Source organism: Aurantiacibacter zhengii (genome assembly GCF_003584125.1).
Classification (GTDB): Bacteria; Pseudomonadota; Alphaproteobacteria; order Sphingomonadales; family Sphingomonadaceae; genus Alteraurantiacibacter; species Alteraurantiacibacter zhengii.
The window spans coordinates 1-57,671 of record NZ_QXFL01000011.1; the positions used below are offsets into that span (position 1 = coordinate 1).

At 61.8% G+C, this 57,671-nt stretch carries 46 protein-coding genes (2 of these 46 only partly in view); 31 read left to right on the forward strand and 15 right to left on the reverse strand.

Translation table 11 applies throughout. The features are described from left to right. Positions 1-58: 58 nt before the first annotated feature. The 9 genes from D2V07_RS16780 to tsaD all read right to left on the reverse strand — a co-directional run bounded on the left by D2V07_RS16780 (position 59) and on the right by tsaD (position 10,134). Positions 59-1,273: an OmpA family protein gene (locus tag D2V07_RS16780; protein ID WP_119588066.1), complete on the reverse strand. Its 1,215-nt coding sequence runs from the start codon at positions 1,271-1,273 to the stop codon at positions 59-61. A 165-nt stretch (positions 1,274-1,438) separates the two neighbouring features. Then, complete coding sequence (locus tag D2V07_RS16785) at positions 1,439-2,623, reverse strand: acyl-CoA dehydrogenase (RefSeq protein ID WP_199698824.1); 1,185 nt, start codon at positions 2,621-2,623, stop codon at positions 1,439-1,441. A gap of 64 nt (positions 2,624-2,687) precedes the next feature. Continuing rightward, positions 2,688-3,068, reverse strand: a complete 381-nt coding sequence (locus tag D2V07_RS16790; protein WP_233548491.1) for a response regulator — start codon at positions 3,066-3,068, stop codon at positions 2,688-2,690. Positions 3,069-3,140: 72 nt separating this feature from the next. Next, positions 3,141-3,830, reverse strand: coding sequence for a hypothetical protein (locus D2V07_RS16795; RefSeq protein WP_119588067.1), 690 nt, complete (start codon positions 3,828-3,830; stop codon positions 3,141-3,143). A 178-nt stretch (positions 3,831-4,008) separates the two neighbouring features. Next, the gene (locus tag D2V07_RS16800; RefSeq protein WP_119588068.1) at positions 4,009-4,749 is read right to left on the reverse strand and encodes an OmpA family protein; all 741 of its coding nucleotides are present in this window, start codon (positions 4,747-4,749) and stop codon (positions 4,009-4,011) included. Between the two features lie 19 nt (positions 4,750-4,768). Next, on the reverse strand, positions 4,769-6,391 hold the full coding sequence (locus D2V07_RS16805) for a vWA domain-containing protein (protein ID WP_119588069.1): 1,623 nt from the start codon (positions 6,389-6,391) through the stop codon (positions 4,769-4,771). Positions 6,392-6,542: 151 nt separating this feature from the next. Continuing rightward, positions 6,543-8,120 carry an oligosaccharide flippase family protein gene (locus tag D2V07_RS16810; protein ID WP_233548492.1) on the reverse strand — a complete coding sequence of 526 codons (1,578 nt, stop codon included), beginning with the start codon at positions 8,118-8,120 and terminating at the stop codon, positions 6,543-6,545. Continuing rightward, entirely contained in the window at positions 8,117-9,100 is a 984-nt protein-coding gene (locus tag D2V07_RS16815) for an NAD(P)H-dependent glycerol-3-phosphate dehydrogenase (protein WP_119588070.1), read from the reverse strand. Before D2V07_RS16815 ends, D2V07_RS16810 begins: the two co-directional genes overlap by 4 nt. After that, entirely contained in the window at positions 9,097-10,134 is a 1,038-nt protein-coding gene (gene tsaD / locus D2V07_RS16820) for a tRNA (adenosine(37)-N6)-threonylcarbamoyltransferase complex transferase subunit TsaD (protein WP_119588071.1), read from the reverse strand. Before tsaD ends, D2V07_RS16815 begins: the two co-directional genes overlap by 4 nt. Positions 10,135-10,178: 44 nt before the next feature. Between tsaD and hemC the strand changes: the two genes are divergently transcribed. Genes hemC through D2V07_RS16835 form a run of 3 tightly spaced genes read left to right on the forward strand, consistent with a single transcriptional unit; the run spans position 10,179 to position 12,822 of the window. Then, the gene (gene hemC, locus D2V07_RS16825; protein ID WP_119588072.1) at positions 10,179-11,123 is read left to right on the forward strand and encodes a hydroxymethylbilane synthase; all 945 of its coding nucleotides are present in this window, start codon (positions 10,179-10,181) and stop codon (positions 11,121-11,123) included. Beyond that, positions 11,120-11,788, forward strand: coding sequence for a uroporphyrinogen-III synthase (locus D2V07_RS16830; protein ID WP_119588073.1), 669 nt, complete (start codon positions 11,120-11,122; stop codon positions 11,786-11,788). The genes hemC and D2V07_RS16830 overlap by 4 nt, the downstream gene beginning before the upstream one ends. Positions 11,789-11,847: 59 nt before the next feature. Further along, positions 11,848-12,822, forward strand: a complete 975-nt coding sequence (locus D2V07_RS16835; protein WP_233548493.1) for an MICOS complex subunit MIC60 — start codon at positions 11,848-11,850, stop codon at positions 12,820-12,822. On the opposite strand, the gene D2V07_RS16840 is transcribed toward D2V07_RS16835, so the two are convergent. Next, positions 12,819-14,045: an FAD-dependent monooxygenase gene (locus D2V07_RS16840; RefSeq protein WP_119588074.1), complete on the reverse strand. Its 1,227-nt coding sequence runs from the start codon at positions 14,043-14,045 to the stop codon at positions 12,819-12,821. The genes D2V07_RS16835 and D2V07_RS16840 overlap by 4 nt on opposite strands. A 54-nt stretch (positions 14,046-14,099) precedes the next feature. Here D2V07_RS16840 and D2V07_RS16845 point away from each other — a divergent pair, with 54 nt between their 5' ends. Further along, a complete protein-coding gene (locus tag D2V07_RS16845; protein WP_119588075.1) occupies positions 14,100-16,124 on the forward strand; it encodes a protein-disulfide reductase DsbD family protein in 2,025 nt (674 codons plus the stop codon). Here the strand turns inward: D2V07_RS16845 and D2V07_RS16850 are convergent. Together D2V07_RS16850 and uvrB are read right to left on the reverse strand one after the other, a co-directional pair. Next, entirely contained in the window at positions 16,121-16,705 is a 585-nt protein-coding gene (locus tag D2V07_RS16850) for a hypothetical protein (protein WP_119588076.1), read from the reverse strand. The two genes, D2V07_RS16845 and D2V07_RS16850, sit on opposite strands and share 4 nt — an antisense overlap. 81 nt (positions 16,706-16,786) lie before the next feature. Further along, complete coding sequence (gene uvrB, locus D2V07_RS16855; RefSeq protein ID WP_119588077.1) at positions 16,787-18,976, reverse strand: excinuclease ABC subunit UvrB; 2,190 nt, start codon at positions 18,974-18,976, stop codon at positions 16,787-16,789. Between the two features lie 154 nt (positions 18,977-19,130). On the opposite strand from uvrB, the gene D2V07_RS16860 reads away from it, so the two are divergent. The 9 genes from D2V07_RS16860 (at position 19,131) to D2V07_RS16895 (ending at position 26,307) form a co-directional block, all read left to right on the forward strand. Then, complete coding sequence (locus D2V07_RS16860; protein WP_158586873.1) at positions 19,131-19,685, forward strand: DUF3617 domain-containing protein; 555 nt, start codon at positions 19,131-19,133, stop codon at positions 19,683-19,685. A 138-nt stretch (positions 19,686-19,823) separates the two neighbouring features. Further along, complete coding sequence (locus D2V07_RS16865) at positions 19,824-20,360, forward strand: DUF3617 domain-containing protein (RefSeq protein WP_119588079.1); 537 nt, start codon at positions 19,824-19,826, stop codon at positions 20,358-20,360. Between the two features lie 23 nt (positions 20,361-20,383). Then, positions 20,384-20,557 carry a hypothetical protein gene (locus tag D2V07_RS18625; RefSeq protein ID WP_158586874.1) on the forward strand — a complete coding sequence of 58 codons (174 nt, stop codon included), beginning with the start codon at positions 20,384-20,386 and terminating at the stop codon, positions 20,555-20,557. Beyond that, the gene (locus D2V07_RS16870; RefSeq protein WP_119588080.1) at positions 20,530-21,360 is read left to right on the forward strand and encodes an esterase/lipase family protein; all 831 of its coding nucleotides are present in this window, start codon (positions 20,530-20,532) and stop codon (positions 21,358-21,360) included. The genes D2V07_RS18625 and D2V07_RS16870 overlap by 28 nt, the downstream gene beginning before the upstream one ends. A 96-nt stretch (positions 21,361-21,456) precedes the next feature. Further along, complete coding sequence (locus D2V07_RS16875) at positions 21,457-22,854, forward strand: circularly permuted type 2 ATP-grasp protein (RefSeq protein WP_407641607.1); 1,398 nt, start codon at positions 21,457-21,459, stop codon at positions 22,852-22,854. Positions 22,855-22,876: 22 nt separating this feature from the next. Next, positions 22,877-23,821 (forward strand): alpha-E domain-containing protein, encoded by a 945-nt coding sequence (locus tag D2V07_RS16880; protein WP_119588082.1) that lies wholly within the window; start codon positions 22,877-22,879, stop codon positions 23,819-23,821. Between the two features lie 12 nt (positions 23,822-23,833). Further along, on the forward strand, positions 23,834-24,658 hold the full coding sequence (locus D2V07_RS16885; RefSeq protein WP_119588083.1) for a transglutaminase family protein: 825 nt from the start codon (positions 23,834-23,836) through the stop codon (positions 24,656-24,658). After that, positions 24,655-25,410, forward strand: a complete 756-nt coding sequence (locus tag D2V07_RS16890) for a proteasome-type protease (protein WP_119588084.1) — start codon at positions 24,655-24,657, stop codon at positions 25,408-25,410. Before D2V07_RS16885 ends, D2V07_RS16890 begins: the two co-directional genes overlap by 4 nt. A 210-nt stretch (positions 25,411-25,620) precedes the next feature. Then, positions 25,621-26,307 (forward strand): response regulator transcription factor, encoded by a 687-nt coding sequence (locus D2V07_RS16895; protein ID WP_119588110.1) that lies wholly within the window; start codon positions 25,621-25,623, stop codon positions 26,305-26,307. 41 nt (positions 26,308-26,348) lie between these two features. Here the strand turns inward: D2V07_RS16895 and D2V07_RS16900 are convergent, their stop codons facing one another. Then, complete coding sequence (locus D2V07_RS16900; RefSeq protein ID WP_119588111.1) at positions 26,349-27,062, reverse strand: extensin family protein; 714 nt, start codon at positions 27,060-27,062, stop codon at positions 26,349-26,351. A gap of 211 nt (positions 27,063-27,273) precedes the next feature. Here D2V07_RS16900 and D2V07_RS16905 point away from each other — a divergent pair, with 211 nt between their 5' ends. The 3 genes from D2V07_RS16905 (at position 27,274) to D2V07_RS16915 (ending at position 31,274) form a co-directional block, all read left to right on the forward strand. Then, positions 27,274-28,434, forward strand: a complete 1,161-nt coding sequence (locus D2V07_RS16905) for a phosphoserine transaminase (protein ID WP_119588085.1) — start codon at positions 27,274-27,276, stop codon at positions 28,432-28,434. 101 nt (positions 28,435-28,535) lie between these two features. Next, entirely contained in the window at positions 28,536-30,119 is a 1,584-nt protein-coding gene (gene serA / locus D2V07_RS16910) for a phosphoglycerate dehydrogenase (RefSeq protein ID WP_119588086.1), read from the forward strand. Positions 30,120-30,161: 42 nt separating this feature from the next. Then, positions 30,162-31,274: an ATP phosphoribosyltransferase regulatory subunit gene (locus tag D2V07_RS16915; RefSeq protein WP_119588087.1), complete on the forward strand. Its 1,113-nt coding sequence runs from the start codon at positions 30,162-30,164 to the stop codon at positions 31,272-31,274. A gap of 18 nt (positions 31,275-31,292) precedes the next feature. Here the strand turns inward: D2V07_RS16915 and D2V07_RS16920 are convergent, their stop codons facing one another. After that, entirely contained in the window at positions 31,293-32,108 is an 816-nt protein-coding gene (locus D2V07_RS16920; RefSeq protein ID WP_119588088.1) for an aldo/keto reductase, read from the reverse strand. 172 nt (positions 32,109-32,280) lie between these two features. Between D2V07_RS16920 and D2V07_RS16925 the strand changes: the two genes are divergently transcribed. Both D2V07_RS16925 and D2V07_RS16930 read left to right on the forward strand, forming a co-directional pair. Next, positions 32,281-33,570, forward strand: a complete 1,290-nt coding sequence (locus D2V07_RS16925; RefSeq protein WP_119588089.1) for an adenylosuccinate synthase — start codon at positions 32,281-32,283, stop codon at positions 33,568-33,570. 75 nt (positions 33,571-33,645) lie between these two features. After that, on the forward strand, positions 33,646-34,656 hold the full coding sequence (locus tag D2V07_RS16930) for a winged helix DNA-binding protein (protein ID WP_233548494.1): 1,011 nt from the start codon (positions 33,646-33,648) through the stop codon (positions 34,654-34,656). A gap of 22 nt (positions 34,657-34,678) precedes the next feature. On the opposite strand, the gene D2V07_RS16935 is transcribed toward D2V07_RS16930, so the two are convergent. Then, positions 34,679-35,659, reverse strand: a complete 981-nt coding sequence (locus D2V07_RS16935) for an asparaginase (protein WP_119588090.1) — start codon at positions 35,657-35,659, stop codon at positions 34,679-34,681. Between the two features lie 781 nt (positions 35,660-36,440). Between D2V07_RS16935 and D2V07_RS16940 the strand changes: the two genes are divergently transcribed. Then, positions 36,441-38,015: a recombinase family protein gene (locus tag D2V07_RS16940; protein ID WP_119588091.1), complete on the forward strand. Its 1,575-nt coding sequence runs from the start codon at positions 36,441-36,443 to the stop codon at positions 38,013-38,015. Further along, the gene (locus D2V07_RS16945; RefSeq protein WP_119588092.1) at positions 38,015-38,908 is read left to right on the forward strand and encodes a plasmid partitioning protein RepB C-terminal domain-containing protein; all 894 of its coding nucleotides are present in this window, start codon (positions 38,015-38,017) and stop codon (positions 38,906-38,908) included. The genes D2V07_RS16940 and D2V07_RS16945 overlap by 1 nt, the downstream gene beginning before the upstream one ends. After that, complete coding sequence (locus tag D2V07_RS16950) at positions 38,905-39,795, forward strand: plasmid partitioning protein RepB C-terminal domain-containing protein (protein WP_119588093.1); 891 nt, start codon at positions 38,905-38,907, stop codon at positions 39,793-39,795. Before D2V07_RS16945 ends, D2V07_RS16950 begins: the two co-directional genes overlap by 4 nt. Positions 39,796-40,217: 422 nt before the next feature. Continuing rightward, positions 40,218-41,633 (forward strand): site-specific DNA-methyltransferase, encoded by a 1,416-nt coding sequence (locus tag D2V07_RS16955; RefSeq protein ID WP_119588094.1) that lies wholly within the window; start codon positions 40,218-40,220, stop codon positions 41,631-41,633. A gap of 198 nt (positions 41,634-41,831) precedes the next feature. Then, positions 41,832-42,233 carry a DUF5681 domain-containing protein gene (locus D2V07_RS16960; RefSeq protein WP_119588095.1) on the forward strand — a complete coding sequence of 134 codons (402 nt, stop codon included), beginning with the start codon at positions 41,832-41,834 and terminating at the stop codon, positions 42,231-42,233. Beyond that, the gene (gene terL / locus D2V07_RS16965; protein WP_119588096.1) at positions 42,230-43,687 is read left to right on the forward strand and encodes a phage terminase large subunit; all 1,458 of its coding nucleotides are present in this window, start codon (positions 42,230-42,232) and stop codon (positions 43,685-43,687) included. Before D2V07_RS16960 ends, terL begins: the two co-directional genes overlap by 4 nt. A gap of 180 nt (positions 43,688-43,867) precedes the next feature. Next, positions 43,868-49,066, forward strand: a complete 5,199-nt coding sequence (locus tag D2V07_RS16970; RefSeq protein ID WP_119588113.1) for a DEAD/DEAH box helicase — start codon at positions 43,868-43,870, stop codon at positions 49,064-49,066. Between the two features lie 2 nt (positions 49,067-49,068). Beyond that, on the forward strand, positions 49,069-51,858 hold the full coding sequence (locus D2V07_RS16975) for a DEAD/DEAH box helicase (protein ID WP_119588097.1): 2,790 nt from the start codon (positions 49,069-49,071) through the stop codon (positions 51,856-51,858). Next, complete coding sequence (locus D2V07_RS16980; RefSeq protein ID WP_119588098.1) at positions 51,858-55,919, forward strand: Eco57I restriction-modification methylase domain-containing protein; 4,062 nt, start codon at positions 51,858-51,860, stop codon at positions 55,917-55,919. Before D2V07_RS16975 ends, D2V07_RS16980 begins: the two co-directional genes overlap by 1 nt. A gap of 84 nt (positions 55,920-56,003) precedes the next feature. Beyond that, the gene (locus D2V07_RS16985) at positions 56,004-56,789 is read left to right on the forward strand and encodes an HNH endonuclease (RefSeq protein WP_119588099.1); all 786 of its coding nucleotides are present in this window, start codon (positions 56,004-56,006) and stop codon (positions 56,787-56,789) included. Between the two features lie 193 nt (positions 56,790-56,982). Next, positions 56,983-57,225, forward strand: a complete 243-nt coding sequence (locus D2V07_RS16990; RefSeq protein ID WP_119588100.1) for a DUF3489 domain-containing protein — start codon at positions 56,983-56,985, stop codon at positions 57,223-57,225. 2 nt (positions 57,226-57,227) lie between these two features. Next, positions 57,228-57,671, forward strand: the 5' portion of a protein-coding gene (locus tag D2V07_RS16995; protein ID WP_158586875.1) for a DUF2924 domain-containing protein. Its footprint extends 3 nt past the window's final position; only the first 444 of its 447 coding nucleotides appear in the window; the start codon lies at positions 57,228-57,230; the stop codon falls past the right edge of the window. Then, position 57,671 carries a 1-nt sliver of a recombinase family protein gene (locus tag D2V07_RS17000; RefSeq protein WP_119588102.1) on the forward strand. 1,544 nt of this gene lie beyond the right edge of the window, so just 1 of its 1,545 coding nucleotides falls inside the window; the start codon is cut by the window's right edge — 1 of its three bases falls inside, at position 57,671; the stop codon falls past the right edge of the window. The genes D2V07_RS16995 and D2V07_RS17000 overlap by 4 nt, the downstream gene beginning before the upstream one ends.

Below are 57,671 nucleotides of genomic sequence, written 5' to 3' on the forward strand. Positions count from 1 at the left end.
CAAACAAAAAGGGCCGGGATTGCTCCCGGCCCTTTTCGTTATTGTGTCCGTCGTGGACTTACATGCCCGAACCCGGACCGTAAGTGATTTCCACGCGGCGGTTCTGCAGCTCGCGCACACCGTCGGCGGTGGGAACGCGCAGGTCGTTCTCGCCGAAGGCTTCGCTGGAGATGCGGCCGCCGGGGATGCCGCGACCCGTCAGGTACTGACGGACCGAAGCGTTGCGACGCTCTGCCAGGCCCATGTTGTAGGTCGCGGTACCCGAGGTATCGGTGTGACCTGCCAGCATGATGGCTGCGGTGCCACAATCGCCGTAAGCGGTGATGGCGGAGTTGAGCACGGTGGCCGCTTCCGGAGTGATGGTCGACTCATCCCAATCGAAGAACACGATGTAGGGGCCCTGCTCACACACTGCAGCTGCCGGAGGAGGCGGCGGCGGGGGCGGCGGGGGCGGAGGAGGCGGCGGCGGAGGCGGCGGCGGGGGCGGAGGAGGCGGCGGAGCCATCTCATCGCCACCGAACATGAACCGCAGGCCCATGGTGCCGCTGTGCTGCGCGAAATCCGTCATCAGCGACGCCGGCAGAACCGACGTGGTGTTGAAGGTCGGCTCGTCGAACATGCGACGATACTTGTATTCGGCGAACAGCTGGGTGTTGCGCGACAGGTTGCCGGAGATACCGACGATGCCCTGGTATGCGAAGGTCGTGTCCGCATCGTGCACAATGTCCACGCCGCTGGGCGCGTAGTCGAGGTCGACCACGTACACACCGGCACCAACGCCGAGGTAGGGCTCAACCGGGCCGAGCTGGAAGTCGTACAGCGCGTTCAGGAACACACCATAGGTTTCCACGTCGCCGCGGCCGTCTGCGAGGAAGGAACCAACCGACTGGCCGGTGGGCTCGTCACGCAGGACAAACCGGCCGACGTCGCGGCCATCGATGTTCGAGCCACCGATGGTCAGGCCGCGGTGATAATCGATGTCCATGCTCTGGTAGTTGCCGTCGAGTTCGAGGCGGAAACCATTGTCGAACGCGTAGCCGAGCTGCGCACCGGCAGTCCAACCCACATCAACGTTGGTTTCGAATTCGTAGTTGGTGCCGGCCGGAATACCCGGAACGGTGCCAATAGGGTCCAGGTCCGTGTCAAACGTGCCCGAATTCTCAGCGTTTTCGTTGGTGACTACACCACCGCTGACACCGATATAAGCCTGTGCCTGGGCAGTTGCCGGAACGGCAAGTGCTACCATCGAGGCGCTGATCAATAGCTTCTTCATAGTTGTCCTCATTACGACCAACGGGAATGCTCCCGCATCCCTTGCTCAATCACGCGATTACACCATTGTTCCGGCCTTGGGAACAAATCCCTAAAACACACTAAAAGTGTTGCGCAAAATCCACATTCGCGATGCGGAAGTTTCAAGGTGTGCGACGGCGCGTCCCTAGAAAGCGGAAAGACCCGTGATGGCGCGCCCCAAAATGAGCGCATGAACGTCATGCGTGCCTTCGTAAGTGTTCACCGTTTCCAGGTTCAGCATGTGGCGCATGACCTGGTATTCTTCCGAAATCCCGTTGCCGCCGTGCATGTCGCGGGCCGCGCGGGCGATATTCAGCGCCTTGCCGACGTTGTTGCGCTTCACGATGGAAATCATCTCCGGCGCGAACTTGCCCTCGTCCATCAGGCGACCGACGCGCAACGAACCCTGCAACCCCAGCGAAATCTCCGTCGCCATGTCGGCAAGTTTGAGCTGGTAAAGCTGCTTGGAAGCGAGCGGCACGCCGAACTGGTGCCGGTCGAGGCCATACTGGCGCGCTGCGTGATAGCAGAACTCCGCCGCTCCCATGGCGCCCCAGGAAATGCCGTACCGCGCACGGTTCAGGCAGCCGAACGGACCCTTGATACCTTCTACATTGGGCAGCAGCGCCTCGGCAGGAAGCTTGACTTCGTCCATCTGGATCATGCCGGTTGTGCTGGCGCGCAGGCTGAGCTTGCCCTGGATCTTGGGCGCTTCCAGACCCTTCATTCCCTTTTCCAGCACGAAACCGCGCACCTTGTCGCCATGCGCCTCGCTCTTGGCCCAGACCACGAAGACATCGGCAAACGGCGAATTCGAAATCCACGTCTTCGCGCCGGAAAGCGAATAGCCGTCACCATCCTTCTTGGCGTAGGTCCGCATTCCGGCAGGATCGGACCCGGCATCGGGCTCGGTCAGGCCGAAACACCCGATCAATTCGCCCGACGCAAGGCCGGGCAGGTATTTCGCATGCTGTTCGGGCGAGCCGTAAGCGTGGATGGGATACATGACGAGCGAGGACTGGACGCTGGCCATCGAGCGATAGCCGCTGTCCACCCGCTCGATTTCGCGCGCGACCAGTCCGTAAGCCACGTAGCTGGCACCGGCCCCGCCGAATTCCTCGGGAATGGTAACGCCCAGCACACCGGCCTGTCCCATCATCGGGAAAAGCTCGCTGGCATCGGCCTCGCTGGCAAAATCCTCTATCACGCGCGTCTGCAACGTGTTCTGCGCGAAACCATGCGCGGCATCGCGCACCATGCGCTCGTCCTCGCTCAGCTGATCGTCAATGTTGAAGGGGTCAGCCCAGTCGAAAGGCACCATGTCGGCCATGAAAAACAGTCTCCTTTGTAACCGCCCTAGTTATTCCAGCGGGGCGGAGCAAGGAGCGGCGCGACTAATGTGCTCTCTTGTTGGCTTCCGCGATCATCTGCATCAGCTTGCTCGGCGGGCAGGGCTTCGCTGCTGTCTGAGCGTTGGGATAGCGCTCTGCAATCTCATGGTCGGTGATGTGGCCGGAATGAAAGATGATCGGTACGCCGGCCTCTGTCAGTGCATCGGCCAGGGGAAATACCTCGCCATCGGCGGTCCGGACATCGAGGATGGCGAAGTCCGGCATTTCCTGGTCGATGGCGATGAAGGCGTGGCCGTTGTTGGCGTAAGGCCCTTCAACGCGAAAACCCATGTCGCGCACAGTTTCCGACAGATCGAGCGCGATAATCACCTCGTCCTCTACAACCAGCACGGTGGGCTGTTCGTTCGCTAACTGGCTCGCCATGAACACACCTTTCCCTGCGCAGGAATGCAGCGCAGCTTTCAAATTACGCGGCAGCGCGCGGAGGGTTCCCGATCAGTTCGTGTTGCCGAACTTCGCTTCGTAGGCGCCGATGTCTCCTGCTTGCAGAAGCCGAGCCTGCTCTACCCAGTTGTCACGGCGGATACGGCCCTGAAAACGACCGAGTTTCGCATCAATGCGATCGATATCGGAATCGCTCCACCCGGCGATTTGAGCGAAGCTGGTTACACCCTGCTCGTTCAGGATCGTGACGAGCTTGGGACCAACGCCCTTGATCCGCCGCAAATCGTCACCGGCCGACGTTTCGGACGCGGCAGTTGGAGCGGGTGCAGGCGATGACGCAGCGTCGGGGGACAGTGCAGGGGATGCCTTCATCGCTTCGCGGGCTGGCACGCCGTCACCCGTCTCGGCATCGGTGCCAAGCGCTGCAGCGGCCGTGGTATCGGAATTGGCAGCGGCGGACGTCGGCCCGGGGGACGCTGCGCTGCGAGCAGCTTCTACGTCTTCCAGGTCACTTGCAGCGGGCGTAGCCGTTGGGGGTGGCGGGCCCTCATCCCTGCGCGCGGCGGGCGGCGCATCGATCAAGGCCTGGTTGCGCTTGGCGCCCTTGCTGTCGCTCTCTACCTTCTCCTCGACATTGACCTTGGTGCGGCGGGACGCGACGAAAATCCACCAGGCGACCAGCAGTCCGATCACCAATGCTATGACGAGCAGGATCCAGTTTGCCTGCAACAATTCAGCCATTCATAACTCTCCGTTTGATCACGTGTCCCGGCCCCAGACGACCCAGCCGAGGCCCAGGCCGACCGCATAGGCGAACAGCATCAGCACCAGCACTTCCATCCAGATCGGCATAACATTCCTTTTGCGGCAGGACTCGCGATTCGGGCAAATCGCGGGTTCGCGCCCTTCTTGTAACAGCCTAGCGCGGACCCGGTGTGTCGACTGGGGTGGGCAACAGAGGCTGGGTTGAGACGACTGCGAATTCGATACGACGGTTGGCGGGGTCGGTAGGTTCCAGACCCTCCACCGGGTGGGCGGAACCCTCACCGGATACCAGCAGGGCGTCAGCCGGGATGCCGCTGTGCACCAGCGCCTGCTTGACCGCGTCGGCACGCTCTGTGGACAGGCTGACGTTGACATCCTCCGGGCCTGAGCGATCGGTATGGCCGCTCACCTCGATCACCGCGCCGATGCAGGGCCGCAGGGCGCTTGCCACTTCATCGATCAGCGATCTGCTGGCGACATCGATCTGGGCCGATCCTTCCTCGAAACGGATGGTCCGCGCGCGCAAAAGCGCCTGCACGTCTTCCTGGCAATGGAGCGGGCTGTAATGCTGCTCCACCATCATGTCCCCGTCGCTCCAGCTGATCCCGCCGACGCCGGGCAGAGCGGCCACCGAATGGGCGATGCGGTTGCGAGTGGATTCGTCGAGCGTTTCCGCCCCGGTCAGCACGACGTGACGGCTGGGAAAGCCATTGGGTGTCTCGAAGTGCGCTGTCACCTGCTCGCCGCCGCCCGCTTCCTCGATTGCGGCCGAAGCAGGAGCGGAAATTTTCGCCACGATCCCCGGCGCATTGGCGCTGCCGACAACGACGGCAAGTATGACGCAGACCAGGAGGCCCGCGATGATGGCGGTATAAGGCTTGCGCAGGAATTCCATGCGCAAGCCTTAGCGCGAGTTAGCGCCGCGCGTCGAGTGTCTGTGCCAAACCAGCAAGTTGCAGAAATTCCTCGCGCCAGTAGCCATTCTGTCGCCCCGCCAGCGCAACGCTGTCTTCGAAACCGAACCCGTTTAGCAGGCTGTCTTCGCGAAGGTTCTGTCCGTACGCCGCGACCGCTGCCACGAAGGCCATGTCGCCGCGCGCCGGGCGGGCGCTGGCAAGCATGCGTGTTGAAACCGGCCGCTGAATCAGGCGCGAGCGATCCTGCCCCGGCAACTTGTAGCGAAGCTGCACGAAGGCAACCTCGTCCCCGGAGCCGCCTTCGCGCATGACGCTGGCCTGGTTGCCTTCGTATCGGCGCGGGTTGATCCAGCCATCCCCTCCTGCTGGCACGATCTCATAGAGCGCCGTCACTTGATGTCCGGCGCCGATGTCGCCGGCATCCACCGTGTCGTTGTTGAAATCCTCTTCGTTTAGAATGCGGTTCTCGTAACCGATCAGGCGATATTGCGAGACATGCTCTGGATTGAATTCCACTTGGATCTTCACGTCTTGCGCGATGGTGAATAGGGTGGACTGCATCTCGTCCGACAGCACCTTGCGAGCCTCCATCGCGCTGTCGATGTAGGCGTAGTTGCCGTTTCCGTGATCGGCGATCTGCTCCATCATCGCCTCGTTGTAATTGCCTCGGCCGAAGCCCAGCGTGGTCAGGGTGATGCCGCTGTCGCGCTGGTCCTCGATCATCTGGACGAGGCTGTCCTGATCGGAGATGCCGACATTGAAATCGCCGTCGGTCGCCAGGATGACGCGGTTCACGCCGCCTTCGATGAAGCCCTTGCGCGCCATGTCGTAGGCAAGGCGCAGGCCGGCAGCCCCTGCAGTCGACCCGCCTGCTTCCAGCCGGTCCAGCGCGCGACGAATGGCGCGTTCGTTGTTGGTGGGTTCCAGCACGACGCCGGTGGCACCTGCATAGACGACGATGGAGACGCGGTCCTGCCTGCCGAGTTCGCCCGCAAGCTGGCGCATCGCGGTCTTCACCAGCGGCAACTTGTCGGCGTCGGACATCGATCCCGAAACGTCGAGCAGGAAGACGAGGTTGGCAGCCGGACGCTGGGCGCGGGGCAGGTCGTAGCCTCGCAGACCCACACGCAGGATGCGGGTGTCAGGATTCCAGGGCGTTATCGCCATGTCGGTGGTGACGGAAAACGGCTGTTCGCGGCTTTGAGGAACAGGGTAGTCGTAGCGGAAGTAGTTGATCAGTTCCTCTGTGCGCACTGCCGCCTGCGGAGGCATTTGCCCCTGCGAGAGGAAGCGGCGTACATTGGCATAGGCGCCCGTATCAACGTCCACGGAAAATGTGGATACCGGTTCGGCAGCCACCAGCTTTACCGAGCCGATGGCCTCGCCATCATAACGCTCCGCGTTTGCGGGGGCGTAGTACGAGATCGCAGGGGGCGGGGCCATGGAGTACTCGGCCTCCGGCATTGCACGCTCGGCCATAAAGGGTTCCTGCACATCGTAGGTGCTCATGTGCTCTGTCTTCTGAGCGTTCTCGTTTTGCGCGCAGGCCACCAGAGCCATCACCATGGCCGTAGCCGTGAGGGCTCCAGCCATACCGGAAATACGAGCCTTGTTGGTCATAACGTCTCCCCTTTTTGACGCCGACCGAAGATGGCCGGCGCCCTAAAGGTGATGTTACAACATTAATAGTGGCTGAATTGCGGCGATAATAAGGCAGAAGTGCCTTATTCTGCCCCACCAGTCAAATATTGGTGCTCAGGTAGAACAAAGGTTAGATCGGAGGCCGGTCTGTGGAGGGCTGGATATCGTCTGCAGGCTTCGGTTTATTGCTGAACAAGACCCGGTCTTCAGGTCCAAAGCCGCGGGTCCAGATAATGAAGCCGTAGACCCCGAGGATCGCCGGGATGCCGAATGCCAGTTCCGCCCACTCGGGCAGCAGAATGGCAACCTGGCCCACCAGCACGGCGGCAGCAGCCGCCCACACCAGTGCCCAGCGCCAGTTGTTGATCGAGTGACCCAGGATCTTGCCAAGCATCACTGCCTTCACGATAGAGGCGACGCCCAGCGACACCATCAATGCGCCAGCCGCGGCAGCGGCCCGGTAGATGTCGGCACGTTCGGGGCTGGAGAAGGTCAGGGTCTCGACTACCAACATGGCGGCGACGGTCAGCAGCGCCTGCAGCGCGATCGTGCCGATGGAGACCCACAGATTGCGCACGCGCGCGACGTAGATCAGCGCCGCTTCCGAAACGACGGCTGTGGCAGCCACCACTTCTGCAGCCAGCAGGAATGCCAGGGCGGCCGTGCCAGGTACGAACTCGCCCGCATCGCCCATCAGGCCCATCAGCGCCTCGCCCGGTATGCCGAGGGCGAGCGCAATGCCTGCCTGAGCCGCCACGATCCAGAAACCGACCTGACAAACCTGCCGCGCTATGGCGGCATAATCCTTCACTTTAAGTTTAGCGGTGATGACGGGGCCCAGAATGGGTTCGAAGCTTGTCTTCAGCTTTTGCGGCAGGCTGGCGACCTGCTGGGCCATCCAGTAAATGCCCAGCGCCACCGGACCAGCAAACCAGCCGAGGATCAGCAGATCGACCCTGCGTGTGCCCCATTCGATGGCGTCGGTAACCGCCAGCGGCATGGCGCGCGCTACCATCGGGATCAGGCGGGCAGGGTGGGGCGACCAGCCCTTTGGAAGGCCGTAGGTGCGCAGGAACGGCACCATGGCCGTCGCCAGCCCTGCAAAGATCGACGCGAGGTAGGCAAGCGCCAGGCCAGCGTCCCCGATCGCGGGCACGAACCAGAACGCGCCAGCTAGGATAGAGATCGTCCACGGCTCCACCACGGCGCGGGCGCGCACTGTCGTGCCGATGTCGTACTTGTACGCCTGCGCGGCGAGCACGATCTCGGTCAGGGCGTAGCCGGGTATCGCCAGCACGATCCAGCGGTCCAGATCGTTCGACATGCCATTGGGAAACAGCGGCGTTGGCCAGACAAAGAATACCGCAGCCATGATGCCGGAGAATATGAGCGCCACTAGCATGGAATCGGCGATGAGTCCGGTTTCGGTTGCCTCGCTTTCCTCCTCGCTATCGCGCAGGCGCTGGGCCAGGCCGCGTTTCTCGCCGATGGAACATACCAGCGCGGTAAGTTCCACCACAAGCAGGGCATAGGCATAGATGCCGAGCGCTTCTGCACCGTAAAGCTGGCCGGCGATGAACAGAAAGGGCAGGCGCGCCAGCAGGCGCAGCACGAACCCGAAGAAATTGGTACGCCCGCCCTTTGCCAGCGCAGCGATGTCGCCGCCGGGCTCCTCGGCAGCTTCGACTTTCGCCTTGGACGTGCTCAACCCTCGTGCCCCTCGGCCTTCAGCGGGCGGGCAAGCAACTCGCGCACCACGTCCGGAGCGCGTTGCCCTTCCAGCAACGCGTTGACGGCCTCGGTAATCGGCATGGAAAGGCCGTGCCTATTGGCAAGTTCGCGCAATACGGGGGCCGTGTGCGCGCCCTCTGCCACCGTGCGCCTGTCGGCCAGGGCCTCCGCCGCGCTCATGCCTTCGCCCAGTGCCTTGCCGAGGGAGAAATTGCGGCTGGAGGTGGAGGAGCAAGTCAGCACCAGGTCACCCAGACCGCAAAGTCCATTCAAAGTCTCGGGCTTGCCGCCCAGTGCCACGCCAAAGCGCAGCATTTCGGCAAAACCGCGCGTGATCAGGGCATTGCGCGCATTTTGGCCAAGCCCCAGCCCGTCCACCACGCCGCATGCGATGGCGAGCACGTTCTTCACCGCGCCGCCGGTTTCCGCGCCGATGACATCGTCGGAGTAATAGGGGCGGAAGTTCGGGCGCGCGATCTCGGGCGCCAGCCGCTCCCACTGGGCCTCACCCCCGCCGCAGGCCAGTGTGACCGCGGCAGGCAGCCCGGCGGCGACTTCATGCGCAAAGGTGGGTCCGGACAGCACGGCGATCTGGGCGCCGGGAGCAATCTCGCGCGCGACATCGTTCATCATGCGCCCGGTGCTCTGTTCGATACCCTTGGAACATAGCACCAGATCGCGGGGATATGCCCGCATCGTGGAGAGAACGTTGCCAAGATGCTGCGCCGGGGTGACCATCAGCAGGATGTCGCACGTCGCCACGTCGGCAATGTCTCCCGTTGCGCGGATAGAGGGGGCAAGATCGGCTGATGGCAGATAGAGGCCGTTGCTGCGGGTGGTGTTGATGGCATCGGCAAGACCGTCTTCCAGCGCCCACAGCAGCACCTCGCGCCCGTCGCTCGCCAGCATCTGCGCCAATGCCGTGCCCCATGCGCCTGCCCCTACTACGCCAATCATGCCTTTACTCCTGCGCCTCTTGCGGGTTCTGCATCGGGATCAAGTGGCCAGCGTGGCCGTGCTTTCAATTCGAGCGGATCGGCTGCAAAGCCTGCGTTCAGCCGCTCCAGCCCCGCCCAGGCTATCATCGCGGCATTATCCGTGCACAGCGGGAGGGGCGGTGCGGTGAACGGCAAATCGAATTCGGCGGCAAGGCCCTCGAGGCCTGCACGAATGGTCTGGTTCGCCGCAACCCCTCCCGCACAGACGAGAGCCGAAACTGCATCCATGCCGGAAAGCGCCCGCCGCGTGCGATCGAGGATGCAGTCGAGTGCGGCCTGCTGGAAGCTGGCGGCGATGTCGGCATCCGAATGCTCTCCGCAGTCGTGGGCGCGCAAGACGGCACTTTTCAGTCCGGCGAAGCTGAAATGCGGCTCCTTGCTGTGGACGAGCGGGCGCGGAAGCGGGACTGCCTGGGCATCGCCTTCGCGTGCCAGTTTCTCTACCGCAGGTCCGCCGGGATAGCCGAGGCCCAGGATCTTGGCGGTCTTGTCGAACGCCTCTCCCAAAGCGTCGTCGATGGTGGTGGCAATCCGCTGGTAATTCCCAACGCCTTGCACGCGCAGGATCTGGCAGTGGCCGCCGCTGACCAGCAACAGCGCATAAGGAAAACGCAAGTCGCTATCGGCAAGGCGCGGAGATAGTGCATGGCCTTCCAGATGGTTGATCGCCATCAGGGGCTTGTCGCTTGCCATGGCCAGTGCCTTGGCCGTCACCAGTCCCACCATCACGCCGCCGATCAGGCCCGGACCGGCCGTGGCGGCGATGGCATCGCAGTCGGCCAGCGTCTTGCCAGCCTCTTTCAGGACCTTGTCGATCAGGGGGGCAAGCCGCTCTGCATGGGCGCGGGCGGCGATCTCCGGCACCACCCCGCCATAGGGCGAATGCTCTTCCTCCTGACTGGCGATGGCCTGCGCAAGAATCCTGCGATCGCTTGTCACCAGCGCCGCTGCGGTCTCGTCGCAACTGCTTTCAATGCCCAGAACCAGTGTCATCCCGCTTCCCCTTAGACTTTCGTGCCGCTAGGGCAAGCAAACGGATGACACAGCAACCACTCCTCAGGCTCGGAACGCGGCGCTCGCCGCTGGCATTGGCGCAGGCGGAAGAAGCACGGGCGCGGCTGTGTGCGGCCCACGGCTGGGACGGCAACGCCGTCGAACTCGTGCCGGTGGAGGCCAGCGGGGACAAGATTCAGGACCGACCGCTGGCAGACATCGGTGGCAAGGCACTTTGGACCAAGGAACTGGATGTCTGGCTGGCGAGCGGGGAAATCGATGCCTCGGTTCATTCGCTGAAGGACGTGGAAACGATCCGCCCAGATGCTTTTGCCCTCATCGCCATCCTGCCGCGCGCAGACAAGCGGGACCGGCTGGTTGGCGCTGCTAGCCTGGCGGACCTGCCAAAAGGCGCAGTGATCGGCACCAGTGCTCCGCGCCGCGCGGCCCAGGCGCTTTACAACCGCCCCGATTGCCGCGTCAGCACCTTTCGCGGCAACGTTGCCACCCGCCTGGTGAAGCTCGAAGCAGGGGAAGCCGATGCGACGTTCCTTGCCGCTGCGGGACTCTCCCGGCTGGGGCAGGACGACATCGGCGTACCGCTGGATCCGGAAGACTGGCTGCCCGCCGCGGCGCAGGGCGCCATCGCCGTCGAATGCCGCGCAGAAGATGAGCGGGCGCGCGAGCTGCTGTCAGTCCTCGATCATGCGCCCAGCCATGCCGAAGTGATGGCAGAGCGCGCCCTGTTGCTGGCGCTGGGCGGCAATTGCCATTCCCCGGTCGCCGTCCGTTGCACCTACAGCGATGGCAAGCTGGACATGCGCGCTGCGCTGTTCAGTCCTGCGGGACAGGAGCGGGTCGAAGCGCAGGCTACCTTCGACGCTGGCGACACGGATATTCCCGCCCGTCTGGCCGCCGAACTGCTGGGCAAGGCAACATCGGGCATCACGGCGGTCTTCGATGGTGCCCCGGGCACGGACTCTCAATGATTTTCGTAATCCGGCCCGAACCCGGATTGCAGGCGACCTTGCAATTGGCGCGCGAGATGGGCCTTGCCGCCATCGGCATGCCGCTGTTCGAGGTGATGCCACTTGCTTGGAAACCCCCTGAGCCAGGTGGTTTCGATGCCCTGCTGCTGGGCAGTGCGAACGCGGTGCGCCATGGTGGGGTCGCGCTGGATAAATATCGCGAACTGCCTGTTCATGCCGTGGGCAAAGTGACGGCAGAAGCAGCGCGGGAGGCCGGGTTCGACGTGGATCGAACCGGTGAAGGTGGGTTGCAAAACGTGCTCGACGATAACGAGGTGCCTACGCGGTACCTGCGCCTTGGCGGCGTGGAAAAGGTCCCGCTCACCCCTGGTCACCACACCATAACAGCCCGCGATGTTTACGAAGTGCGCGCCCTGCCTATCACAGGCAGCGCGCAGATCGGACTGCGCACCGGGCAGTCCTGCATACTCCTGCACAGCGCCGCCGCAGCAAGGCATTTCCGCGGCGAAATCGATCGCCTCGGGTTTGACCGCGGCGCCATCCGGCTGGCCTGCATCGGCGCACGCGTCGCGGCAGCAGCCGGCGACGGATGGCAGGCTTGCCAATCCGCTCCACAACCCGATGACCACGCGCTGTTGGCCTTGGCACGCGACATGTGCCATTAAGGCAACATCCCCGAGAAGGCAGGCCGTGCGAAGCCTGCGACGGGACGCCGAAGGACATTATGGACCAGAGTTACGATTTTCCCGGCGCACAGGCGCAGCGGCGCAGCATCCCCCTGCGTCCCGCCCTCGTTGGGCTGGCGCTTGCATTCCTGCTTGGCATTTTCCTCACGGCTTGGTTCGTCCGCGATGGCGATCTGGGCCTTGGCGGTCTGTTCAGCGTCCGCAGCGAGGAGAGCGCGACCGAGCCCGTTCCGCAGGATACTGCCACGCTGGCTGCGCAGGAGGTGATCTCTCCCGAACCCACCCCGAGTTCCTCGGCCAGCGCCGCTGCTGTCGCTGAGGATGCGCGCGAGGCGGTGCAGCGGGTCGAACAGGTGGTGGAGCAGCAAGGCGGTCTGGATAGCCGCGTCGCCGCGATGGAGCAGAGGCTGACACGTCTCGACATGCAATCCCAGGCAGCTGCCGGCAATGCGGCGCGGGCGGAAGGGTTGCTGATCGCCTTTGCCAGCCGGCGCGCCATCGAACGCGGTGCCCCGCTTGGCTATCTTGCGGACCAGTTGCGCCTCCGCTTTGGCGAAGCGCGCCCCAATGCAGTGCAAACGGTAATAGATGCCGCACAGGATCCGGTTACGCTGGACAGACTGGTGGCGCGCCTGGAAGGGCTGGCCCCGGTCCTGACCGAAGCGCCTGCAGACGAGGGCGTGTTCACGCGCCTGGGTCGCGAACTGTCATCGCTATTCGTCGTCCGGCGCGAAGATACCCCGTCGCCCGTGTCGGAACGGCGGCTGGAGCGCGCACGCCTGTTCCTCGACAGCGGACGGATCGAGGCGGCCGTGCAAGAGGTGCGCGGCCTGCCCAATGCAGCCGAGGCCGAGACCTGGATCGACGATGCAGAGCGCTTCGCCGCCGCCCAGCGCGCGCTGGAAACGCTGGAAACCGCAGCCGTGCTCGATCCGCGCGGCCTTCGCACCAGTGAGGGTGAGCAGGTGCAGCAGCTCAGTCCCGCACTGCCCGGCCGGCAGGGCGTGGACTAGCCCTTGAGCAGTTCGGGCAAGTCGCCGCTCATGCCGCGGGCCTCGTCCATGAACCAGTTTTTCAGCACCGGAGTACGCTGAACGCCGGCCATGCCGAAGCGGCGAACCGCGCTCGCCAGCTTGCCCGGCACGCCGAACAGCCGGGTAAGCGTGTCGGTCGCGCCCATCACCATCAGCGAATCCATTGCCCGCCATTTTTCGTACTTCGCCAGCATCTGGGCATCGCCTGGCTCCAGACCCAGCCGCATACCTTCCGCCAGTACGTCGACCAGTGCGCCGACATCGCGCAGGCCCAGGTTCAGGCCCTGTCCGGCGATAGGGTGCATGCCGTGAGCGGCGTCGCCTACCAGCGCCAGCCGGTGGTCGATGATCCTGGCCGTATGCTGGAAACCCAGCGGATAGGAGGATCGCTGCCCCTCGACAGTGATATCCCCGAATATACCGTGCATGCGCTTGGCGATTTCGTGCGCGAAGGCACGTTCACCCAAGGCGAGAACGCCGGCTGCATCTTTTTCGTCCACCGTCCACACCAGCGCGGAGCGGTGACGACCCCGATCGTCGTCGAGCAGGGGCAGCAGAGCGAAGGGGCCGTCGGGATAGAAGACTTCCCATGCCACTCCTTCGTGCGGCTTTTCGTGAGTCAGGCCCGCGATGATGGCGCGGTGGCGATAGTCCCACTGCGCCATGGTGAAGCCAGCCTCTTCACGGGTGGGCGAGCCGCGCCCTTCCACGCCGCACATTAGGCTGCCTTCCAGCACTGTCCCGTCTTCCAACGTGGCTGAAACGCCGTGTTCGCCGCGCTGGCGATCCACCACGTTGGCCTTGGAATGCCAGGTAATCAGCGGCTCGTCCTTAGCCGCCTGGAACAGTGACAGGCGCAGCTGGCGATTGGGGAACATGCGGCCCAACGTGCCCTCGTGCGCCTCGGGCTGGAAATCGATGCGGCCCGGCTTCATCCCGTCGGTGACGGCGATGGAAGAGATCGGGCAACCGAAGGGCTCCAGCGCGTCGGCAATGCCGATGTTGGTGAACAGGTTCCAGCTCGCCGTGGAAATGGCCGAGGCGCGACCGTCGAAGCCTTCAGCCGTCAGTTCGGCCGGGTCCGCCCGGTCGACCACGTGGCTGGACATGCCCTTCTTTGCTGCTGCCAGGGCCAATGTCATGCCGACAAGGCCGCCGCCGAGAATGAGGAGATCGCGCCTTGGATTCAACTTGTCGCTCATGGTAACCGTCACTAGTTGTCGCGCACTATGCAGGCAAGCTCGCCATCCCGCTCCATGGCCTTTTTCCGGTATCTGGCGACGCTTTGCGCCCTCGCGGCTGCGCTGCTGGCCATTCCGGCCGCCGCGCAGAATTGCCCACGTGGGCCGGATCTCATGGATCGTGGCAGCGCACGTCTGGTGGCGGGCGGTGCCATCGCGCCAGGCGAAAGCGGGCAGCTTGCGCTGGACTTCCTGCCGAACGAAGGCTGGCACGGATACTGGAGCAACCCGGGCGATGCTGGCCAGGGCATGTGCATCGATTGGGACTTGCCCGAGGGCTGGCAGGCGGGCGAGCCGCTTTACCCAGTGCCGCAGACCTACGTTACCCAAGGCCTGATGAACCACATATTCGAAGGCGAGCACGCGGTGTTGCTGCCTTTGACAGTGCCTGAAGGGACGCCGCCGGGCGCGTACGAAGTGGGACTTTACGCCGATTGGCTGACGTGCAGCGATACCCTGTGCGTTCCCCAGCGTGCAAGCCTGACGACTACCGTGCAGGTGGGAGGGACCGGCACCACGCACCCAGGGTTCGAGGCGTGGCGTACTGCCATTCCACCGCTGCTCGACTCCGCCGCCCGGTTCGAATTCAGGGGAGACTTCCTGCGGGTCGCGATTCCCCTTCCGGCCAGCCTCGAGCTTGCCGCTCCGCACGTGTTCATCGAGACCGAGAATGTGATCGACTATGCCGCGCCGCAGGTGTTCCGCCGCGATGGCGACATGCTAGTGGCGGAGATCGCGCGTGGTAGTCTTCGCGAGGAACCGCAGGCGCTGCGCGGTTTGCTGGCGTTCGACGGGGCGGGCGGCGGCGTGCAGTTCGAAGCCGAGCCCGGCGACGTGCCAAACGGCGGCACGCGCATCGGGCCAAACGCCCTGGAAACGCCGCTGGCGTTGCTGCTGGGCGGAGCCTTGCTGGGCGGCCTCCTGCTGAACCTCATGCCCTGTGTTTTCCCGATCCTGAGCCTGAAGGCGCTTACCCTGGCACGTGCGGGAGGGGATGAGCGGCAGGCCCGGCTGGAGGGGCTGGCCTATACCGCAGGGGTGGTCATGGCCTGTCTCGCGCTGGGCGCCCTGTTGCTGGTGCTGCGTGCCGGGGGCGCGCAGGTGGGTTGGGCCTTCCAGTTGCAGGAACCGCTGGTAGTGGCCGCGCTGCTGGTGCTGGCAACGCTGATAACGGCCAACTTCATGGGCCTGTTCGAAATACCCAGCCTGCCAATCCGCACGCGCGGGGAGGGCGGTGCCTTTGCCACAGGCCTGCTTGCCGCCGTAGTGGCAACGCCCTGTACCGGCCCCTTCATGGCGGCTGCCCTCGGTGCCGCCCTCCTGCTGCCCGCGCCGCAGGCCCTGCTGCTGTTCGCCGCGCTTGGACTTGGCCTTGCCTTGCCATTCCTGCTGCTGGGGTTCGTTCCGGCGTTGCGGCGGATGCTGCCGAGACCGGGTGCGTGGATGCAGACGTTCCGGCGGCTGCTGGCGATTCCCATGGGTCTTACCGCGCTTGCGCTGGTGTGGCTTGCCTTCCGGCTGGGCGGCACGAGCTTCGCGTTCGCCGCACTGGCGCTTGCCATCCTTCCGGTCGTGGCCCTGAGCGCCAGTCGCAACGGCAATCGGCTGGTCGCGCTGATTGCCGTTCTTGCCGCACTGTATTTTGCCGCATCCCTGCCCTTCAGGATGGAGGAGCAAGTTGCCAGCAGCGAAAGCGTGCTGGAGCCGGTTGCCTATTCCGAAGCCGCGCTGGCCGATGCTCGCGCCTCTGGCCAGCCGGTATTCCTCTGGTTCACCGCGGACTGGTGCCTGACCTGCAAGGTAAACGAGCAGGTCGCGATCGAGCGCGAAGCCACCCGCGCCGCTTTCGAGGATGCAGGGGTAGTCGCCATGCGCGGCGACTGGACCCGGCGAAACCCGGAAATCACGCGCTTTCTTGAGCAGTGGGAAGCGGCGGGCGTCCCGCTTTACATTTGGTATCCTGCCGGCGGTGAAGGCGAGCAGCTTCCACAAGTGCTGACGCCAGCGATGCTGGCCGAACTTGCAGAGGGACGCGACTAGGCCTCGTCGCCGGGTTCCTCGGTTGCGGTTTCGCTTTCCACCGGCTCGGGCCTGCCGCCCGCGCGGCACCATTCCAGGAACTCACCGGTGATCCGCCCGCCGGCAATTTCCAGCATGCCGCGACCGGGCAGCGTGGCGGTGATATCGCGCGTGCCGGAGAAGACTTCCAGTTGCGGATCGTCGGCGGGGAGACGCCCCTCCCAGTGCCATTCGCCATCGGCCAGCTTCGCATCGACAAGAAAGCGGCTGGACATGCCGTTGCCCAGAACGGGAAACAGCGCGCTCTGACCGGGGAATGCGCGGGCATGGCGGATGATGACCAGCTGCGGCGGCGTTGCATCGACATCGCACGCCAGTGTGAGCAGTGGCGGCTCGTCCCTGTTGCCGAACCTTATCGCCTGCCCGTCTGTCGCGACAGTCCAGGAAGCCTCGCTGGTATCGGGAGAGACTTCGGCCATCGCCTGGCGCTGGCCAGATTCCTCCAGAGCGACACGCTGGACACTGCCTTGCGGAAGTGGAGCCGGACGGTCGCAAGCCGTTAGCGTGAGCGAAAGGAGCAGAAGGGGTGCAACAAGGCGCATGTCAGCGCGCTACTCTGCACGCGGCCCGTCGTGCAAGACGCAGAACGCCATCGGCTGGGGATCGTGGTCAGCTGGAAGAATCTATTTCTTCCCGAACTTGCGCTGCGTCTTGCCATAGCGCAGCTTGCGCGTGCCCGGCTTGCCCTCGTTGCTGCGACCCACGACAGGTGCCTTCTTCTCGCTCTCGCCAAGACCCAGCTCGTCGTTCTCGAGGCGGCGGATCTCGTCGCGCAGGCGTCCGGCTTCTTCGAACTCGAGATCGGCGGCGGCGTTGCGCATCCGCTTTTCCAGGTCCTCGATATAGGCGCGCAGGTTATGGCCAACGAGGTTGTTCACCTCGTCATCGCCGGTATCGACCGTGACCCCATCCTGCGCCGCGGTGTGGGCCACGATATCCTGAATGTTGCGCTTGATCGTGGTTGGCGTGATGCCGTGTTCCTCGTTGTATTCGCGCTGCTTTTCTCGGCGACGCTCGGTTTCCGCCATGGCACGCTCCATGGAGCCAGTGATGCGGTCGGCGTAGAGGATCACCCGGCCATCGACGTTACGCGCGGCGCGGCCGATGGTCTGGATCAGGCTGGTTTCGGAGCGCAGGAAGCCTTCCTTGTCGGCATCCAGAATGGCGACCAGTCCGCATTCGGGAATGTCGAGCCCCTCGCGCAGCAGGTTGATACCGATGAGCACGTCGTAAACCCCAAGGCGCAGGTCGCGAATGAGTTCGATGCGCTCCAGCGTCTCCACGTCGGAGTGCATGTAGCGCACGCGCACACCCTGCTCGTGCATGAACTCGGTCAGGTCCTCCGCCATGCGCTTGGTCAGCGTGGTGACCAGCGTGCGGTAGCCCTTGGCGGCGACGGCCTTGGCCTCGGCAATGCAATCCTGCACCTGGTCCTCGACCGGCTTGATCTCCACCGGCGGGTCGATCAGGCCGGTGGGCCGGATGACCTGTTCGGCAAAGACGCCGCCGGTCTGCTCCAGCTCCCACTTGCCCGGCGTGGCGGAGACGGCCACGGTTTGCGGGCGCATGGCATCCCATTCGTTGAAGCGCAGCGGACGGTTGTCGATGCAGCTCGGCAAGCGGAAGCCGTACTCGGCCAGCGTCAGCTTGCGGCGGTGGTCCCCGCGCGCCATCGCGCCGATCTGGGGGATGGTCTGGTGGCTTTCGTCCACGAACAGCAGCGCGTTTTCCGGCAGGTATTCGAACAGCGTTGGCGGCGGCTCGCCGGGCAGACGCCCGGTCAGGAAGCGGCTGTAGTTCTCGATGCCGTTGCAGCTGCCGGTGGCGGCAATCATTTCCAGGTCGAAATTCGTGCGCTGCTCTAGCCGCTGGGCTTCCAGCAGGCGGCCTTCCTCGTGCAGTTCCTTCAACCGCTCCTCGAGCTCGAACTTGATGGCGGCGGAAGCCTGCTTCATCGTCGGGCCGGGGGTGACGTAGTGGCTGTTGGCGTAGACGCGCACCTTGCCGAGGTTCTCGCCTTTCTTGCCTGTCAGCGGATCGAATTCGGCGATATCCTCGATCTCGTCCCCGAAGAAGCTGATGCGCCATGCCGTGTCCTCGAGGTGGCTGGGAAAGATTTCCAGGTTGTCGCCGCGCACGCGGAAACAGCCGCGGGCAAAGGCGGTGTCGTTACGCTTGTATTGCAGGGCGACGAGCTTGCGGATGAGCTCGCGCTGATCGACGGTATCGCCTGCTTTCAGGTCGAAAACCATGGCCGAATAGGTCTCGACCGAGCCGATACCGTAGAGGCAGGAGACAGAGGCGACGATCAGCACGTCGTCCCGCTCCAGCAGGGCGCGCGTGGCGGAGTGACGCATCCGGTCGATTGCCTCGTTCACCGAGCTTTCCTTCTCGATGTAGGTGTCCGACCGGGGGACGTAAGCCTCGGGCTGGTAATAGTCGTAGTAGCTGACAAAGTACTCGACCGCGTTTTCCGGGAAGAAGCTCTTGAACTCGCCGTAGAGCTGCGCCGCCAGGATCTTGTTTGGGGCCAGCACCAGGGCCGGGCGCTGCAACTGCTCCACCACCTTTGCCATGGTGAAGGTCTTGCCCGAACCGGTGACCCCCAGCAGCACCTGGGTCTGCTCGTCATCCTTTGCCGCCGCCACCAGTTCGGCAATCGCCGTGGGCTGGTCGCCAGCAGGTTCGTATTCCGAAACCAGCTTGAAAGGTTTCTGTTCGTCCGCCTTTTCCGGGCGGGCGGGCTTGTGCGGGGTGAATTCGCCGGTGGTATCGGGTTCTTCCAGTCCGCGGCGGATAACGAGTTCGGCCATGGCGGGGATATGGGTGACGGGGAACGGATTGGCAACGTGGCTTTAAGTGACCCGGTGTGTTCGCATGCGTTGGCAGGCGGGGTGCTTGTCGTTACACCCGTTGTTCGAACCAACAGGTCGCGACCGTCGCAACCTGCCAGATAAGGGAATTTCCATGCGCTTCATCAACACCCTGCCGCTGCTTGCGGGCCTCGCTCTTGCCGCCTGCGGCGATTCCGGCACCGTGGAAGATCCGGCGAACGATCCGGAAGGCGTTGCAGAGGCAATGGCCAACCTGCCCAAGCCACAGGCAGGCGAGTACCGCACCGTCGGGGAACTGGTGGAAGTGAGCGTTCCGGGCATGTCCGAAGAGGAAACGGCCATGATGCGCGAATTCATGACCCGCATGTTCGCCGAACCGCAAAGCCAGTGCCTGACTGCCGAACAGGCGGAAGAGGGCTACGAAAGCATGGTGGGCAATATGGGGCAGGACAACGACGCCTGCGAGATGACGACCTTCAACGCGACCTCCGACGGGTTCAGCGCCAAGATGAACTGCGATGACGGGGAAGGTAACGTCGGCACCATGAGCTACGAAGGCGAGGTCACCAGTACCAGCATGGATGCCACGATGACCATCGACGGTACCGATCCGAACATGGGCGACCTGCGCATGGTCGTGCGCCTTCAGTCGGAGCGGGTTGGCGAATGCGCGGCCGACGCCGGTTAAGCATAAATTGGGCCGCCTGACCTGAAATGGGACGGCGGCCCCGTCAGCGCCCTGCCGAGATTGGCAGTTGCACGGGTGCTTGGTATTCCGGCCTGTAGCCATGCGGGTTGTCCCGCCGAACAATTACAGGGGAATACCATGCGCCTGATCCACTCCCTGCCGCTGCTAGCTGCATTCGCACTGGCCGCCTGCGGTAACGATCCGGACGAGGAACTGTCCGACGAATCGCTGTCGATGGACGAAGTGATGGCCGAGGGTGAGGACAACGGCGTCATGCCGCAGCCCGGCGAATATTCGACCAGTTATGAACTCGTATCGTTCGAAGTTCCGGGTGCCTCCAGCGTCGACATGGACGCACTCGAAGCAGCCTTCCGCGAAGGCGCGCAGGAGCAGTCGAGCTTCTGCGTGACCGAGGCGATGGATCGCGAAGCGTGGATTTCCGCCATGCAGGACAACAGCTGCACCCTTTCGCGCCTTTCCGCCGATGGCGATACGCTCGATCTCGCGATGACCTGCGATGCGGAGGACGGACCCCAGGGCCGCATCGGCATGAGCGGCACCGCAGGCGAAACCTCTTCCGATCTGGAAATGACCTTTACCCAGCCGATCCCCGGCATTGGCGATGCCAACATCGTGATGAACGTCACGACGGAGCGGACCGGCGATTGCAGCTGAACCTGCTGCGCACTTGCCCGCGCATGAAAGCGACGGGCGCGCAGCGACTTCTTCAGCCGGACCTTGCCTGCGTCGGTAACAGGGCTTCCCCTGTTACGGCCACGATATTTGCCTATATCGGCGAGAGCACCGATGCCGCGCACGGCGGCAGCAACAGGCAAGGCAGGAAATGGCTGCAGGCAGAAACCGGCCAATAACCGATCATGACACCGTCGACGGTCCCGATCGTGGCGGCTTGTTACAACGGCTGAAGAACCTGCGCGACAATGCCCGCTATCGTTTCCAGCTGCTACGCGGCTCCGCCCCCACCAACGCCCACACCCCGTCATGGAAACTTTTCGCGGCAGAGCTGGGGCAGGTTATCGCGCCCGTTACGCGCCTGGTGAAACCCGAATTGCCCATCGAAAGGGCAGACCATCCGCGCATCGTCATCCTGCTACCCGGCTTTGCGGCCCATCCCGGCTCCATGCGTTACATGGCGCGCGAGCTGGAGCGCGCGGGGCACAAGGCCAAGCGCTGGGGACTGGGATACAATTTCGGGCCCACGCCCGAGAATTTCGAGCTGCTGGCCCAGCGCGTGCGCGCGGTGCACGACCGCTACGGCCAGAAAGTCGTGCTGATCGGCTGGAGCCTTGGCGGCGTGTTCGCGCGCGAAGTGGCGAAGGTGCATCCCGATTGCGTGGCCAAGGTGATAACGATGGGCACCCCGTTCAGCCATACGCCCTATTCCAACAATCTGTGGCGGCTCTACCAGTTCACTGCCGGACATGCGGTGGAAGACCTGCCGATCGAGGCGGAACTGGCTGTAAAGCCGCCGGTCGAAACGGTCGCTTTCTGGTCTCCGCGCGACGGGGCGATCTCTCGCCGCGCGGCCTGCGGGCTGCCCGGCGAGCGCGACCGGGCGGTGGCCTTGCGCTGCTCTCACATGGGGTTTTGCGACTCTCGCGAAGTCATCCTTGCCCTTGTTGAGGAACTAAGCCGCGAATCAGGCTTTGATTAACGAGACAATCTGGCGCATGCTGCATGTGCGAATAGCTGATTCCAGCTTAGCGAGGGGACCTGCGTGACTGCGTCCGAACCGGACAACTTCGATGAGATGCACATGCCCGATGGCAGCGTGCGTGAAGCTTATCAGGGCTACAACGACTGGCTGGAGCAGCAGGATGAGGGCTGGATGCGCCGCAAGGCGTTCGAGGCGGAAAGCTTTTTCCGCAAGACCGGCATCACGTTCAACGTTTATGGCGAAGACGACGCCGAGGAACGGCTGATCCCGTTCGATCAGGTGCCGCGCATTATTACAGGCGCCGAATGGCGCCGGCTTTCCAAGGGTATCGAACAGCGGGTGAGGGCTCTCAATGCCTTCATGCACGATCTCTATCACCGGCAGGAAATCATCCGCAGCGGTCGCCTGCCCGAGCGGCTTTTCCGCGACAATGCCGCATGGCTGCCGCAGATGGTCGGCTTCACGCCGCCCGGCGGAGTCTACACCCACATCGTCGGTATCGACCTGGTTCGCACCGGGCCGGACGAGTTCATGGTGCTGGAAGATAACGCCCGCACGCCCAGCGGCGTCTCCTACATGCTGGAGAACCGCGAGACGATGATGGCCATGTTCCCCGAGCTGTTCAGCAAGGTGAAGGTGTCCGACGTCTCCGACTATCCGCGCAAGTTGGCGAAAAGCCTCGCCGCCTGCGCGCCCGAATGTGTCGAAGGCAACCCCAGCATCGCCGTGCTTACGCCGGGCATCTACAATTCCGCCTATTACGAGCACGCTTTCCTGGCAGACCAGATGGGTGCCGAACTGGTGGAGGGCAGCGACCTGCGGGTGATCGATGGCAAGGTGCACATGCGCACCACCGTCGGCTTCCGCCCGGTTGACGTGATCTATCGCCGCGTGGACGACGATTTCCTCGATCCGCTGACATTCAACCCCACCAGCGTTCTTGGCATACCCGGGGTGATGGACGTCTACCGTTCGGGCAATGTCACCATCGCCAACGCGCCGGGGACCGGCGTCGCCGACGACAAGGCGATCTATTCCTTCATGCCCGACATTGTGGAGTTCTATACCGGCGAGAAGCCGCTGCTGCCCAATGTCGAGACTTTCCGCTGCGCCGATCCCGATGCGTTGAAGTACGTGCTGGATAACCTTTCGGAACTGGTGGTGAAGGAAGTTCACGGTTCGGGCGGATACGGCATGCTGATCGGCCCCACCGCCTCGAAAAAGGAAATCGCCGAGTTCCGCCACAAGCTGGAGAACCGGCCCGAGAATTACATTGCGCAGCCCACACTGGCGCTGTCCACCTGCCCCATATTTACCAAAAAGGGGCTGGCGCCGCGCCATGTCGACCTGCGCCCCTTTGTGCTGTGTTCGCCCGAAGGCGTGTCCATCACGCCCGGAGGTCTGACCCGGGTGGCGCTGAAGAAAGGCTCGCTGGTGGTCAATTCCAGCCAGGGCGGCGGCACCAAGGACAGCTGGGTGCTGGAAGACTGATGCGGATCGGAGAAATACGTAAATGCTAGGCCGCGTCGCCCACGGAATCTTCTGGATGTACCGCTATCTGGAGCGGGCCGAGAATACGGCTCGCCTGCTCGCGGCGGGGCAGCGCATGGCGCTTACCCGCGGTGACGAGATGGCGTACCAGGAATGGAAATCCATCCTCACCACGCTGGGCCTGCGCCAGGCGTATGAGTCGCATTATGATGACTATGACGGTCCGCACGTCTGCGACTTCGTGCTGCGCTCAAAGCACAATTCCGAAAGCGTGCTGTCCATGGTGGAGCGTGCCCGCACGAATGCGCGCGCCTGCCGCTCTGCCATCACGGCAGAGGTATGGGAGGCTGTCAACGAAGGCTGGATGACGCTGCGGGACCTGCTGGCGCGCCCGGTGCGCAGTTCCAACCTCAACATGTCGCTGGCCGCTATCCGGCGCGAGAGCACGCTCGCGCGCGGAGCATCGCACGGCTCCATGCTGCGCAACGAGACCTACTGCTTCGCCCGCCTCGGCACGTTCCTGGAACGGGCCGACAACACCGCGCGGATCCTGGACGTGAAGTACTACCTCCTGCTGCCGTCGCTGTCCTATGTCGGTACGCCGCTGGACACGGGGCAGTGGGACAACATCCTGCGTGCCCTGGCGGCAGAACGGGCTTATCGCTGGCTCAATGCCGGACGGATGGATGCACGATCCATCGCCGACTTCCTGATCCTGGACGAGCGTTTTCCGCGCAGCCTGGTGTTCTGCTACTCCGACATGCGCGGCAACCTTGCGGAACTGGCGCGCCTGCACGGGGCGGAAGGCCGTTGCCACGAGGCCATGCGCGAGGCCGACCTTCGCCTTTCCGGCAAGACGGTGGAGGACATCTTCGACCAGGGACTGCACCAGTTCGTGCTGGAATTCATTGCCGGCAACCAGTCGCTCGCGGGCGCCATTGCCGAGGACTATCGCTTCGTCTCCTGACGGGAACCCACCATGCGCCTCTCTATTCGCCATACCACCCGCTATCGCTTCGCTACCCCCGTGGCGCACGGCATCCAGCGCCTGCGGCTGACACCCAAGGAAACGCAGGGTCAAAAGATCATCGAATGGAATCAGGAGTTCGAAGGCGCGCACGAGCAGCTCACTTACGATGACCAGAACTTCAATCACGTGACCCTCGTGGCCGTGAACGAGGGCGTGAAGGAGGTGAAGGTAACCTGCAGCGGCGTGGTCGACACGCAGGACCATGCGGGCGTGATCGGCCAGCACGCGGGGCACCTCCCGCTGTGGTCGTTCCTCAGCCAGACCGAACTGACCAAGCCCGGCCCGAGGATCAAGGCGCTGATCGCAGAGGTGGAACGCAGCGAGGAAGGGATGGTGGAAACGCTTCACAACCTTTCCAACACAATCCGGGAGCAGGTTGTTTACGGCACGGGCAGCACCGGCGTTGCCACCACCGCCGAAGAGGCTGTGGTGGAAGGTCGCGGCGTTTGCCAGGACCATGCGCATATCTTTATCGCCGCGGCACGCAGCCTGGATATCCCCGCGCGCTACGTCAGCGGCTACCTGATGATGAACGACCGTATCGAGCAGGAAGCCACCCACGCCTGGGCCGAGGCCTACGTACAGGGTCTGGGCTGGGTCGGGTTCGACATTTCCAATGGTATCAGCCCCGATCCGCGCTATGTGCGCGTGGCCACGGGGCGTGACTACCACGATGCGGCCCCCGTCACGGGAATCAGCTTTGGCGCGGTGACCGAGGATCTCACGGTCGACCTGTCGGTCGAACAGCAAACGGAAGAACAGCAGCAACAATGACCTATTGCGTAGGAATGGTGCTCGACAAGGGCCTGGTCCTCATGAGCGATACCCGCACAAATTCGGGCGTCGACAATATCTCGGTGTTTCGCAAGATGTTCAGTTGGTCCGTTCCCGGCGAGCGGATTATCACCCTGATGACGGCTGGCAACCTTGCCACCACGCAGGCGGTTATCAGCCGCCTGGAAGAACGCACGAAGCAGCCATCGGATCGGCAGAATTCGCTGATGGAATTGCCCACCATGTTCCAGGTGGCGGCAGAAACGGGCAAGCTGTTGCGCGAGGTGATCCACGAAACGCAGGACGACAACGGTCGGCTGGGCAAGGGGCGCTTCACCGCCTCCATCATCCTGGCAGGTCAGATCAAGGGCATGGAACCGCGCCTGTTCATGATCTACCCAGAAGGAAACTTCATCGAGGCCAGCTTCGACACGCCTTTCTTCCAGATCGGGGAAACGAAGTACGGCCGCCCCATCCTGATCCGCGGTTACGACCGCGACATGAGTTTCGAGGATGCCGTGAAGCTCCTGATGGTAAGTTTCGATTCCACGCTGAAGGCCAATCTCTCCGTCGGCCTGCCGCTGGACCTGATGGTGATCGAGCGCGACGGTTTCGGCGCAAAGCACGAGCGGCGGATCGAAAGCAGCGATCCTTATTTCAATGCCATCAGCGATAGCTGGAGCGAGGCGCTGCGCAGCGCGTTCCACTCACTGCCCGATTACAGCTTCTACCAGCCCGACGAGACGACCTAGGGGCTAACCCCTAGCCACTGCTACCGATACGGGGTGGTCCGGGGGACCGGGGATTTGCGGATTGAGGGCCAAGCCGCAGAGAAGGATCCGAAATGGATGCTTGCAAACCCGCAGGCGACCTGACCTTTCCTTGTACATCAATTCCTTATAGGTGGAATTCCGAGGTAATACGGATTGGTTCTGGTCGGGATTCCTGCGCAGAATCCGGGCATGGAACAGCGTATCACCATCCACATCGTCGGCGGCAACAGCCGCTCCCGCGCGGAGCAATCGCGCCTTATCATGGCCATGGGCCATCACGCAGAAGTCTATTCTGATCTGGTGGAGTTGATCGACAGGCCGCCGCGGTCCGGCGTCATCATCGCCAGCGGTGATGTGCTAGCATGCGGCATAGGCAGGCTGCTGGACAATCTGGCCGACGCCGGTGTGTGGACCCCGGTGGTCGCAGCGAAACCCGATCCCCAAGTGGAAGAAGTCGTGCAGACCATCCAAGCAGGCGCGCTCGATTTCCTGCCGTTACCGCTGTCGCAGCAGGACCTGACTCGCGTCGTCGCGCATTTTCACTCCGATGCGGGTCGCCATGCCGACGCCCGTCGCCGCCTGATCGATGCCCGCCGCCGCATCGGTGCCCTGTCGCCGCGCGAGCGCGAGGTGCTCGACTGGCTGAGCCAGGGCTGCTCCAACAAGGCCATCGCCCGCAATCTGGAGATCAGTCCGCGCACGGTAGAAATCCATCGTGCCAACATGATGGGCAAACTGAAGGCCGACCATGTCGCGGAAGCGGTGCGAATGCGCTTAGAGGCGGGCCTGATGATCGAGTCAGAGGAGTCTCTGCCGGAGGAGTCTGATGCGCCCGATACGGGCGCAACCCTCACTCGCAAAGCTGCCAATAACTAGTTGGATTATCTACAAGCTCTCTGAGATCCAGCTTTCGAGGGTTAGCGGCAGAAAGAATTGCCTTCTATCACGCCTTCGACGTGGAGATGATCGTGGTGGGCGGCGTTGTAATCCGGCCCCAGTACGGTTCCGAAGCGGCGGCAGGCGCTACGCTGCACGACGCGGAGGAACTGCCGCTCTTCTGCACTGCCGGTCCACCCGTGCTGCACACTGATACGGCGACCATCGGCGAGCACGAAGCCACCGATGTCGATGGCATCGGCACTGGCGTGAGCGCTGCGGCGCGATGTCCCTGCCACGTTGCGGCAGGCAAAGCTGCCCATGGTCTGGATGCTCGCAACGGGGGAGCCGAAGATCTGCCGTGCCGCACGATCCACGCCGTACCGCGCCCAGGCCGCAAACGCAGCAGAAACGGGGCAGGTGACCGGGCCGAGATTGCTGACATCGAACTGGCCGTCGTCACCCGCCAGGGCATGCATCTGCACCGCACCCAGTGTGCTGCACCCTTCGCCGAGATACCGATCCGGTAACGCATCGAATCGAACGCCCGCCTGGCCGAGCTGGGACAGGCACTGCCGGTCCGCGCTGCTTTGCGCCAAGGGAGGCGGCGCGCCGATGCGCGTGGAGCCTGTCGTGGACGTCGCGCCAGTGGCAGCGCGTTCGGGGGCGCTTCCCGAAGCGCCCGCCGATTGCGGCAGGACCGAGCATGCCGAGAGGGCCAGGGTGGCAAGGCAAAGAGCAAGGGCCTGTTTCATAACGATCTCCATGCTTTACCATGGCTAACGGCTTGTGACTAATTTACGGTTAACGCAGCGGTAACACCTGGGGAAGGGCAGGAAAGATTGCCTGTCCCGGTCGTTGCACAGGAAACCGCAAATTCATTTGACTCGAATGTGGTAACCTATAGTGCGCGCCCCGGGCCACGCGGTCCCAACGCCGCGCGTGCTCTCTGTAAGGAGAGAATACATGACTAAGCAACCTGACCTCCGTCCGGAGCGTCCCTTCTTTTCGTCCGGTCCCACTGCGAAGCCTCCCGGCTGGTCGCCAGACAAGCTCGATTTCAAGAGCCTCGGACGTTCCCACCGATCCAAATATGCCAAGGGCCGGCTGAAATACGCCATCGACCTGACGCGCGAACTGCTAGGTGTGCCCGACGATTACCTCGTCGGCATCATGCCCGGTTCCGACACAGGCGCGCTGGAATGCGCGATGTGGACCATGCTGGGCGCGCGGCCCGCGACCATCGCCGCCTGGGAAAGCTTCGGCAACGTGTGGATCCAGGACGCGGTCAAGCAGCTCAAGCTGAAAGACCTGCAGGTGCTTGACGCCGACTACGGCGAAATTCCCGATCTGTCCGCGATCCCGCAGGAAAACGACGTCGTCTTCACCTGGAACGGAACCACCTCTGGTGCCCGCATCGCGGATACCGACTGGCTGGCGCCCGATCGCGAAGGCATCACTATCAACGATGCGACCAGCGCCGTCTTCGCCATGGAGATGGATTGGCCCAAGCTCGATGTGACTACATATTCCTGGCAAAAGGTGCTGGGCGGCGAAGCCCAGCACGGCATGATGATCTTGTCGCCAAAGGCAGTGGAACGGATCAACAGCTACGATCCCGAATGGCCGCTTCCTAAGCTGTTCCGCATCAAGAAGAAGGGCGCCATCGACACCGCGATCTTCGAGGGCGCGACGATCAACACGCCGTCCATGCTGGCAACCGAGGACTACATCGCCGCGCTCGAGTGGGTGAAGTCGATCGGCGGTCGCCAGGCCATGTTCGACCGCGCCGACGCCAACGCGAAGATCGTCAAGGATTGGATCGAAGCTACGCCGTGGCTGCGCAACATGGTGCCGAATCCGGCGCAGCAGACCAACACCGGCGTATGCATGGTCTTCCAGGGCGACTGGATCGACAGCCTGACCGACGAGGAACGCTCCGCCGTACCTGGCAAGATTGCCAGGAAGCTGGAAGAGCTGGACGTCGGCTACGACTTCAACGGCTACCGCGATGCCCCCCCGGGTCTGCGTATCTGGTGTGGCGGTTCGGTAGAGCCCGAAGACATCGAGCGGCTGCTGCCCTGGATCGAATGGGCATACGAAGAGCTCAAGGCCGGCAACCTCTGATTGCGTGATCCGGGCTGACGGCCCGGCTCGCCATCCCATTTCAAGTCCGGTGGAGGCGACAGCTTTATCCGCGCCCTGGCTTTTCGCGACAGGAATTCCCCATGACCAAGCCCAAAGTCCTCATTTCCGACAAGATGGACCCGAACGCCGCCCGCATCTTTGAAGAGCGCGGCTGCGATGTCGATGTCATTACCGGCAAGACGCCCGAAGAACTGAAATCCATTATCGGCGAGTACGACGGTCTTGCCATTCGTTCATCCACCAAGGTGACTGCCGAAATTCTCGATGCCGCCACCAATCTGAAGGTGATCGGCCGCGCCGGCATCGGTGTCGACAACGTCGATATTCCCGCCGCCTCGTCCAAGGGTGTGGTGGTGATGAACACCCCGTTCGGCAACTCCATCACCACGGCCGAGCACGCCATTGCCCTGATGATGGCACTCGCCCGCCAGATCCCCGAAGCCAATGCACGCACGAAGGCGGGCGAATGGCCCAAGAGCGCGTTCATGGGTGTCGAGGTTACCGGCAAGACGCTGGGCCTGATCGGTGCGGGCAACATCGGCGCGATTGTCGCCAGCCGCGCGCTGGGACTGAAGATGAAGGTCGTCGCCTACGACCCCTTCCTCACGCCCGAACGCGCGATCGAGATCGGGGTGGAAAAGGTCGACCTGGAGCAACTCCTGACCCGCGCCGATTTCATTACCCTGCACACGCCCTTGACCGATGAGACGCGCAACATCCTCTCGCGGGAACGACTGGAGAAGACCAAGCCAGGCGTTCGGATCGTGAATTGCGCGCGCGGCGGCCTGATCGACGAGGCTGCGCTGAAGGACATGCTGGAAAGCGGCCACGTGGCAGGCGCTGCGCTGGACGTGTTCCTGGAAGAGCCTGCCAAGGACAGCCCGCTGTTCGGTGCGCCCAACTTCATCTGCACCCCGCACCTCGGGGCATCCACCACCGAAGCGCAGGTCAACGTGGCGCTGCAGGTGGCAGAGCAGATGGCGGATTACCTCGTCAACGGCGGCGTTACCAACGCGCTCAACATGCCTTCGCTCAGCGCCGAGGAAGCCCCCAAGCTGAAGCCCTACATGGCGCTGGCCGAGAACCTCGGCTCGCTGGTGGGTCAGCTTGCCCACGGCGAACTGCCGAAGATCAGCATCGAGACCGAGGGCCACGCTGCCGAACTGAACCAGAAGCCCATCGTGGGTGCGGTTCTGGCCGGGCTGATGAAGCGCTATTCGCAGAGCGTGAACATGGTCAACGCACCTTTCATGGCGAAGGAACGCGGCATCGAAGTGCGTGAAATCCGCAACGAGCGGGAAGGCACGTTCCAGACCCTGATCCGCGTAACCGTTGCCACCAGCCAGGGCAACCGCTCGGTCGCAGGGACCCTGTTCGGCAACTCGGATCCGCGCTTGGTGGAAATCTTCGGCATCGGTATCGAGGCGGAACTGTCCGGCGAGATGCTCTACATCGTCAACCAGGACGTTCCCGGCTTCATCGGACGGGTCGGCGCGCTGATGGGCGAGTACGACATCAACATCGGCACGTTCCACCTTGGTCGCCGTGCCAGCGGGGACGAGGCGATCATCCTGTTGAGCGTCGACCAGAAGATCCCGCAGAACGTGATCGACAAGGCTTGCGCGCTTGATGGCGTGAAAGTCGTTCGGGCGCTGTCGTTTTGAGGCAACTGGCGTTCTGACGAAACTGGCCCTAGGGGAGCCGGCATGACCGATCCGACACAGGACTTGCTTCCCGAAGGGCTGGAGGACCGCCTGCCGCAAAGCGCGGCTGCGGCCACCCGTATTGAACGCGCCATGCTGCGAGTGATGGGCGCGCACGGTTACGACCGTGTGCGTCCGCCGCTCGTGGAATTCGAGCAATCGATGGCACGGCGAATGAACGGATTGATGACGCGGAACATGTTCCGGTTCGTCGATCCAAGGTCGCTGCGCACGCTGGCACTTCGCGCCGACATGACCGTGCAAGTCGGTCGCATCGCCGCAACCGGGCTTGCCGAGGCACCGCGGCCCCTGCGCCTGTGCTATGCGGGACAGGTGGCCCGCATTACCGGCACCACGCTGGAACCGCGCCGCGAAAACCTTCAGATCGGTGCCGAATTAATTGGTCGTGATACCGTGGCGGCCGCGGCGGAGGTCGTGGAACTGGCGATCGCCGCACTCGAAGCTGCCGGAGCCAAGGGAATCTCGGTGGATTTCACCTTGCCCGACCTCGTGGATACGCTGGCCGATGGGCCGCTGCCGCTCTATCCGGAAGCCCGCGTGCGCGTGCGGCGCGAGCTCGATACCAAGGATGCTGGCGGCCTGATCGAAGCGGGCGGCGAGGCTTACCTCCCGCTTATTCACGCGACAGGAGCCTTTCCCGAAGCCGCGGAGAAGCTGGCAGCGCTGGACAGCACCGGTGTGCTGGGCACTCGTATCGACGGCTTGCGCCAGATCGCCCGCCGCGTGGAGGGCCGCGCGCGGCTGACCCTCGACCCGAGCGAACGCCACGGCTTCGAATACCAGAGCTGGTTCGGCTTCACCCTGTATGCCGAGGGCGTCCGGGGCGAGCTCGGGCGCGGCGGAACATACTGCATCGGCGGCAGCGACGAGCCTGCAACCGGTTTCTCGCTCTATCCGGAGGAACTGGTGGAAGCGGTCAAGGCCGATGAAAAGCTGGGCGCGCGGCTGTTCCTGCCAATGGACCACGACCGGGATGCGGCGCAAAAGCTGCGCGAAGACGGCTGGCGCACCGTTGCCGCGCTTGATGCTGGCGACGATGCGGCAACGCTGGGTTGCTCCCATATACTCGAGGACGGGGCGGCAAGGCCGCTGTAGACCCGCCGCCCCTTCGGTTCAGCACATTTGCGAAGGATCGGGACCCATACGTCCGTCGCCGCGATCAAGCCCGTCGATCGCGGCCATCTGTTTGTCCGAAAGCGTTAGGCCCAGCGCTTTGAAATTGGCCGCCGCGTGATCGCGGCTGCTGGCCTTGGGGATCGGGGCAAGACCGTGTTGTAGGTGCCACGCCAGAATCACGGCTGAAGCCGGCGCGTCCGTCTCTTCGGCGATGCGCTGGATCGTCCCGTCCTCCAGACCTTCACCCTGGCCAAGGGGAGACCAGCACTGCGTCACGATGCCCATTTCATCATGCACGCGTCGCAGTTCGCGCTGCTGGAACGAGGGATGCAGTTCGATCTGGTTCAGGGCGGGCGTAACGCCGGTTTCATCGACGATGCGCTTCAGATCCTGCTCGCGGAAGTTGGACACGCCGATGGACTTGGCCTTTCCGCTATCGCGAAGCTCAATGAGCGCCTTCCACGTGTCCACGAATTTGCCCTTGGCGGGACAGGGCCAGTGGATCAGCAGCATGTCGACGTGCTCGCGGCCCAGCCGTTCCAGGCTCTTGTCGAAAGCCTTCAGCGCCTCGTCATGGCCCTGGTCGTCGTTCCAGACCTTGGTCTGCAGGAAAATGTCGCTCCAGTCGCCAACGCCTTTGCCCACTCCGGTCTCGTTCTCGTAGACCGCAGCGGTGTCGATCAGCCAGTAACCCACATCGATGGCGGTGGACACGGCACCGTCGGCGTCCCCGTCAGGAATCTGGAAGGTTCCAAAGCCAAGCTGCGGGATCTGGCGATCATCGTTGAGGGTAAGGGTGGGATAGTCGGTCATCAGGTTCTCCTTTGCTAACCTAACGGACTCGCAAGCCGATCTTTCCGGGGAGCATGCACGGACTTTCGCCCATGGGGTGTCGCGATATCACACGGCGAAGCGCGCCTCGCGTGTTGCCCTTTCCCGCAGCATTGCCTAGTGCGCGGCGGGTTCTCTCGAAAAGGATTTTGTAGTGGCCAATGTCACCGTGATCGGCGCCCAGTGGGGCGATGAAGGCAAGGGCAAGATCGTCGACTGGCTGGCCGCGCGCGCCGATGCCGTCGTGCGTTTCCAGGGCGGCCACAACGCCGGGCACACGCTGGTGGTGGGGGACCAGACCTACAAGCTTTCTTTGCTGCCCAGCGGCATCGTCACCGGCACGCTGTCGCTCATCGGCAACGGTGTGGTACTGGATCCGTGGGCGCTGAAATCCGAGATCGAGAAGCTGGAGGGGCAGGGCGTTACGATCACTCCCGATAACTTCGGTATCGCCGATAACTGCCCGCTGATCCTGCCACTGCACCGCGACCTCGACGGGCTTCGCGAAAGTGCTGCGGGGGCAGGCAAGATCGGCACCACCGGTCGCGGTATTGGCCCGGCTTACGAAGACAAGGTGGGCCGCCGCGCCATTCGCGTATGCGACCTGGCACATCTCGACGAAATCGGCCCGATGCTCGATCGCCTGTGCGCGCACCACGATGCGCTGCGTGCCGGTTTCGGGCAGGGCGGGGTGGACCGCGAAAAGCTGCTTGCAGAGCTGCGCGAAATCGCGCCGTTTGTGCAGCAGTTCGCCCAACCGGTCTGGAAACGCCTGAACGAAGTGAAGAAGGCTGGCGCGAAGATCCTCTTCGAAGGCGCGCAGGGCGTTCTGCTGGACGTCGACCACGGCACCTACCCCTTCGTAACCAGCTCCAACACAGTTTCCGGCACGGTTGCCAGCGGCACCGGCATGGGTCCGGGCGCTGCGGGCTTCGTCCTTGGTATCGTGAAGGCCTACACCACCCGCGTGGGCAGCGGCCCGTTCCCTACTGAGCTGGAAGACGAGATCGGCCAGAAGCTGGGTGAGCGCGGCCACGAATTCGGCACCGTCACCGCGCGCAAGCGGCGCTGCGGCTGGTTCGATGCGGTGCTGGTGCGCCAGACCTGTGCGCTTTCCGGCGTGACCGGTATCGCGCTGACCAAGATCGACGTGCTTGATGGGTTCGAGACGATCCGCATCTGCACCGGCTACAGGCTGGGTGACGAGGTTCTCGACTACCTGCCTGCCCATGCCGCGGCGCAGGCTGCAGTGGAGCCGATCTACGAGGAATTCGAAGGCTGGCAGGGCACTACCGTCGGCGCGCGGAGCTGGGCCGATCTTCCCGCGCAGGCGATCAAGTACATCCGCCGCATCGAAGAACTGATCGAATGCCCGGTGGCGAGCGTTTCCACCAGTCCGGAGCGCGAGGACACGATCTTGGTACGAGATCCCTTCGCAGACTGATTTGACTGCATAATTCTTGACTTGATCCCATTTTGTTCTACCTGTGTTCTCTATTGATTCGCAGGGGAGAATGCAGTGGGACAGGTCGATTTCGCATACGAAATGGCGGCGGATTCGGCTGGCCTTCCGCTGGCTGTTTCCATTTTCGGTGACAGTTCCGACGTTCGCCAGCTGCTGCAGGAAGATGTCGAGGCGGCCGGCTTCTCCACTCGGGAAAGCGGAACGCTGGACGAACTGCTGGCGGGCGATGCCCGGGCACTGGGAGACCTGGTGCTGGTAGACTGCCCGCGGCCCGATGTCGCCTCGATGGCAGCGCTCGCCCGGCTGGACAGCCGCGTGGCGCATGCTGGCGGCAAGCTGATCGTTTCCACATCGCGGGAAGGGCTGGAGGACATCTTCGGGGCCTGCGCCGAAAGCCATGCGCAGATCCTTGTCGATCCCACGCGGGCGGAACGTGTGATCGCCCTTGGCCGCATGCTTGCCGAACTGCCCAGGTTGCGGCTGCGCGAACTGTCGGAGACGGATCGTCTGGCCCTGCTGCGCCTTACCGAACAGGTCGGCAAGATTGCGGAGCGACTGGACCGCATCGATCGCAAGGCAGGTGGCGGCCAGTGGGGGCAGGATGCACCGTTCGGTGGGGACAGCGCGTTTCGCTTCGAGAGCCCTGTCGATACCTACCGCGGCCCCGGCATTGAGCGGCAGCAGGCCAAAGTGCCGCAACGCAAGAGCCGACCCGCGCTGCCCAGCGCAACGCTGGTTCGCAAGATCATCACCGCCCGCAGGCTGCGCGCCCGTTTCATGAATGCCGAACTGTTTGCCGATCCTGCGTGGGATATGCTGCTGGACCTGACCGCGGCGCGCGTTGAGCATGCGCGAGTTTCGGTCACCTCGCTGTGCATCGCATCGGGAGTGCCGCCCACCACGGCGCTGCGCTGGATCGGGCAGATGACCGAGGCGGGGCTGTTCGAACGGGTGGAGGACGACTGCGACCGCCGCCGGGCCTTCATCCGCCTGTCGGACAAGGCCGCCGATGGCATGGCGCGCTACTTTGCGGAACTGGGGCACGACGCAGCGGCGCTGGTCTAGCGCGCCAGTACCGACGAGGGTTTTAGCGCCTGCCGAAAGCTTCCTGAACCAATGCGGGTTCGGTTACTCCGTTCGCGATCAGCACCTGAACCAGAATGCGGGCCTTCGCAGGTCCCAGGGCACGCGCGGCAACGAAACCGTGAATGTCGTCGTCCGGCTCCCGGTCCACCAGGCCTTCATCCACTCTCGTCGCTCGGACGACCACGATCCCTTCGTGTGCCGCCTCCGCCAGCGCCTGGCGCACGGTGTCCGGCGCATTGCCATCTCCCAGGCCCGCCAGCACGATGCCCCGGGCGCCCGCCTTCACAAGCTGGTGCACGCTATCGCCGGTCTGCCCGGCATGGCAATGCAGGATCGGCACTTCCGGAAACTCGCGCGGGAAGTGCCACCGGGCGGGCTCGTCCAGCCGCCATTGGCCCTGCAACCAGTCGAGCGAAGCCGGTGTCGCCAGGGCCACCGCTCCGCGCGGGAAACCTTCGAAAGCGTTGGAACCGGTCGTCCTCGCCTTGCGGGCATCGCGGGCAGAAAGGACCTGGTCACCCATCACCAGCAGAACGCCGCGGCCGCGCGCCTCGGCATCGGCGGCCACGCGTACGGCCGTGGCGAAATTGCGCAGTCCGTCGCTGCCTACGGCATCGGCAGGACGCATCGCACCGACAAGCACGACGGGCTTGGCAGTGGGCAGCGTCAGGTCGAGCAGGAAGGCGGTTTCCTCCGCCGTGTCGGTACCGTGGGTGATGATCACGGCGTCGCGATCGGGATCGTCCATCGCGGCGCAGATGCTCTCGTGCAGGTCGCGCCAGATGGCGGGGCCGATATTGGCCGAATCGATGTTGGCCACCTGCCGTCCTTCGAGCCGAGCCTTGACACCCAGCGCGGCGAATTCGGCGAGGAAATCGGCAATATCGATCTGGCCCGGGCGATAGTCGCGCCGCGTGGCGTTGCCGGCCTGACCGGCAATCGTGCCGCCGGTGGCGAGAACAAGGATGGAGGCATCACGCATGGTCGCAGGCGTTAGCGGCGAGTCGGGGCCTAGGCCAGTGCCCTTGCGTGAAAACTGGTGGTGTGTGCAGTCATGCGCGAACCAGTCTGCATTAGCAAATTTCCCTGATTTGCGGGATTTTACAGGGAAATTACAAGAATTGGCTCGGTTTTGCAGGTCGCGAGTCACCCCGAAACGGCGGAGATCTGCCGTTCTCCTTCGGGATTTCCCTAGACTCAGAACAGGGAATTCGTTTGTCGTTAACAGGGAAGTCTTAGCGCAGATCAGCGAAACGAAGAGCCAATGATCACTTAAGCCGCCGAAGCAACTTGTTCGAGTTTGTGTAGCTCACGCTGTTAGCTCGGATCGAGATCGCTTGTGCCCGCAGAACTGTAAATAGCTGTTCGGACCTTGGCGAGTGCGCGTTCGAGATCTCGTTCGATCGCCCGCAATTCCAATGCCAAAACGACATCGCCATGACCTGTAAGTTCCAAGACAAGAGCCATTACCGAAGGCGATCTTGTCGCTAAGGCCAGTAAGTGTAGTCCGCTCGGACTCGCCTCGCCGTGCAGCCATTTTCGCGCTGTCCTATCACTGACGTGGGTCCAACGCATCACCGTCTTTGCTGCTCTACGAGTCGCCCCGAGATCGCTCGTAAGAGTTCGCCCAATATGTGTCGCAAGTTCGGAATCCGTCAGCACGAACGGTAAATCCGGAACTTGAGTTCCGCTATTAAGAACCACGCTTCACCCTTTCCTATAGTAGAACGCGCCTTTCGCAGCAGGCTCGGTGCAAGGCAGTTATGGTAATCAACTGGTTGGACACGGATGGGGTAACACCGCCCGACGAACCGCCTAAGCAGCGCGCGGCGGAATATGTTCGCATGTCCACGGAACACCAGAAATACTCGACCGACAACCAGTCAGATGCGATCCGCAGATACGCCGAGCAGCGCGGATATGAAATTGTCCGGACTTATGCCGACGAGGGCAAGAGTGGCCTCAACATCGGAGGTCGCCTGGCACTCCAGCAGCTTCTTGAGGACGTCGAAGCTGGTCGCGCTGATTTCAGCGCATTGCTAGTCTATGACGTGAGCCGCTGGGGCCGCTTCCAGGATCCGGACGAGGCAGCAAGCTACGAGCTGCGTTGTCGCCGTGCCGGCGTGCAGGTCCACTACTGCGCCGAACAGTTCGAGAATGATGGCAGCATCGGATCCTCGATCATCAAGACCGTCAAGCGAGCAATGGCGGGTGAATATAGCCGCGAGCTTTCGGTCAAGGTTTTCGCAGGCCAGGCCAACCTCATCCGGCTCGGATACAGGCAAGGCGGGCCGGCGGGCTTTGGCCTCCGGCGTATGTTGGTTGACCAGTCAGGCACTGAGAAAGAGCTTCTCGATACCGGCCAACATAAGAGCATTGCCACTGATCGGGTAATCCTCGTCCCAGGCCCCGACGATGAGATTTCAATTGTTCGCGAGGTGTATGATCAATTTGTTGAACATGGCCGGACCGAGCGAGAGATTGCCGATGACCTCAATCAGCGCGGGATCGTAACGGATCTCGGTCGCCCGTGGACTCGCGGTTCAGTCCATCAATTGCTGATCAATGAGAAGTACATTGGAAACAATGTCTGGGCCCGTACTTCCTGCAAGCTCAAAAGCGCTCATGTCCGCAACGATCCCAGTGACTGGATCAGGGCGGATGGTGCCTTTGAAGGCATCGTCCCTGCTGAGTTGTTCAACGCAGCACAGGTTATCATCCGCCAACGAAGTGCGCGACTGACCAACGATCAAATGCTTGAGCAACTTGCAGGCATCCTGAAGCTTAACGGCTACTTGTCTGGCCTCATCATAGACGAAGCCGAAGACTGCCCGTCGAGCAGTTCCTTCCGTTCACGGTTCGGAAGCTTGCTCCGGGCATATGCCCTCGTGGGCTTCGCACCCGACCATGATTACCGCTATCTCGAGACCAACCGCAAGCTGCGGGAGATGTATCCCGGCATTATTCAATCGGTTGTAGACGGGATCAACGAGGCTGGTGGTGTAGCCACACGTGACCCGATAACCGATCTGCTGACGATCAATCGCGAATTCACAGCCTCGCTCGTGATCGTCCGCTGCTTCCATACATCAGCTGCCAGCTTGCGCTGGAAATTACGCCTCGACACCGCGCTTAAACCCAATCTTACCGTCGCCATTCGGATGGACGACAGCAACGAGAAGCCGAAGGATTACTACCTGCTGCCACGGCTCGACATGCGCGATGCCGTTCTGCGACTTGCAGAATACAATGGTCTTTCGCTTGATGCCTATCGCTTCGACACTCTGGCACCTTTCTTCCAGATGGCAGCGCGTGCGCAATTCAGGGAGGCGGCCTGATGTCAGCCCTTCCGGCCCAACGCGTCGAGATGATCCCGATCGACCGCATCACTGTGGTCAATCCGCGCGTGCGCAACAAACGCAATTTCAAAGAGATCGTCGACAATATCGCCAAGATTGGTCTCAAGAAGCCAATAACTGTCACGCGCCGCGCCGAAGCAGGCGGCCCTTTCTATGACCTTGTTTGCGGCCAGGGTCGTCTCGAAGCCTATGTTGAGCTCGGCCAGATCGAAGTTCCCGCGCTCGTTGTCAGCGCGGATCCGGAAGATAGCTTGATCGCCAGCCTGGTCGAAAACTGCGCGCGCAGGCAGCACCGAGCAATTGACTTGCTACAGGATATTCGCGGGATGGAAGAGCGCGGATATTCGCAAGCGGAGATAGCGCGCAAGACTGGTCTTACGGCGGAATATGTCCGCGGTGTCTCGCGGCTCATTGAAAAGGGAGAACAACGCCTCCTACGTTCGGTCGATTGTGGAACAATCCCATTGAGCGTTGCAGTCGACATTGCGGATTCCGAAGATCATGAAGTGCAAGCTGCGCTTTCTAGCGCCTACGAGCGCGGGCTACTCAAAGGTCGCAAGCTTCTCATGGCGCGCAAGGTCATCGAAAGCCGGAGGCGGCGTGGAAAGGGACTGTCGACGGGCGGCCGGCAGAAACGCGAAAGTGTGTCCGCAGACGCGCTTGTGAAAGCGTATCAGGAAGATACGGATCGCAAGCGCTCACTGATCCAACGCGCTCAGGCGACGCGTGATCGACTACTCTTCATCATCGAGGCTTTGCGGCGCCTCGCCGAAGACGAACGCTATGTCGTATTGCTGGACGAAGAGGACCTCGCCACCCTTCCTCACAACCTAATGATGAGGATCCGCCCAGCACCCGAGACTATGCCATGAGCCGTCAGCGGCAGACACTGCTTCCGCAAGCGTTCGAGGACTCCACGCTACGGATCCCAATCGCGGACATCACGCCTTTGCGCGAATTGCGCCGAGACGTTCGAAAGTCCGTAAAATACCGGCAGATTGCCTCGTCCATCGCCGAAGTCGGTATCATCGAACCGCCTGTTGTCGTGCGCGATCCGCTCACCAAAGGACGCTTTCGCCTTCTCGACGGACATCTGCGGATAGACATCCTGATTGCCCAGGGCGTGCAAGAGGTGGTGTGCCTCATTGCCACGGAGGACGAAGCCTTCACTTACAACCGTCGAATTAGCCGGATCGCGATCATCCAAGAGCATCGAATGATCCTCCAGGCGGTGAAGCGCGGGGTTTCGGAAGAGCGGCTTGCGCGTGCGCTCAACGTCAACATCAACAGCATCCGCAAAAAGCGTAATCTGCTCGTCGGCATCTGCCCGGAAGCGTCCGACTTGCTGCGCGACAAACATGTACCGATCAATGCTTTCATCGAACTCAGGCGATTGAAGCCGATGCGCCAGATCGCAGCCGCCGAGATGATGGTCGCGATGAACCGCTATTCACTCGGATATGTGAAGTCGATTGTGGCCGCGACACCGGCCGACCAGTTGGTCGAAGGCAAGCAGCAAGCCGTGCGTGGGCTCACACCAGAGCAGGTCGATCTGATGACCCAGGAAGCCGAACGGCTGGACCGCGAGTTCAAGCTCATAGAACAGAGCTATGGTGCCGATCACCTCGATCTAGTGTTGGCTACCGCATACATCGCCAGTCTGCTCGATAATGCCCGCGTGGTGCGACACTTGGCGCAAAGTCACTCTGACCTATTGCAGGAATTTCAGAAAATCGCCGAGCTGCAAAAGGCGGCATGATGGGGACCCGGACCCGATAAGCGCGGGGACCGCAGGAGACGCCGCACAGTGGGGCGGATCGAGCGCGGCGGTGGGAATGGCGGCGATCCCGCACGAAGCCCACCCGGGGATAGTAAGATCCCTGTTTTTAGCGTGCGCGTCAGCCGAGCGGCCGGCTGACGCGCACGAATACGGGTTTCAAATCCATCTCCCCGGTCGCGGCATGGCTCCGATCCGGCGTATTGTATTTCGCTTGACCAAAGCCGCGGCAACAACGAAAGTCCGGACGTCTCTAACGCAGATTCGCACCGCGCTTCGGCGCATCGCAGCAGCATAGGAGGCAACTTCATCAGCCACGCAATTGCGGGCAGGGTGGTGGTTGTCCGCGCATATGCTGCTTCTGCTGTTCTGCCTCCTCGCTGGCCAGCAAGAGAGCAGAGACAATGACCAAACAACATAAGAAGCACCCTGTCCTTTCGAACCGGGCCGACGCCCTTGAGCGTCGTTTCGGACCGATCGAGTACCGGTCGATCGATAACTTGGCCTCCTACAGTAACAACCCGCGCAAGCATTCTGAGGCCCAGCTCGTCAAAATTGCCTCCTCGATTACCGAATTCGGCTTCGTGATGCCGGTGCTGATTGACGAGGACGGCGTCGTCATCGCCGGCGAAGCTCGCCTTGCGGCAGCCAAGCGTCTCGGCATGACCGAAGTTCCCGTGATTATCGCCCACCAGTGGAGCAAGGCCCAGGTGCGCGCATACAGGCTGGCCGATAACAAGTTGGCAGAACTGGCGACCTGGGATGCTGACACGCTTTCCATCGAACTCGCGGCGATCATCGAAATGGACGAAACCTCGGTTGAAATTCTCGGCTGGGAGACTGCCAAGGTCGACCTTATCCTCGAACACGAGAGCGAGCCGCAGACCTCGCAAGACGAAGCGGACGAACAGATCGTTCCGCCTGCCAGTCCTGTAACGCGTCCCGGCGACCTGTGGCTGCTCGGCAAGCACCGCTTGCTGTGCGCCTCGAGCCTTGAGACCGCGAGCTGGGAAGAGTTGCTCGCCGGCGAAGTCGGCGCGATGGCCTTCACCGATCCGCCATATAACGTGCCCGTTTCGGGGCACGTTTGCGGTCTTGGGAAGGTCAGCCATGCCGAGTTCGCCATGGCGTCTGGCGAGATGACTAGCCCCGAGTTCATCGCCTTCCTTTCGGCTTTTCTCAACGTGATGCTGCCGCACCTCAAGGACGGTGCCGTACTCGACCTTTGCATGGACTGGCGCCACCTCGCGGAACTTCAGGCAGCACTCGACGCGAATGACCTGAAGCTGCTCAACCTGTGTGTCTGGAACAAGACCAATGGCGGCATGGGCTCGCTTTACCGCTCGAAGCACGAGCTGGTCCTGGTGGCTAAGAAGGGCAGGGCACCCCACACCAACAATGTCGAACTTGGCAAACACGGTCGCTACCGGACCAACGTTTGGGACTACGCCGGGGTCAATACCTTCGGCCGGAACCGGATGGAGGACCTTGCCGACCACCCCACGGTCAAGCCGGTCGCGCTCGTGGCCGACGCGATCCGCGATGTCAGCATGCCTGGCGAGATCGTCCTTGATGCCTTCATGGGGTCGGGCACGACCATCCTTGCAGCGGAACGCACTAAACGGCGAGCATATGGCGTCGAGATCGACCCTGGATACGTCGATGTGGCGATCCGGCGCTGGGAAAGACTGAGCGGGCAACAGGCAGTCTTGGCAGGCGCCGGGCAGAGCTTCGCAGAGATCGCAGCTGAGCGCGCCGAAACCCACGTCGAGGCCGGCGAACAGGACTGCGCCAGCGACGAAGCCGCCATCCAACAATGAGCATGGCGCCCGGTGAGCGCCTGCGCGCACCGGGCTGTCTGCAATTCTATAGCAAGGACACACCCTGTGCCGATCCGCCCTGTCAAACCCGACAACCCGCCCGCTACAACCTCTGGCAAGCCGCCTGTGCGCTCGCGGTCTCGCCCATCTACGCAATCGAATTGCAAAACCACTACGCCCGAACCGACCGAGCATGAGATGCCGAAGGGAGATGACTATAAGGTCGGCTATCGCAAGCCGCCCGTCGCCACCCGGTTCAAGCCCGGTAAGTCCGGTAACCCCAAAGGACGCCCCAAGGCAGCGAAGGGCCTGAGCACAATCGTGCGCGATACGCTGACCCAGAAAGTCTCGGTCCGGACAGCGAATGGCGAAAAGCGCATCAGCCGGATCGAGGCTGCGCTGCACAAGACAATCGAGCTGGCGATGAAGGGCAATCCGCGCGCCCTGGCTCAGTTGATCAAGCTTTATGCTGATGCCGTTCCAGACCCGAAGGCCAATGCCGATCAGCAGTCTCCCGATCAGGACCTCACTGCGACCGATATCGCGATGCTCGAAGAACTGCAGCGTATGCTGCTTGCTGAAGAGGAGCTGGCCAAATGAAACTCAACCCTGACCTTCTGTCGGCAGCACGCCGTCAGCATTTCCCGCTGTTCGTCATGAAGGGGTTCGAGACGCTCCACTCTGGCGAACCACCACTGCAGATGGTCTGGTATCTGCAGGCCACCTGCCACGCGCTAATGGAAATCCATGACGGGACGAAGCGACGGCTCGTGATCACCAAGCCGCCGCGTCACCTCAAGTCGATCGCGGCATCCGTCGCATTCGTTGCCTGGGTACTTGGGCACGACCCCACGGCGCGGATCATGGTCGCGAGCTACGGCCAGGACCTTGCCCGCCATCATTCCAACCAGACTCGCATGATCATGGAAAGCGAGTGGTACCGCCGCGACTTCCCTGGCACGCGGATCAGCGAGCGTGGCAACCGCGCGCTGGAACTGGAAACGACTGCCGGCGGCGTGCGCAAGGCTGTGTCCGTTGGTGGCTCGATCACGGGCTTCGGGGCCGACATCATCATTGTCGATGACTGCATGAAGGCCGACGAAGCGCGCAGCCCGACCATCCGGCAGGAGCTGCGCAACTGGTACGACAATACCCTGCTCAGCCGGCTGAACGACAAGGCAACCGGGCGGATCATCTCGATCCAGCAGCGGCTCCACGAAGACGACCTACCCGCCTACCTGCTCGAGAAAGGCTACGACCACCTCAACCTGCCAGCAATTGCCACAAAGGATGAAGTGATCCCCATTGGCCCGGACAGGGTGCACCATCGCAAAGTTGGCGATCTCCTCAATCCGGGCCGAGAGGACAAGGCCACTCTCGACCAGTTCCGCCGCGACATGGGGCCGGTGGCCTTCTCAGCGCAATATCAGCAGGATCCGATCACTGCCGAAGGCAATATGATCCGCCTCGACTGGTTCGGCACCTATGACGAAGCGCCGCCCCGTCACCGCTTCATCAAGGTCGTGCAGAGCTGGGACACCGGCATGACCGCGGCACCAACCAGCGATTACTCGGTCTGCACGACCTGGGGATTCGAGGTCGAGGAGCGCAAATGGTACTTGCTCGACGTTTTCCGCAAGCGCTTGGACTTTCCCGATCTGAAGCGCGCCGTGCTTGACCTGCGCAGTCGCTACAGGGCCGACAGGGTGATCATGGAGGAAGCGGGCAGTGGTTTCGCGCTCTACCAGGATCTGCGCTCCACCGGGAAACTGCGACTGCTCATGATCCCACCGGTCTCGAGCAAGGAAGAGCGTTTCAATGGCTGCCTCGCTGAGGTTGAGGCAGGGCATTTCCTGCTTCCGTGCGAGGCGCCCTGGCTCGATGACTTTCGCCGCGAGTTGCAGGCGTTCCCAGACGGGAAGTATGACGACCAGACCGACAGTTTCAGCCAGTTTGTACTGTTCCAGATGAAGAACTGGCGCTGGCTTCTGACAGAGCGAACGGGCGACGGCAGGGTTCGAACACCTATTCGGCTTCGCAGCCGTCCCTGGTAATGATGTAAGAATGGGGCCGGATACGGCGACGAGGCTAACTGCATCGTTCCATTTCTGGCAGGGCTGAGGATAGCTCTTCCTTATCCGGCTCCACTGCTTGCGATCACCGTAAGTGTCGGTATTTATGAAAATTCAAAGTAATCCGGCGGTGCCGGCACTTACGGTTTGGGGGCGACTTCCGTGAATATCTTCGATCTCGATAGGTCATTGGTCGAGCGATATGCCTCCTTTTCGCGATCCTTCTCGCGGATTCGCGCACAAGAGATCGCCGATAAGATCGATGCGGTTTATGATTCTGGAAAGTTTTGGCCGGACCCGCTGATCACAATCAACCCGCGTTTTGAGAAGGGCGGATCAATCGACAAATTGGTGCAAGAGGGCGTTCTTGATCCAGCACTTGAGCAGATCTTTGCCTTTGGCAAAGAGCGCCATCCTATCACGCTCCATCGTCACCAAGAGCGTGCAGTTATCAAGGCCCGCGCCAAAGAGAGCTTCGTGGTCACCACGGGTACGGGTTCGGGCAAATCCTTGTGTTTCTTTGTGCCGATTATCGATGCGATTGTGCGGGCCAAACGAGCAGGCGAAGCGCCCAAGACGCGTGCAATTATCATTTATCCGATGAATGCTCTTGCCAATTCGCAGCTTGGCGAAATTCAGAAGTTCGTTGCGGACGCGGATATTCCGGACGACCTCAAGCCGACCGTTGCGCGCTACACCGGGCAAGAAAGCGAAGAAGAGCGCAAGGCGATCGCTGAGCAGAAGCCCGACATCATCCTCACAAACTTTATGATGCTCGAGCTGCTTATGACGAGGCAGTATAAGCTCGACCAAAAGGTCATCGACAACTCGATTGGCCTCGACTTCCTCGTGCTCGACGAGCTCCACACCTACCGTGGCCGTCAGGGAGCTGACGTCGCGATGCTTGTGCGGCGGGTCAAAGAGCGTCTCGCGCCAAAGAAGCACCTCATCTGTATTGGAACCTCGGCGACGATGTCGAGCTCGCCTGATGAAGTCGAGCGGGCAAAGAGAGTCTCTGAAGTGGCAACCAAGCTCTTTGGGCAGCCGGTTGCCCATGAGAATGTCATTGATGAGCTTCTTGAGCGAGCAACATGTCCAGAAGTCAAACCCGCAACTCTCGGCGCGAAGCTCGTCCAGGCAGTCAAGGATGAACTGCCCGACACGCTGACGGACGAGGAGCTCTACAACCATCCGCTCGCATGCTGGGTCGAAACTGAAATTGGTCTCGACGACGGCGAGAAGCTGAGACGGCGCAAGCCGATTACGCTCAAAGAAGCGGCCAAGAAGCTCGCCAAACAGACCAGCGAGGATGAAGATCGGTGCGAGAGCATTCTAGCCAAGATGCTCGGCATCATGGGTACTCCGGAAAAAGACCGTGGCGGTGAGGGTGACCGTGCCTTCCTCGCCTTCAAACTGCATCGGTTTATTTCGGGCGCAGGTCAGGCCTATGTGACGCTCGAGGCGGCCCAGGAACGCCGTGTCGCACTCGAAGGACAAATATATCATCCAGACGATGAAGGGGCGCGCCTTTACCCAGTGTTCTTCTGCCGCGACTGCGGTCAGGAGATACTCTCTGTTACCTATGGACATGACGAAGATGGGCTCGTTCGAATGTTGGCTAGGCCGATTGATGAACCGGTCAGCGATGAGCCCGACGCATTGGGTGATGAAACGGGTTATCTTGTTCCGGCGGTCAATGAGGACTTCGACTTCAGCGGAAATCCGGAGGACTATCCGGACAGTTGGCAGGAGACGGCTCCTTCAGGCGAGATCCGCCTAGCTGGTTCGCATCGGGGTAAGCACGAGGGGCAACACCTCTTTCTCAAACCTGATGGAGCACCTTGCGGCGAGGGTGAAGGAGGAACCCCTTCATGGTTCTTCCGCGGCCCCTATCGCTTTTGCCCGCATTGCAGTCATCAGCCGGCAAGCCAGGCACGCGAGCGAAACAAGCTTGCTGGTCTTTCAGCCGAGGGACGTAGCTCGGCCACCACGCTGATCGTTGCCTCGGTCCTGTCCTGGATGGACCAGGATGCGAGCTTGCGAAAACACTCGCGCAAGCTTCTCGGGTTCACCGATAACCGGCAGGATGCGGCCCTTCAGGCGGGCCACTTTAATGACTTCATTTTCGTGTCGCTCCTGCGCGGCGCGATCTATCGCGCGGTGGCAGAAGCTGGAGAGGGCGGACTGAAGCCCAGCCAGTTTGGTGATGCTGTAAGGCGAGCTCTTGGCTTCGACTTGGAGTGGGAGGATCGCCTCGCTGACTGGATGCGTGATCCGAAAGTCAAAGGTTACGGCAAGCGCCAGGGTGCACAGGAAACGCTTTCTGAAGTGTTGGCGCACCGTCTTTGGGCGGACCTTCGCAAGGGATGGCGCTTTACCAATCCAAACCTTGAAGATGTGGGATTGATTGAGGCCCGCTTTATGGGGCTCAGCGACCTTGCGAAGGACGATGAGGAATTTGCCGATTGCCCTCGGTTGGCAGAGCTAACTCCAGACAAGCGCGAACAGCTATTTGCGATCCTGTTCGATGCAATGCGCCAATCATTGGCAGTTTCGACGCCAGCTCTCGATCGTGAGCGCATTCGACAAATGGCCGAGGAAAGCGATGGCCGGCTGCGGCTGCCCTGGGCGATCGATCCTGAAGAAATCAGAGGTCTTCGCGAAAGCGGAATGCTGATGATTGAGGTGCCGAAACGCTCACGAATTTCGGCTGCCGATGCAGAGCTTATTCTTCGGGCTGGTGAACGGTCGAACCTTGCCAAGGCACTGCGCGACAAATCGATTTGGGGCGAGAAGCTCGGGCGCGATGACTATGAAGAGGTTATCAAGGGGCTTCTTTCTGCCGCAGAGAGCCATGAAATCGTCCGCCGAGTGCAATCAGGTTTTGAACTTCCAGCATGGCGGCTTGCACCAACCAATTTGCGCCTGTTTGCTCAGCCCGATGGCGAGGGAAGTGACAAGCACAACCAATTCTTCCGAACGCTCTATCACGGAGTGGCGGCCACGCTGGCTGAGAGTGGTCCTCTCCAAAACGCCTTCGAGGCGCGTGAACACACAGCACAGGTTGATAGCGACGTACGGGAATGGCGCGAGCAGCGTTTCCGCTTCGAGGACAAAGACCAAAAAGCCCTAATCGAAGAGAAGGAGAAGCTCTTTGAGGCTGGCGAGCAGGGAGATTTCTTGCCTGCTATGTTCTGTTCACCGACCATGGAGCTCGGTGTCGACATCAGCGCACTCAACGTCGTCTATATGCGCAATGTCCCGCCCACACCTGCGAACTATGCGCAGCGCTCGGGGCGCGCTGGGCGCAGTGGTCACCCAGCCCTCGTGGTGACCTATTGCGCCGCTCAGTCACCGCACGATCAATACTACTTTGCCGATACTCCGGCGCTCGTCTCAGGCGTTGTCCGTCCACCGGCGCTCGATCTTGCAAACCAGGACCTTTTGACATCGCACCTGCAGGCTGAATGGCTTGCCCAGGTTGACGCCGCGCTGGAGGCCTCCATTCGCGACAATCTTGCAATGGATAAGAGCGGGAAGCCGTTGAAGGATGTCATACGTTTGGCAGCCGAGGAAGCGAGCGCTTCTAAGCGAGCGCGCCCGGTCATGCGGCGGCTAATTGAAGCGATGCTAAGCGATATCGAGCCTGCCGATGCGCCGTGGCTGGAAGATGTTGAGACATTTGTCAACCAGGTGAACGGTGCAGCTCTCGAGAGTTTCGAGAGGAGTTTTGATAGGTGGCGCAATCTCTATGAGAGCGCGAGAGCCGAGCAGGACAAGGCTCACGCAATTCAGCAGAAGACCGGGCTCCAGCGAGGGGAACGGCGTGCAGCAAAGAACCGTTATGTGAATGCGACCAAGGAGCTCGAGGTCCTTGAGCGGGGGCAGTCGAAATACGGCTCAGACTTCTACGTCTATCGCTATCTGGCGACCGAAGGCTTCTTGCCAGGATACAATTTTCCTCGTCTCCCGCTCTATGCCTTTGTGCCTGCCGACAAGACATCGGTTCTCCAGCGCCCGCGCTTCTTGGCGATTGCTGAATTTGGACCGAACGCGCTTATCTATCATGAGGGACGGGCTTACCGCGTCACCAAGGCGAAGCTTCCGGCCGAAAGCCGCAGCGATGACGGCAAGCTGTCAACCAACACGCTGATCCTCTGCGGCCAGTGCGGAGCTGCACACAAAGACCCTCTGCAAGAACGCTGTCATGCTTGCCAATCCTCTCTTGCAGGCGTGGAAAGGATCGACACGGTCTTCCGGATCGACAATGTCGAGACCTCGCCTTCGCTTCGTATCACGGCAAATGACGAGGACCGCCAACGCAGAGGCTTTGAAATTCTGACCGTGTTCCAGTGGCCGACGAAAGATGGGGTGCCGCAGATCCGTGGCAGGGTTGTTGGACAAGGTTCGAACGCTCTACTCCACCTCGACTATGGCCCAGCGACGACGCTTTCGCGGCTTAACAAGGGGCTGAAGCGCCGCAAGAGTAAGTCGATCCTGGGCTTCTTCATCGATCCGCAAACAGGGCGCTGGATCAAGGATCCCTCGAGCGGGGATAGCGATGAGGGAATGGGTGATCCTGGAAACGCGCCGCCGCAGCGCATCGTGCCGATCGTTGAAGATCACAAGAATGCCATGCTGCTGAGGCCAGCCACCAATTTCAGGCCGGACCAGATGGCGACGCTACAGCATGCGCTGCTGCGCGGCGTTCAAACCGAATTTGAATTGGAGGAAGGGGAGCTTCTTGGCGAGCCGCTTCCGACGCGCGAGGAGCGGAATTGCGTACTTATTTACGAAGCCACGGAAGGCGGAGCCGGCGTACTCAATCGCCTCGTTTCTGATCCGTCGGCGATCGCCAATGCTGCTACCCGCGCTCTCAAACTCATGCATTATCGCGAGCCATTTGATGGTGAGGAGCTAGAAGAGCAGGAGGATAGCTGCATCGCTGGCTGCTATCGCTGCCTATTGTCCTATTACAATCAGCCTGATCATGAGCTGATCGACCGACGCGACAGCGAAGTGGTCGAATACCTTATCGCCCTAAGCCAGTCCGATGACATCAGCGCTGCTAAAGCAAATGCATCTGGTAAAACCAGTGATGGGAACGAGGCTGGTTCGGATGCTTCCGGTTGGCGAGAAGCCTTCGAGCGGTGGGGAGCACAAGAGCCTAAGGCGCTCGATATCGAAGGCGGCATCATCAATTTCTACTGGCCGTCCAGAGATGTCCTGGCGGTGGTTGGTCAGCTAACGGATGCTGCGAAGAGCATCGCCTCTACCCGCGGTATTTTGGATCTCATAGAGTTACCAACCGCTCCGGGCGATGAGCCTCCGGCAAGCCTCAAAACAGCATTGGGAATTTGAGAATGGACGCTGTGCGTTTCAGCCCTGGCGATTTGGTCAATGCACGCGGCCGCGAATGGGTGGTCTTGCCATCTCGAGAGGGCTTTCTGCGCGTTCGACCGCTTTCAGGATCGGACGAAGATGCGCAGACGCTCATCCCAGCGCTCGAACGCCAACCGGTAAAGCCCGCGCGCTTCGAGCCGCCGACAGCGGATCAGCTCGACACGCAAGCTGGTGCTCAGCTTTTAGCCGATGCGCTTCGCCTCTCGCTGCGGCGTGGCGCCGGCCCATTCCGGAGCGCAGCGCATCTCGGGGTTGAGCCAAGGGCTTATCAGCTTGTGCCTTTGATGATGGCGCTGAAATTGTCGCCAGCGCGCCTTTTGATCGCCGATGACGTGGGTATCGGTAAGACCATTGAGGCAGGCATCATTCTTCGCGAATGGCTTGATCGCGGTACAATCGACCGGTTCACCGTACTTTGCCCTCCTCACCTGGTTGATCAATGGATCAGCGAGCTCTCGGAAAAGTTTGATATCGATGCGGTCGCAGTGACCTCGTCCCGGGCGCGCCGACTGGAACGCGGCCTTCCCGCGTCTCAAAGCCTTTTCGAAGCCTACCCCTTCACCGTTGTCAGCCTGGATTACATCAAAGCGGACAGTCGCCGCGACGACTTCGCTCGCGCGTGCCCCGATCTCGTGATCGTCGATGAAGCCCATACGTGCGCTGGCAGTGAAGGTGGGACCCACCAGCGTTATGAATTGCTGAAAAGCCTGGCGGGCGATGCCGAACGCCATATGCTTTTTTTGACGGCCACACCCCATAGCGGCGATGTGGACGCCTACCAGCGCTTGCTGGGTCTCGTCGAACCAGATCTCGCCAACCCTCCGCCGCAAGGGGCCGATGAGGCACGGCGTACGCAATACTCTCGCAAGCTTGCGCAGCACTTCGTGCAGCGCCGACGCCCAGACATTCAGGAGGGATGGGGCGAAGACAAAGCCTTCAAGCCGCATCTTACGAAGTCGGTGCCCTATGAGTTGGTTGGCGAGTATCGGGCGCTGCAAGAGGACGTGCTCGACTATTCCCTTGAGGTGACCAATCGGTCCGGGAGTGACAAGCGATCGCGTAGGCTCGCATTCTGGAGCACCTTAGCGCTGATGCGCTGTGTCGGCTCCTCGCCCGCTGCAGCTGCGAGCGCGCTCAACAACCGTTTATCTGGACTGGCTGAGGCCGAAGAGGTTGAGCCGATCGTGTTCGAGATGGATGACGGGACGCTTGATGACAGCGACATTGAGCCCGCAACGGCCATGGTCGATGCTGAAGAATATACCGCGCTCACGAAGCTAATCGCACGCGCAAATGCGCTCGACAATGCCAAGGGCGATGGCGACCCCAAGGTCAAGACTCTTGTCGACGAACTAGCGCCGCTCCTGAAAGCCGGCGCAAACCCAGTTATCTTTTGCCGCTTTATTGCGACCGCCGAGGCGCTTGGGGAGATACTTCGGTTGAAGTGGCCCAAGCTCCATACGGAAGTGGTGACAGGTCGCTTGACGCCCGAAGAGCGCCGTGACCGTGTCGAAGACATGGGAGCCAGCGAGCAGAGATTGTTGGTGGCGACCGACTGTCTCTCCGAGGGTATCAACCTGCAAGAGCATTTCGATACCGTGGTGCATTATGATCTGAGCTGGAACCCGACGAGGCACCAGCAGCGCGAAGGCCGTGTGGATCGCTTTGGACAACAAGCAGAGCAGGTACGCTCGATCATGCTCCACGGCTCCAATAGTGCGATTGATGGCGCAGTGCTCAAGGTCATTATTCGCAAGGCTGAAGAGATACAGAAGGCGACCGGCGTCAGCGTGCCGATGCCAGAGGATCAGGACAGCATTACCTCAGCCCTCATGCAGGCCATGCTTATGCGCAAAGGCTCCGAGCATGCGCAGCTAGTGCTCGATTTTGGTGCCTCAGCAGGAAAGTTCGAGGCGGCATGGCGCGATGCGGCAGAAGGCGCGAAGGCCAGTAGAGCTCGATATGCGCAAAACGCAATGAAGCCGGATGAGGTCATTCCGGAATGGAAGAAGATGCGTGCGCTGAATGGTGGACCGCGGGAGGTCGAGCGTTTCACCAGGCGCGCACTGCAGCGTCTTGGAGCTGGACTTGAAGAGGTCTCGGGCCACTATCTCGTCCATTACGACGAGCTTCCTGAAAGCATCAGTGAAAAGCTTCAGGCGCGCAATCTCAAAGGAACGCGGCGCATCTCTTTCGTCGACGATCCGGCGCAGAACGTTGCGCATGTGGGCCGCGTCCATCCGCTCGTTTCGCATCTTGCGGAGACGCTGAGCGAGGGCGCGCTTGATCCCACTTCGTCGGAGACCAAACCTTTGGGGAGGGGCGGTGTCTGGCGAACCTCCGCTGTCCAAGAAGCAACGACATTGCTGGTCATGCGGATGCGCTTCCAGCTTATCACCAGTGGCCGGACGAGCCGAATGCTTTTGGCCGAAGAGGCTTTGGGCATGGCGTTCGGTCCAGATTCCAGCGCGGCAAAAGCTGAAGGCCCTGAGGCACTGGCTCTGCTGGAACGCGAGGCTAGTGGTGATCTGGCTGAAGAAGCACGCCAAAGGCACTTGGAGCGAGCGCTCGAAAGAATCAACGAATACAGCGGTGAGATCGATAGATTGGCGCGCGAGCGAGCAGATCAGCTTTCTGAAGATCACGTCAAGCTGACCCGGGCGGCTGGTGGCGGCGCCACCGTTGAGGTCAGTGCGGTCATGCCTCCCGATATCATTGGCCTCTATGTGCTTCTGCCGGAGGCAAACTGATGGCCAGGTCGCAAAAACGCCTCGCGGATATCGGCTTTACCGCAATAACAATTGAGGGTGGCCTGATATCGCCCGACCAGGTGGTGAAGGTTGCGAGCACGACGCCTGACCAGAAGACGGCTGCCGAATACAGCTGCCCCAAGGGCGTTTCACTTCGTGATGAGATCACGCGCTACTTTCAGATCGGGAAAGCCATATGGAAGAGCTTCGCCTCGATAGAGACTCCCACCCAGCAACAGACTGACGCTTTTGTTGAGGAACTGCTCACAAGCGCATTTGGGTTTGAGCTGACAAGGGCTGGCTCGAGACCGCGAGGCGACAGAAGGTTTGCAATTGCATTTGAAGGCTCTGACGGCCGTGTTCCCGTCGTCGTTACAGCGCCGCTGAGTCTGGAAGAGGATGGTAAGTCCAAGGACGCATTCACTGTTGGCCGCACGCAATTTGGTGACGGTGCCAATGGGCGAATTGCCAAGCGCTCAGCGGCCTTGCTGCTCCAGGATTGGCTAAACGCCAATGCGGACTTCTATTGGGGCTTGGTGTTCGCGGGCGACCGCGTACGCCTGATGCGGGATAACGCCAGCTTTACCCGGCCCGCCTTTATCGAGGCTGACCTCGGAGCGATTTTCCGCGATGACATGTTCGCGGAGTTCACGGCTTGGTGGCTTCTGACGCACGCCTCGCGCTTCGGCAAAGCAGGTGCGCCTCCCAGCGAAGCTCCGCTTGAGCACTGGCGCGAAGCGGGGATGGAGGCAGGTACCGCTGTCCGCGATAAGCTGCGCGGGAACGTGGAGAGCGCCCTGCTCGCGATCGGCAAAGGGCTGCTTGGCCACAACCCGGAGCTGCGCCGCAAGATCGATGACAATGAACTATCGATGCAGTCGCTCTTCGAGCAGATGCTACGGATGGTCTATCGACTGATCTTCCTAGCAGTCGCTGAAGATCGCGATCTATTGCATGCCCCGGGCACGGCTCGGGCGACGAAGCAACTTTATCAGGAGAACTACGGCTTTGCGTATCTGCGCAATCGCGCGACAAGACGTGGATCACGCGACACGCATGGTGATGCATGGGAAGGTCTGAAAATCGTCTTCAGTGCTCTCGCTCGGGGTGAGAAGGATTTGGGGTTGCCTGCCTTGGGTGGTCTCTTCTCCGCAGACGCGACGCCAGATCTCGAGCAGTGCGCAATACCCAACCGGTATCTGCTCGAAGCCATCTTCAATCTCGGATGGATGATGGAGGAAGGGCGCCGCGTCCGGATCAACTGGCGTGATATGGCGACGGAAGAATTTGGCAGCGTCTACGAAGGGCTGCTGGAGCTGACCCCCACACGTACGGATGAGGGACGCTCCTTCGACTTCGTTGAGGATCTGAAAGGCAATGCCCGCAAGACGTCGGGAAGCTACTACACGCCAGATAGACTCGTGCAGACCCTCCTCGACAGCGCGCTCAACCCAGTACTCGAGAAAGCAGAAGCCGTGGCTCGCGAAGAAGGCATATTGGATCTGAAGATCATCGATCCTGCCTGCGGCTCTGGGCACTTTCTGCTGGGCGCCGCTCGCAGAATGGCAACGCGGGTAGCGCAGCTGCGCGATCCTGACGCACCAGACTACAATCGCGCACTACGAGAAGTGGTGGGGCGCTGCGTCCACGGGGTGGACCGCAACCCAATGGCGGTGGAACTGGCCAAGGTGGCGCTTTGGATCGAGAGTGTTTCCCCGGGGCAACCGCTTGGTTTCCTCGACGCCAATATCCGCTGCGGCGACGCGCTGCTGGGCGTGTTCGACCTGGAGGCGCTGGAACAGGGCATTCCCGACGATGCCTACAAGCCGCTGACCGGCGATGTGAAAGAGGCTGCCGCCTACTACAAGAAGAAGAACAAGGACGAGAAGAAGGGCCAGGGCAGCTTCGATTTCGCCAGCGGCACCGGGGCCATGCCGCCGAAGAAGCTGGCTGCGAACTTATCCACCATCCGCCGCATGCCGGAAGACACGGTGGGACAGGTTGAAAAGAAGCGCGAGGCGTTCGAGACTTGGAAGAACGATCCCGATCGCCGCGCCACTCGCGTCGCCTGCGACTTCTACACCGCCGCCTTCCTCATGACCAAGGTCGAGGTACCGGAGAATTACCAGCGCGGCACCGTGCCGACCACGGCTGACGTGTGGAAACGCCTTGGCGGGGGGCAGGTCTTCGGTCTGCTCGAAGCCGCCGCTGTGGACGCTTCGGAAGAAGCCCGCGCCTTCCACTGGCCGCTCGCCTTTCCCGATGTGCTGATCGGCAAAGGCGGGTTCGATGTCGTGCTGGGCAATCCGCCGTGGGAACGGATCAAACTGCAGGAGCAGGAGTTCTTCGCCGGTCACGAGGTGGCCGACGCGTCCAACGCCGCCGCGCGCACTCGTGCGATCGCGAAGCTGGCGCAAGCTGAGGAAGGCTCGTCATCGCGTCTGCTCTACGACGCCTTCCAGACCGCCAAGCGCATCGCTGAGGCGACCAGCGCCTTCGCGCGCGTGTCGGGCGAAGATGGCGGTCGCTACCCCTATACCGGCACGGGCGACGTCAACACCTACGCTCTGTTTTCGGAGCATTTCCTCAATCTCCTCGAGCAGAGCGGACGTGCGGGGATCATCGTGCCCACCGGCATCGCCACCGACGCCACTACCGCGCCGTTCTTCGGCCATCTGGTGAGCGAGAAGCGGCTCGCCCGTCTGTTCGATTTCGAAAACAGCGCACCAATCTTCCCCGGCGTCCACCGTAGCTTCAAGTTTAGCCTTCTGACGCTCGGCAACGATGTAGACGAGGCAGAGTTTTCCTTCTTCCTTACCGATCCATCGCAGCTTGAAGACAGCCGTCGGCGCTTCACCCTCTCGCCCGCCGAGATCGCGCGGATCAACCCGAACACAAAAACCGCCCCCGTTTTCCGCGCCCGCAAGGACGCCGAACTGACTGCGACCATCTACAACCGTGTGTCCGTGCTGATCGACGAGGCGAAGGGCGGCAAGCCGGGCGAGCCGGGCAATCCATGGGGCATCAGCTTCATGGCGATGTTCCACATGTCGAACGACAGCCACCTGTTCCGCACCTCCGAACAGCTCGCTGCCGATGGTTGGGAGCGGCAGGGCACCGACTGGGTCCGCCCGTCCGGCGCGCGCGGCAACACCCCCGGTTTAGCTCTCACCGGTGGCCGGGATACTGCCCACCTCGACCTCTCCACCGGCTCTCCCGCTCCGGCCAGCGAGAAGAGGTATGTTCCGCTTTACGAAGCGAAAATGTTTGACCAATTCAACCACCGGTACGCGGATTACAGCGCTCGTGGAGGAGAGCGCGGACACCGAGTACTGCCGGAGCTTGACGACAGCCGCCTTGCTGATCCAAGCGCCGAGGCCGAACCCTTTTACTGGGTACGTCAAACCGAAGTTGCGTCACGAACCGATGCGTCTTGGTTGATGGGCTACGGAGAGGCGACGACCGCGTCCACATCTCGCACGATGGTGATGACAGCATTCCCAGCTACAGGTGTAGGTCACAAAGAGATTGAAGTCTTCTTGGAAGCCAAACCAAGCAAAAAGGCCGCGTTTCTTGCGAACGCGAACTCAACTGTCCTTGATGTCGTTTGCAGGACGAAGGTCTCTTACCTCAATCTAGGCCAATACATTGTTAAACAACTCCCCATCCTCCCACCCAGCGCCTACAGCGAGAGCGATCTCGGCTTCATCGTCCCACGGGTGCTGGAGCTCAGCTACACTTCGCATTCCATGGCCCCCTTTGCGCGCGACCTAGGTTATGAGGGCGAGCCGTTCCGCTGGAACGAGGACCGCCGCGCCCAGCTCCGGGCCGAGCTCGACGCCTGGTACGCGCTCGCCTACGGCCTCTCCCGCAATGAGCTGCGCTATGTCCTCGATCCCAAGGACGTGATGGGCGAAGACTACCCATCCGAAACCTTCCGCGTCCTCAAGAACAACGAAATCAGGAAACACGGCGAATACCGCACTCAGCGCCTCGTCCTCGCCGCCTACGACAAGCTGATAGCCGAAGGCATGCGACCGCGGGTGGAGGGGTATCGGTGAACGAAGTCGTTGCAATCGAGCCGGCCAAAGATCGTGCGGCTATCCCGGCGCTGATCGCTGATCGTAAGCATGTAGGTCAGAGCCATGCTTCCTGATCATCCCCCACGCATCGAGGATTATCCATACGAGCTACTTTCAGAGCTTAAAGAGTGCGCGAACGAGCACGGCTATCGCATCGGCCCGGATCAAGCGAAGGGATGGCTTTTCTTTCGGTCGGCCAGCGCGCCTGGTGAGATCGGATTGGCGGCAACAGCATCTGGCATGTCGGGGCCGCTTTATTTCTCGGTATTCCATCCCGGCGCTGCGCGCGAGCTTGTAGCCCCCGAAACAGCCGAGAAAGCAAGAGGTTCTACCAAGGCATTCACCTTGGATAGCCCCGCTGCTCTAAGAAAAGCTGTATCGGACGTTTATCGCCTGAGCATCTCTCTACCGACTCTGCCACTTGAGAGTTACCTTCGCGACATCGCTGGGTTGGGCGATACGGAAGCCGAGCGAGCCCAGAAGGTACGTATTGGCCAAGACAGATTTCGGGATGCCCAACTTAGCTATTGGAACAGCTGTTGCCCTCTTACGGGAATTACAGAGCCAGAATTGCTGCGCGCATCCCATATCATTCCTTGGGCCAAATGTGAGAGCGATGCTGAACGATTGGACGTCCATAACGGCTTTCTCCTGTCGAGCCTTTGGGATGCGGCATTTGACAGTGGTCTGGTGACCTTTAGCGACGAGGGACTTGCGCTGGCCTCTCCGGCATTGAGCGCTTCTGCTCGTGAAGCTTTGGGTCTTGATCGCGAGCACCTTCTGACCTTGCACGATGATCATCGCGCTAGGTTGGCCTGGCATCGCGGGAACCTATTCCAGTCGAGCTGACGGCGTTCAATTGGCAGCAGTAAGAAGCGCCAATTTTAATGCAGATAATGGGGAATGATACTCGACTTCCATCGGGAAGCGAGCATTGATCGATGTGCGCCGACCGAGGTGAGGCGCAGCCCCTAACCAGCCGGTTGATGGGGCCTGAGGTAGTGGGAACGGCACGGTGCCGGCCCCCAAAAGGAGACCTCAGATGACTGATCAAACTGAACCGACCGCAAGTATACTGAAGTCGCGTCAAGGCCCGACCAAAGCCTTTTGCGTCGAGAAACTGCTGTCACGCGCCAAGGGCGCCTCGCTCGCGGAAATAGTGGAGACGAGCGGATGGCAGCCGCATAGCGCTCGAGCCTTCATGACCGGCCTACGCAAGAAGGGGTACGAACTCGTTCGCGAATGTCGCCCGAGCGGCGAGACCTGCTGGCGCATCGAGCGCTGAGCATGACGCACATTGATGAACAACTCGCTGGGCTGGAGACGATGTCGCCAGCCCGGCTGCGAGCCGAGTGGAAGCGTCTTCACCGCGGCCAAGCTCTGCTAAATGGAATGACGCCCAGCCAGATGAAGCGCGCAATTGCCTGGCGACTTCAGGAGAAGCTTTATGGCGGCTTGCCACCTGCAAGACTACGTGAGCTTGACCGCTTTACCGAGCAACTCGCGAAAGAGGGCAATATTGATATTGGCCAGTCCCAATCGCTCAAACCCGGCTCGCGACTGGTCCGCCATTGGCATGGTAAGGCCTATTGCGTGACGGTGCTCGAGGAGGGCTTCGAGTTCGAGGACCGACACTTTTCCTCGCTTACCCAGATCGCACGCGAGATCACCGGGGCTGCCTGGTCAGGACCACGTTTCTTCGGGTTAAAAAGTCGCCCGGGTGACGGGGAA

What these genes read in the sequence shown, in the direction of transcription:
- D2V07_RS16780 (WP_119588066.1), bottom strand. Translation starts at nt 1,273, where the DNA reads ATGAAGAAGCTATTGATCAGCGCCTCGATGGTAGCACTTGCCGTTCCG.
- D2V07_RS16785 (WP_199698824.1), bottom strand. Translation starts at nt 2,623, where the DNA reads ATGGCCGACATGGTGCCTTTCGACTGGGCTGACCCCTTCAACATTGAC.
- D2V07_RS16790 (WP_233548491.1), bottom strand. Translation starts at nt 3,068, where the DNA reads ATGGCGAGCCAGTTAGCGAACGAACAGCCCACCGTGCTGGTTGTAGAG.
- D2V07_RS16795 (WP_119588067.1), bottom strand. Translation starts at nt 3,830, where the DNA reads ATGGCTGAATTGTTGCAGGCAAACTGGATCCTGCTCGTCATAGCATTG.
- D2V07_RS16800 (WP_119588068.1), bottom strand. Translation starts at nt 4,749, where the DNA reads ATGGAATTCCTGCGCAAGCCTTATACCGCCATCATCGCGGGCCTCCTG.
- D2V07_RS16805 (WP_119588069.1), bottom strand. Translation starts at nt 6,391, where the DNA reads ATGACCAACAAGGCTCGTATTTCCGGTATGGCTGGAGCCCTCACGGCT.
- D2V07_RS16815 (WP_119588070.1), bottom strand. Translation starts at nt 9,100, where the DNA reads ATGATTGGCGTAGTAGGGGCAGGCGCATGGGGCACGGCATTGGCGCAG.
- tsaD (WP_119588071.1), bottom strand. Translation starts at nt 10,134, where the DNA reads ATGACACTGGTTCTGGGCATTGAAAGCAGTTGCGACGAGACCGCAGCG.
- hemC (WP_119588072.1), top strand. Translation starts at nt 10,179, where the DNA reads ATGACACAGCAACCACTCCTCAGGCTCGGAACGCGGCGCTCGCCGCTG.
- D2V07_RS16830 (WP_119588073.1), top strand. Translation starts at nt 11,120, where the DNA reads ATGATTTTCGTAATCCGGCCCGAACCCGGATTGCAGGCGACCTTGCAA.
- D2V07_RS16835 (WP_233548493.1), top strand. Translation starts at nt 11,848, where the DNA reads ATGGACCAGAGTTACGATTTTCCCGGCGCACAGGCGCAGCGGCGCAGC.
- D2V07_RS16840 (WP_119588074.1), bottom strand. Translation starts at nt 14,045, where the DNA reads ATGAGCGACAAGTTGAATCCAAGGCGCGATCTCCTCATTCTCGGCGGC.
- D2V07_RS16845 (WP_119588075.1), top strand. Translation starts at nt 14,100, where the DNA reads ATGGCCTTTTTCCGGTATCTGGCGACGCTTTGCGCCCTCGCGGCTGCG.
- D2V07_RS16850 (WP_119588076.1), bottom strand. Translation starts at nt 16,705, where the DNA reads ATGCGCCTTGTTGCACCCCTTCTGCTCCTTTCGCTCACGCTAACGGCT.
- uvrB (WP_119588077.1), bottom strand. Translation starts at nt 18,976, where the DNA reads ATGGCCGAACTCGTTATCCGCCGCGGACTGGAAGAACCCGATACCACC.
- D2V07_RS16860 (WP_158586873.1), top strand. Translation starts at nt 19,131, where the DNA reads ATGCGCTTCATCAACACCCTGCCGCTGCTTGCGGGCCTCGCTCTTGCC.
- D2V07_RS16865 (WP_119588079.1), top strand. Translation starts at nt 19,824, where the DNA reads ATGCGCCTGATCCACTCCCTGCCGCTGCTAGCTGCATTCGCACTGGCC.
- D2V07_RS18625 (WP_158586874.1), top strand. Translation starts at nt 20,384, where the DNA reads ATGAAAGCGACGGGCGCGCAGCGACTTCTTCAGCCGGACCTTGCCTGC.
- D2V07_RS16870 (WP_119588080.1), top strand. Translation starts at nt 20,530, where the DNA reads ATGGCTGCAGGCAGAAACCGGCCAATAACCGATCATGACACCGTCGAC.
- D2V07_RS16875 (WP_407641607.1), top strand. Translation starts at nt 21,457, where the DNA reads ATGCACATGCCCGATGGCAGCGTGCGTGAAGCTTATCAGGGCTACAAC.
- D2V07_RS16880 (WP_119588082.1), top strand. Translation starts at nt 22,877, where the DNA reads ATGCTAGGCCGCGTCGCCCACGGAATCTTCTGGATGTACCGCTATCTG.
- D2V07_RS16885 (WP_119588083.1), top strand. Translation starts at nt 23,834, where the DNA reads ATGCGCCTCTCTATTCGCCATACCACCCGCTATCGCTTCGCTACCCCC.
- D2V07_RS16890 (WP_119588084.1), top strand. Translation starts at nt 24,655, where the DNA reads ATGACCTATTGCGTAGGAATGGTGCTCGACAAGGGCCTGGTCCTCATG.
- D2V07_RS16895 (WP_119588110.1), top strand. Translation starts at nt 25,621, where the DNA reads ATGGAACAGCGTATCACCATCCACATCGTCGGCGGCAACAGCCGCTCC.
- D2V07_RS16900 (WP_119588111.1), bottom strand. Translation starts at nt 27,062, where the DNA reads ATGAAACAGGCCCTTGCTCTTTGCCTTGCCACCCTGGCCCTCTCGGCA.
- D2V07_RS16905 (WP_119588085.1), top strand. Translation starts at nt 27,274, where the DNA reads ATGACTAAGCAACCTGACCTCCGTCCGGAGCGTCCCTTCTTTTCGTCC.
- serA (WP_119588086.1), top strand. Translation starts at nt 28,536, where the DNA reads ATGACCAAGCCCAAAGTCCTCATTTCCGACAAGATGGACCCGAACGCC.
- D2V07_RS16915 (WP_119588087.1), top strand. Translation starts at nt 30,162, where the DNA reads ATGACCGATCCGACACAGGACTTGCTTCCCGAAGGGCTGGAGGACCGC.
- D2V07_RS16920 (WP_119588088.1), bottom strand. Translation starts at nt 32,108, where the DNA reads ATGACCGACTATCCCACCCTTACCCTCAACGATGATCGCCAGATCCCG.
- D2V07_RS16935 (WP_119588090.1), bottom strand. Translation starts at nt 35,659, where the DNA reads ATGCGTGATGCCTCCATCCTTGTTCTCGCCACCGGCGGCACGATTGCC.
- D2V07_RS16940 (WP_119588091.1), top strand. Translation starts at nt 36,441, where the DNA reads ATGGTAATCAACTGGTTGGACACGGATGGGGTAACACCGCCCGACGAA.
- D2V07_RS16945 (WP_119588092.1), top strand. Translation starts at nt 38,015, where the DNA reads ATGTCAGCCCTTCCGGCCCAACGCGTCGAGATGATCCCGATCGACCGC.
- D2V07_RS16950 (WP_119588093.1), top strand. Translation starts at nt 38,905, where the DNA reads ATGAGCCGTCAGCGGCAGACACTGCTTCCGCAAGCGTTCGAGGACTCC.
- D2V07_RS16955 (WP_119588094.1), top strand. Translation starts at nt 40,218, where the DNA reads ATGACCAAACAACATAAGAAGCACCCTGTCCTTTCGAACCGGGCCGAC.
- D2V07_RS16960 (WP_119588095.1), top strand. Translation starts at nt 41,832, where the DNA reads ATGCCGAAGGGAGATGACTATAAGGTCGGCTATCGCAAGCCGCCCGTC.
- terL (WP_119588096.1), top strand. Translation starts at nt 42,230, where the DNA reads ATGAAACTCAACCCTGACCTTCTGTCGGCAGCACGCCGTCAGCATTTC.
- D2V07_RS16975 (WP_119588097.1), top strand. Translation starts at nt 49,069, where the DNA reads ATGGACGCTGTGCGTTTCAGCCCTGGCGATTTGGTCAATGCACGCGGC.
- D2V07_RS16980 (WP_119588098.1), top strand. Translation starts at nt 51,858, where the DNA reads ATGGCCAGGTCGCAAAAACGCCTCGCGGATATCGGCTTTACCGCAATA.
- D2V07_RS16985 (WP_119588099.1), top strand. Translation starts at nt 56,004, where the DNA reads ATGCTTCCTGATCATCCCCCACGCATCGAGGATTATCCATACGAGCTA.
- D2V07_RS16990 (WP_119588100.1), top strand. Translation starts at nt 56,983, where the DNA reads ATGACTGATCAAACTGAACCGACCGCAAGTATACTGAAGTCGCGTCAA.